General features: G+C 46.7%; 50 protein-coding genes and 9 tRNA genes (1 of these 59 running past the window's edge). 13 read left to right on the plus strand and 46 right to left on the minus strand.

Going from position 1 to position 57,671, the window contains the following annotated elements; translation table 11 throughout:
- Positions 1-433: 433 nt before the first annotated feature.
- The 7 genes from AKJ31_RS18335 to AKJ31_RS18365 form a co-directional block, all read right to left on the minus strand.
- Positions 434-838 carry a VOC family protein gene (locus tag AKJ31_RS18335; protein WP_053410528.1) on the minus strand — a complete coding sequence of 135 codons (405 nt, stop codon included), beginning with the start codon at positions 836-838 and terminating at the stop codon, positions 434-436.
- A gap of 64 nt (positions 839-902) precedes the next feature.
- Positions 903-1,904, minus strand: coding sequence for a LacI family DNA-binding transcriptional regulator (locus AKJ31_RS18340; RefSeq protein WP_053410529.1), 1,002 nt, complete (start codon positions 1,902-1,904; stop codon positions 903-905).
- Between the two features lie 100 nt (positions 1,905-2,004).
- On the minus strand, positions 2,005-2,745 hold the full coding sequence (gene chbG / locus AKJ31_RS18345; RefSeq protein WP_053410530.1) for a chitin disaccharide deacetylase: 741 nt from the start codon (positions 2,743-2,745) through the stop codon (positions 2,005-2,007).
- 14 nt (positions 2,746-2,759) lie between these two features.
- On the minus strand, positions 2,760-4,082 hold the full coding sequence (locus AKJ31_RS18350) for a 6-phospho-beta-glucosidase (protein ID WP_053410531.1): 1,323 nt from the start codon (positions 4,080-4,082) through the stop codon (positions 2,760-2,762).
- Between the two features lie 9 nt (positions 4,083-4,091).
- A complete protein-coding gene (locus tag AKJ31_RS18355; protein ID WP_053410532.1) occupies positions 4,092-4,400 on the minus strand; it encodes a PTS lactose/cellobiose transporter subunit IIA in 309 nt (102 codons plus the stop codon).
- A 51-nt stretch (positions 4,401-4,451) separates the two neighbouring features.
- Complete coding sequence (locus tag AKJ31_RS18360) at positions 4,452-5,786, minus strand: PTS sugar transporter subunit IIC (RefSeq protein WP_053410533.1); 1,335 nt, start codon at positions 5,784-5,786, stop codon at positions 4,452-4,454.
- A gap of 87 nt (positions 5,787-5,873) precedes the next feature.
- Entirely contained in the window at positions 5,874-6,179 is a 306-nt protein-coding gene (locus AKJ31_RS18365; protein ID WP_053410534.1) for a PTS sugar transporter subunit IIB, read from the minus strand.
- Between the two features lie 883 nt (positions 6,180-7,062).
- On the opposite strand from AKJ31_RS18365, the gene AKJ31_RS18370 reads away from it, so the two are divergent.
- From AKJ31_RS18370 to AKJ31_RS18385, 4 genes are read left to right on the plus strand one after another with little or no spacing between them, the layout of a single operon-like run.
- A complete protein-coding gene (locus AKJ31_RS18370; RefSeq protein WP_053410535.1) occupies positions 7,063-7,662 on the plus strand; it encodes a hypothetical protein in 600 nt (199 codons plus the stop codon).
- Positions 7,663-7,682: 20 nt separating this feature from the next.
- Positions 7,683-8,009: a hypothetical protein gene (locus AKJ31_RS18375; protein ID WP_053410536.1), complete on the plus strand. Its 327-nt coding sequence runs from the start codon at positions 7,683-7,685 to the stop codon at positions 8,007-8,009.
- Positions 8,010-8,011: 2 nt separating this feature from the next.
- Entirely contained in the window at positions 8,012-8,689 is a 678-nt protein-coding gene (locus tag AKJ31_RS18380) for a C39 family peptidase (RefSeq protein ID WP_053410537.1), read from the plus strand.
- A 22-nt stretch (positions 8,690-8,711) separates the two neighbouring features.
- The gene (locus AKJ31_RS18385; RefSeq protein WP_053410538.1) at positions 8,712-9,365 is read left to right on the plus strand and encodes a hypothetical protein; all 654 of its coding nucleotides are present in this window, start codon (positions 8,712-8,714) and stop codon (positions 9,363-9,365) included.
- A gap of 17 nt (positions 9,366-9,382) precedes the next feature.
- Here AKJ31_RS18385 and AKJ31_RS18390 read toward each other — a convergent pair whose 3' ends face one another.
- From AKJ31_RS18390 to AKJ31_RS18405, 4 genes are all read right to left on the minus strand, one after another.
- Complete coding sequence (locus tag AKJ31_RS18390) at positions 9,383-10,372, minus strand: transporter (protein WP_053410539.1); 990 nt, start codon at positions 10,370-10,372, stop codon at positions 9,383-9,385.
- A 191-nt stretch (positions 10,373-10,563) separates the two neighbouring features.
- A complete protein-coding gene (locus AKJ31_RS18395; RefSeq protein ID WP_053410540.1) occupies positions 10,564-11,202 on the minus strand; it encodes a helix-turn-helix transcriptional regulator in 639 nt (212 codons plus the stop codon).
- 285 nt (positions 11,203-11,487) lie between these two features.
- On the minus strand, positions 11,488-12,153 hold the full coding sequence (locus AKJ31_RS18400) for an SDR family NAD(P)-dependent oxidoreductase (protein WP_053410541.1): 666 nt from the start codon (positions 12,151-12,153) through the stop codon (positions 11,488-11,490).
- A gap of 204 nt (positions 12,154-12,357) precedes the next feature.
- Positions 12,358-13,344: a cytochrome-c peroxidase gene (locus AKJ31_RS18405; protein ID WP_053410542.1), complete on the minus strand. Its 987-nt coding sequence runs from the start codon at positions 13,342-13,344 to the stop codon at positions 12,358-12,360.
- A gap of 718 nt (positions 13,345-14,062) precedes the next feature.
- On the opposite strand from AKJ31_RS18405, the gene AKJ31_RS18410 reads away from it, so the two are divergent.
- Positions 14,063-14,815, plus strand: coding sequence for an EAL domain-containing protein (locus tag AKJ31_RS18410; RefSeq protein WP_053410543.1), 753 nt, complete (start codon positions 14,063-14,065; stop codon positions 14,813-14,815).
- 178 nt (positions 14,816-14,993) lie between these two features.
- Positions 14,994-15,506, plus strand: a complete 513-nt coding sequence (locus AKJ31_RS23630; RefSeq protein WP_425425101.1) for a helix-turn-helix transcriptional regulator — start codon at positions 14,994-14,996, stop codon at positions 15,504-15,506.
- Positions 15,507-15,801: 295 nt separating this feature from the next.
- Here the strand turns inward: AKJ31_RS23630 and AKJ31_RS18415 are convergent.
- A tRNA-Leu gene (locus AKJ31_RS18415) sits at positions 15,802-15,886 on the minus strand.
- 448 nt (positions 15,887-16,334) lie between these two features.
- On the opposite strand from AKJ31_RS18415, the gene AKJ31_RS18420 reads away from it, so the two are divergent.
- From AKJ31_RS18420 to AKJ31_RS18430, 3 genes are all read left to right on the plus strand, one after another.
- Positions 16,335-17,282 carry a hypothetical protein gene (locus AKJ31_RS18420; protein WP_053410544.1) on the plus strand — a complete coding sequence of 316 codons (948 nt, stop codon included), beginning with the start codon at positions 16,335-16,337 and terminating at the stop codon, positions 17,280-17,282.
- Between the two features lie 212 nt (positions 17,283-17,494).
- Positions 17,495-18,763 carry a DUF2254 domain-containing protein gene (locus tag AKJ31_RS18425; protein WP_053410545.1) on the plus strand — a complete coding sequence of 423 codons (1,269 nt, stop codon included), beginning with the start codon at positions 17,495-17,497 and terminating at the stop codon, positions 18,761-18,763.
- A gap of 143 nt (positions 18,764-18,906) precedes the next feature.
- The gene (locus AKJ31_RS18430) at positions 18,907-19,383 is read left to right on the plus strand and encodes an RDD family protein (RefSeq protein ID WP_053410546.1); all 477 of its coding nucleotides are present in this window, start codon (positions 18,907-18,909) and stop codon (positions 19,381-19,383) included.
- Positions 19,384-19,429: 46 nt separating this feature from the next.
- Here AKJ31_RS18430 and luxS read toward each other — a convergent pair whose 3' ends face one another.
- From luxS to pncC, 27 genes are all read right to left on the minus strand, one after another.
- A complete protein-coding gene (gene luxS / locus AKJ31_RS18435) occupies positions 19,430-19,948 on the minus strand; it encodes an S-ribosylhomocysteine lyase (RefSeq protein WP_053410547.1) in 519 nt (172 codons plus the stop codon).
- A 23-nt stretch (positions 19,949-19,971) separates the two neighbouring features.
- Entirely contained in the window at positions 19,972-20,568 is a 597-nt protein-coding gene (locus AKJ31_RS18440) for a transglycosylase SLT domain-containing protein (RefSeq protein ID WP_053410548.1), read from the minus strand.
- Between the two features lie 9 nt (positions 20,569-20,577).
- Positions 20,578-22,146 (minus strand): glutamate--cysteine ligase, encoded by a 1,569-nt coding sequence (gene gshA / locus AKJ31_RS18445; RefSeq protein ID WP_053410549.1) that lies wholly within the window; start codon positions 22,144-22,146, stop codon positions 20,578-20,580.
- 110 nt (positions 22,147-22,256) lie between these two features.
- Positions 22,257-25,115 (minus strand): M16 family metallopeptidase, encoded by a 2,859-nt coding sequence (locus AKJ31_RS18450; RefSeq protein WP_053410550.1) that lies wholly within the window; start codon positions 25,113-25,115, stop codon positions 22,257-22,259.
- 9 nt (positions 25,116-25,124) lie between these two features.
- Positions 25,125-25,586, minus strand: coding sequence for a YqaA family protein (locus AKJ31_RS18455; protein ID WP_053410551.1), 462 nt, complete (start codon positions 25,584-25,586; stop codon positions 25,125-25,127).
- Positions 25,580-26,530, minus strand: a complete 951-nt coding sequence (locus AKJ31_RS18460; protein ID WP_053410552.1) for an NADP-dependent oxidoreductase — start codon at positions 26,528-26,530, stop codon at positions 25,580-25,582. The genes AKJ31_RS18455 and AKJ31_RS18460 overlap by 7 nt, the downstream gene beginning before the upstream one ends.
- 101 nt (positions 26,531-26,631) lie before the next feature.
- On the minus strand, positions 26,632-27,762 hold the full coding sequence (locus AKJ31_RS18465) for a sodium ion-translocating decarboxylase subunit beta (protein WP_053410553.1): 1,131 nt from the start codon (positions 27,760-27,762) through the stop codon (positions 26,632-26,634).
- A gap of 9 nt (positions 27,763-27,771) precedes the next feature.
- Positions 27,772-29,547: a sodium-extruding oxaloacetate decarboxylase subunit alpha gene (gene oadA / locus AKJ31_RS18470; protein ID WP_053410554.1), complete on the minus strand. Its 1,776-nt coding sequence runs from the start codon at positions 29,545-29,547 to the stop codon at positions 27,772-27,774.
- Between the two features lie 33 nt (positions 29,548-29,580).
- Positions 29,581-29,838 (minus strand): oxaloacetate decarboxylase subunit gamma, encoded by a 258-nt coding sequence (locus AKJ31_RS18475; RefSeq protein ID WP_053410555.1) that lies wholly within the window; start codon positions 29,836-29,838, stop codon positions 29,581-29,583.
- A gap of 443 nt (positions 29,839-30,281) precedes the next feature.
- Positions 30,282-30,358 (minus strand) — tRNA-Arg (locus tag AKJ31_RS18480).
- A gap of 49 nt (positions 30,359-30,407) precedes the next feature.
- Positions 30,408-30,484, minus strand: a tRNA-Arg gene (locus AKJ31_RS18485).
- A gap of 42 nt (positions 30,485-30,526) precedes the next feature.
- Positions 30,527-30,603: transfer RNA gene (locus AKJ31_RS18490), tRNA-Arg, on the minus strand.
- Positions 30,604-30,652: 49 nt separating this feature from the next.
- A tRNA-Arg gene (locus AKJ31_RS18495) sits at positions 30,653-30,729 on the minus strand.
- Between the two features lie 42 nt (positions 30,730-30,771).
- A tRNA-Arg gene (locus tag AKJ31_RS18500) sits at positions 30,772-30,848 on the minus strand.
- Between the two features lie 67 nt (positions 30,849-30,915).
- Positions 30,916-31,008 (minus strand) — tRNA-Ser (locus AKJ31_RS18505).
- Positions 31,009-31,033: 25 nt separating this feature from the next.
- Positions 31,034-31,110 (minus strand) — tRNA-Arg (locus AKJ31_RS18510).
- A 63-nt stretch (positions 31,111-31,173) separates the two neighbouring features.
- A tRNA-Ser gene (locus AKJ31_RS18515) sits at positions 31,174-31,266 on the minus strand.
- A 184-nt stretch (positions 31,267-31,450) separates the two neighbouring features.
- Complete coding sequence (gene csrA, locus AKJ31_RS18520) at positions 31,451-31,648, minus strand: carbon storage regulator CsrA (RefSeq protein ID WP_004415691.1); 198 nt, start codon at positions 31,646-31,648, stop codon at positions 31,451-31,453.
- 92 nt (positions 31,649-31,740) lie between these two features.
- Complete coding sequence (locus AKJ31_RS18525) at positions 31,741-32,928, minus strand: aspartate kinase (protein ID WP_053410556.1); 1,188 nt, start codon at positions 32,926-32,928, stop codon at positions 31,741-31,743.
- Between the two features lie 197 nt (positions 32,929-33,125).
- The gene (alaS, locus tag AKJ31_RS18530; protein WP_053410557.1) at positions 33,126-35,708 is read right to left on the minus strand and encodes an alanine--tRNA ligase; all 2,583 of its coding nucleotides are present in this window, start codon (positions 35,706-35,708) and stop codon (positions 33,126-33,128) included.
- A gap of 307 nt (positions 35,709-36,015) precedes the next feature.
- On the minus strand, positions 36,016-36,771 hold the full coding sequence (gene cobA, locus AKJ31_RS18535; RefSeq protein WP_053410558.1) for a uroporphyrinogen-III C-methyltransferase: 756 nt from the start codon (positions 36,769-36,771) through the stop codon (positions 36,016-36,018).
- Between the two features lie 80 nt (positions 36,772-36,851).
- Positions 36,852-37,697: a formate/nitrite transporter family protein gene (locus AKJ31_RS18540; RefSeq protein ID WP_053410559.1), complete on the minus strand. Its 846-nt coding sequence runs from the start codon at positions 37,695-37,697 to the stop codon at positions 36,852-36,854.
- Positions 37,698-37,809: 112 nt separating this feature from the next.
- The gene (nirD, locus tag AKJ31_RS18545; RefSeq protein WP_053410560.1) at positions 37,810-38,133 is read right to left on the minus strand and encodes a nitrite reductase small subunit NirD; all 324 of its coding nucleotides are present in this window, start codon (positions 38,131-38,133) and stop codon (positions 37,810-37,812) included.
- Between the two features lie 13 nt (positions 38,134-38,146).
- Positions 38,147-40,702: a nitrite reductase large subunit NirB gene (nirB, locus tag AKJ31_RS18550; protein ID WP_053410561.1), complete on the minus strand. Its 2,556-nt coding sequence runs from the start codon at positions 40,700-40,702 to the stop codon at positions 38,147-38,149.
- A gap of 230 nt (positions 40,703-40,932) precedes the next feature.
- Positions 40,933-41,388, minus strand: a complete 456-nt coding sequence (gene recX / locus AKJ31_RS18555; protein ID WP_053410562.1) for a recombination regulator RecX — start codon at positions 41,386-41,388, stop codon at positions 40,933-40,935.
- Positions 41,389-41,469: 81 nt separating this feature from the next.
- Positions 41,470-42,516 carry a recombinase RecA gene (recA, locus tag AKJ31_RS18560; RefSeq protein ID WP_053410563.1) on the minus strand — a complete coding sequence of 349 codons (1,047 nt, stop codon included), beginning with the start codon at positions 42,514-42,516 and terminating at the stop codon, positions 41,470-41,472.
- 197 nt (positions 42,517-42,713) lie between these two features.
- The gene (gene pncC / locus AKJ31_RS18565; RefSeq protein ID WP_053410564.1) at positions 42,714-43,199 is read right to left on the minus strand and encodes a nicotinamide-nucleotide amidase; all 486 of its coding nucleotides are present in this window, start codon (positions 43,197-43,199) and stop codon (positions 42,714-42,716) included.
- Between the two features lie 83 nt (positions 43,200-43,282).
- Here pncC and mutS point away from each other — a divergent pair, with 83 nt between their 5' ends.
- A complete protein-coding gene (mutS, locus tag AKJ31_RS18570) occupies positions 43,283-45,847 on the plus strand; it encodes a DNA mismatch repair protein MutS (RefSeq protein WP_053410565.1) in 2,565 nt (854 codons plus the stop codon).
- A gap of 58 nt (positions 45,848-45,905) precedes the next feature.
- Here mutS and lptG read toward each other — a convergent pair whose 3' ends face one another.
- On the minus strand, positions 45,906-46,976 hold the full coding sequence (gene lptG / locus AKJ31_RS18575) for an LPS export ABC transporter permease LptG (protein ID WP_053410566.1): 1,071 nt from the start codon (positions 46,974-46,976) through the stop codon (positions 45,906-45,908).
- Between the two features lie 3 nt (positions 46,977-46,979).
- Complete coding sequence (lptF, locus tag AKJ31_RS18580) at positions 46,980-48,080, minus strand: LPS export ABC transporter permease LptF (protein ID WP_053410567.1); 1,101 nt, start codon at positions 48,078-48,080, stop codon at positions 46,980-46,982.
- A gap of 191 nt (positions 48,081-48,271) precedes the next feature.
- Between lptF and pepA the strand changes: the two genes are divergently transcribed.
- The 3 genes from pepA (at position 48,272) to AKJ31_RS18595 (ending at position 53,322) form a co-directional block, all read left to right on the plus strand.
- Entirely contained in the window at positions 48,272-49,780 is a 1,509-nt protein-coding gene (pepA, locus tag AKJ31_RS18585; protein WP_053410568.1) for a leucyl aminopeptidase, read from the plus strand.
- Between the two features lie 61 nt (positions 49,781-49,841).
- On the plus strand, positions 49,842-50,291 hold the full coding sequence (locus AKJ31_RS18590; protein ID WP_053410569.1) for a DNA polymerase III subunit chi: 450 nt from the start codon (positions 49,842-49,844) through the stop codon (positions 50,289-50,291).
- 172 nt (positions 50,292-50,463) lie between these two features.
- Positions 50,464-53,322: a valine--tRNA ligase gene (locus AKJ31_RS18595; protein WP_053410570.1), complete on the plus strand. Its 2,859-nt coding sequence runs from the start codon at positions 50,464-50,466 to the stop codon at positions 53,320-53,322.
- 67 nt (positions 53,323-53,389) lie between these two features.
- Here AKJ31_RS18595 and AKJ31_RS18600 read toward each other — a convergent pair whose 3' ends face one another.
- From AKJ31_RS18600 to rapA, 5 genes are all read right to left on the minus strand, one after another.
- A complete protein-coding gene (locus tag AKJ31_RS18600) occupies positions 53,390-54,382 on the minus strand; it encodes a M48 family metallopeptidase (protein WP_053410571.1) in 993 nt (330 codons plus the stop codon).
- Entirely contained in the window at positions 54,382-55,557 is a 1,176-nt protein-coding gene (locus AKJ31_RS18605) for a YjgN family protein (protein WP_053410572.1), read from the minus strand. Before AKJ31_RS18605 ends, AKJ31_RS18600 begins: the two co-directional genes overlap by 1 nt.
- A gap of 167 nt (positions 55,558-55,724) precedes the next feature.
- On the minus strand, positions 55,725-56,687 hold the full coding sequence (locus AKJ31_RS18610; RefSeq protein ID WP_053410573.1) for a D-2-hydroxyacid dehydrogenase: 963 nt from the start codon (positions 56,685-56,687) through the stop codon (positions 55,725-55,727).
- 30 nt (positions 56,688-56,717) lie between these two features.
- The gene (locus tag AKJ31_RS18615; protein ID WP_053410574.1) at positions 56,718-57,455 is read right to left on the minus strand and encodes an RluA family pseudouridine synthase; all 738 of its coding nucleotides are present in this window, start codon (positions 57,453-57,455) and stop codon (positions 56,718-56,720) included.
- 78 nt (positions 57,456-57,533) lie between these two features.
- A protein-coding gene (gene rapA, locus AKJ31_RS18620) for an RNA polymerase-associated protein RapA (RefSeq protein WP_053410575.1) crosses the window boundary here: on the minus strand, positions 57,534-57,671 show its 3' portion. It continues 2,772 nt past the right edge of the window; 138 of the gene's 2,910 nt are visible here — the last part of the coding sequence; its start codon lies off the right edge, out of view; its stop codon occupies positions 57,534-57,536.

Raw genomic sequence — 57,671 nt, forward strand, 5'->3', positions numbered from 1 at the left:
GAGGTGCATTCTAGCGAGATAATTTGAAGAGTCAAACACTTTTTCAAATTTATTTTCTCAAGAAGTTTTCACCTCTCTAACACCGCTGAAGCCTTGTGGCGTCTGCCGTGTCAGTGGATGCGCATTATAGGGAGTTCTTTCGCCTTGGCAAGCGAATTTCGCGTTTTTTTTCATTAAAAAAACCCGAATGAACACGTTTCATCCAGGCTGAGTTTTACGCTCACGATACCCTCACCTTACCCCTAGCTTATTCACAAAATCCTGTGGATAAGTAACACTGGCATAACGATAACGTCTCTATCTGTTCGATTAGGAACGAGAGAAGCGCGTTATAGCTGATTCACTTCCCTCTATATAGAGAAACATAACCAGACGTCATCGTAAGTGTTGGGGGATAAAATTAAGATGGTCTTTTAGTTGTTAGCTCTGAGCGTTAGGCGATATTACAGTGCAACATCCAACGTACACCGAACTTATCCTCTACTTTACCAAAGCGTGCCCCCCAAAACGTATCGGCTAATGGCATCATGACACGTCCATCGAGAGATAACTTGTCAAACAACTTAGACTGCTCATCTAAACTGTCCAAGACTAATGATAATGCAACGTTGTTACCTTTCAGCTCTTTTGCCACCACACCATCGGATAACATTAGCTTCATACCGAATGCTTCGAACTCAGCGTGCATTACCCAATTGGGGTCTGCACCTTCTATGACTTGAGGAGCGTCTTTAAAGTGTTGCTTCGTTACCACAACACCTCCGAAGCAAACAGAATAGAAATCTAAAGCCTCTTCACAACGACCAGCAAAGAACAAATATGGGGTTAAGTTATACATCGTTTATCTCCTTCATCTATCTAAAAGATAGACAACTTTTTGATATGTGGAGGAAAAACGATAGTTAGCTGTCAAATTCTTTAAGTGAATCACGTTCAATCAGTCGCGGCGCAAATTGCATTTCAATGCCACATTGCTTGCCCGCAATCATATTGGTCAGTAGTAATGCGGCTGCTCTTGCCATTTCGCTGATAGGGAAATGAACCGATGTGACGGTTGGATATAAATCTTCGCATCTCTCAATACTGTCAAAGCTAACTATCGACAACTGCTCAGGAACGCGAATACCGACTTCATGAAGATATTGCATCGCACCTACGGTCATCTCTTCACTACAGGAAAAGATAGCGCTCAGTTCTTGGTTAGACGTTAACAGCCGTTTGGCCGCCTGATAGCCACTTTGTCGACCGTAATCTCCTTCGGCACACCACTCTGCTTTGACTTCTATCTTCGCCGCTGCCATGGCATCAAGATAACCTTGTTTACGTCGAAGGCTGTTCTCTCTAGAAGAAGGACCAGAGATACAAGCAATATTGGTGTGCCCTTTACTTAATAGATGCTCGACAGCTATGCGGCTGGCTTGAGCATGGTCAAAGGTAATGCAGCGATCTTCGAGGCCTTCAACGTCACGGTCGAGCAGAACAAATGGCGTGGGTGACTGAGCAAGGACTTGCAGCTCTTGATCCGACAAGTAACGACTATGGAGAACATATCCTTCGCAGCGCAAATCGTTAAACCTTTGCACCGCTTCTTTTTCTCCATCTGATGAATGATGGCCTTGAGCAGTAATCAAGAACTTACGGTGCTGGTCCAGCTCCGTTTGTACTTGGTCCATCATGGTTCCAAAGAAGCCACCAGTATAGTAAGTCACTAGCAAACCGACCATATTCGTTGAAGACGTCGCTAACGAACGAGCAATCGCACTCGGGCGATAGTTCAACGCTTTCATTGCTTCTTCAACTTTACGGCGAGTCTCTTCTTTGAACTTACCTTCACCGTTGATAATACGAGATACCGTCGAGCGGTTTACACCCGCTAGCTCCGCAACATCTTTAATCCTTGCCATACATTCCTTTACGTATAAATAGAGGGAAGACTGCCAGAACAATTGAGTTTACGTTAGGGGGTGTTCTGGCAGCCTTTAATTATCATACTCTTACGTTATGTTAATTCACATTTAAAGCGGAGTAATCCGTGACTTCGATTGCGTGACGCTGCAAAAGCACCACTAACTTATCGTCGGTTAGAATCGACAGTTCTTTCTCGCGCTGATTGGCATAGCTACTACCATCAAGCAATGGTTGATCAACGATCGCCGGATGACACATCACTTCTACCACCTGATATTCTTGGCTAAGATCAACAAGCTGCTGTACCAATCGGTCAAGATCCACACCTTGATCGTAAAATTCATGACAGAACTTATAACGAGTAGGATGTGTAGGATGGTCAGTCATATCAACGCCGCGCAGTGGAACCGCATATTTCACCGCAACCTCTTCGACAACGGGAAGTAAACTAGGATGCACGTGCACATGATGATGGCTGTCAATGTGGCTCAATGTCAGTCCAAGGCTTAGAAAATGCTCGACCTGCGCAATGCACTCGTCGTACACCGCTTTTGCATCAAACGTCTCTTTTTCCCAGAACTGGTTGTAGCCAAGGAAATGACCGCTCTCATCGGTAAAGCCGGCGTACGACGTAAGAGGTTTTCCTAGTGTAAACCGCAGGTGAAGACCTACCTTTAAGCTCGGTAAGTCTTTCGCCAAGGCTACTGCGTGTTGCTCAGCAGGCATCCCCACCAGCATAGTGGTTGATTTCACTACCCCTTCTAGGTTTGCTCGCACAATACCGTTGTTCACCCCTTCCGTCAGGCCAAAATCATCCGCGTTGAAAATGACTTTCATCGTTTTATCGTTCCTTACAAACTGGTGAGTTTAAATTGCGGCAAGAATTCACTGTTTTGCTGGAGAATGTCGTCTAAGATTGCTTTGGCTCGGCCGATGTCAGGCACTAGCGGGTTGTTAGCTAAGGCCATCAATGCACTGTCATAACTGCCATGAACCGCAGCTTCGATAGCCAATTGTTCATACGCTTTCACCTGATGTAACAGTCCACTGATATTGGGTGACAACTCACCAATCGCCAACGGTTTTGCTCCCCAGCTTCCAATCACTGCGCTACATTCGATGACTGCATCATCTGGTAGAGAGTTAATCGCACCATTATTCAGCACGTTAACCACATGGATTGAATTCTTGTTGTTGTATATCGCGTCGACCAAATTGAGTGACGCATCAGAGTAATACGCACCTCCGCGCTCCTCTAGTTGAGCAGGCTTATGATCCAATTCAGGTTGCTTGTACAACTCAAACAACTCCGCCTCGGTTTTCATTACTTGCTCAGCTCGAGTCCCTTGTTCCTGTGCACTCTGTTTCTCTTCCGCTAACATAGCATCAGTTTGATAGAAGTATCTATGATATGGACAAGGGATCGCGTTTAACGCTTTCAAAAAGCTTGGGTCCCAAGGTTCTTCCCAGATATTCTTCATGCTGAAATTGGCACCGTCGCCAACTTTGGTCAGTACTTGCTGAGTGATATCTTCACCCGCTAACCAGGCTCGATGTACCCAAACCAAGTGATTTAAGCCTGCGAACTCTAACTGCAACTCATCTGGCTCACACGCCATCATTTCAGCGATCATCATTTGCATTGAGACCGGAACGTTACACAAACCGATACTCTTTACTTTGGTGTACTTATTGACGGCTTCCGTCACAAGTCCCGCTGGGTTAGTAAAGTTAAGCATCCAAGCGTTAGGCGACAATTCTTCGATATCGCGACAAATATCTAGAATCACCGGAATAGTACGAAGTGCTTTTGCAAAGCCGCCCGGCCCGGTAGTTTCTTGACCGACCACATCGTATTTCAGAGGGATGCGCTCATCGTTCGCTCGGGCACTTAACCCTCCGACACGAAATTGGGTCATCACAAAGTCGGCGTCTTTAATCGCCGCTCGGCGGTCAAAATCGGCAATAATGTCTATCTCAGCGCCCGCTTTCTTCACCATTCTTTCAGATAAACCGCGGATGATTTCTAGCTTTTCAGCCCCCGCTTCGATATCCACAAAATGGATAGTTTTGACTGGTAATTTATCCAGACGTTTTAACACGCCTTCTACCAGCTCTGGCGTATAGCTACTTCCACCACCAATGATGGCTAACTTAATCGAATCTTTAGACATGTTACCCCCTTACTGAGATATCTGCTTATGAAGCGCCACCATCTCGGTCGCCAGCTCTTGCGCGAGAATAGTTGTCATCAAGTGGTCTTGGGCGTGGACCATAACCAAGGTCATTGCCACCTTTCCTTCGCCTTGATCTTCTTCAATCAACTGAGTTTGGATTAAGTGTGCTTTATTCAGACACTCTTTCGCGGAGGCCAGTCTTTGCTCCGCAGCTGAGAAGTCTTTTTCTCTCGATAAACGCAGTGCTTCGTAACATAGGCTGCGCGCTTCACCTGCGTTGCAGATGATTTCCATAACGACCAATTCTTGTTCCATCTCTTTACCCTTATAAATAGAGGACCGCAGAGTCGCAGCCCTAGTATTGATTTACGCAGTAGCACCTTGACCTGCGACAGTGCTCGGTTGCTCGGCTTGTTTCTCAGCCGGAACTTCATCTGCAAGTAGCTGCTTTTCAAACATCTTGAAGAATGGCAGGTAGATGAAGAGGTCAAGGATCAACAGTCCACCAACCAATAAGACAGGGGCAAATGTCCAACCGCTACCCCAAGACGCACCAATCAAGGCTGGTGTCGTCCAAGGTGTCGTTGCGACACCCATGCCGACAAAACCCAAATGCACAGCAAAGTAAGCAATGGTGGCATTGATAACCGGAGCAAAAACAAACGGAATGAATAGAATTGGGTTCATTACGATTGGGCTACCAAAAATTACCGGTTCGTTGATTTGGAAGAACCCAGGCACCGCACTCATGCGGCCGATGCTTTTTAGGTGTGCCGAACGACTAAACGACATCAGAATCACAAGCGCCAGTGTTGCACCAGAACCACCGATAAAGATGTAGAAATCCCAGAACGGTTGTGTAAATACGTTCGGAATCGGGTCGCCCGCGACAAAGGCTTCAATGTTGGCACCGATGTTGGTTAAGAAGATTGGCGATAGCAGACCAACAACAATCGCTGCACCGTGGATACCCGCGAACCAAAGTAACTGACATAACAACAACGCACCGATAATCGCAGGCAACGAGTTAGACGCACTGATCAGCGGTTTAAACATCGCCATTACGGCATCTGGGATCAGCATGTCATATTGGCTTTGTACGAACAGGCTCAATGGATACAGCGTGATAAAGATCGCCAGTACAGGAAGTAAAACTTCAAACGAACGAGCGATCGCTGGCGGTACTTGCTCTGGCATTCTTATCGTGATGTTGTGCTTTTTCATAAAGCGGTATAGCTCTACCGAAAAGAATGCACACATAACGGCGGTGAAGATACCTGTTCCGCCCATATGGGACATCGCCAATGCGCCATCTTTAGCTGGCGCCGCGACTAACAAGAATGACATCAACGACAATACCGCACTGGTAATCCCGTCCATCTTGTACGCTTTTGCCAAGCTGTAAGCGACACCAAGTGAGACAAAGATCGTCATGATCCCCATCGACATGTTAAATGGCATCATGATGATGTCGAAGTTACTGGTGGCGAAATCGACCCAGACACGACCAAATATATTTTGGGTATCCTCAGAAAAGGGAGGAAAAGCAAAGATTAAAATAAAGCTACCGACAATAATAAACGGCATAGCCACAATAAACCCGTCTCTCATAGCACGAACATGTGGTTGATTACCAACTTTAGCCGCCAACGGTGCTATATGCTTTTCAACGATTCCGATAATTGAATCATAAAGCTTCATAGATTCCATCCTTAAATTTTGGACAAAAGAGTCCTCACGCCAAAATATATTGGCGTCTGTTAAACGGTTTAAATTAATGAAATTAAATTAGTTAATTAAATCGAGCGCTTGCTGAAGTACTTCATCCCCTTTCATCATTCCATATGCTTGAGGAGAGATTGCGGCAATGCTCTTGCCGTGCTCCTGAGCGGTCTTGCTCAACTCTTCAAGCTGAAAGCGCACTTGCGGGCCAAGCAAGCACACATCGTATTCTTTGATTGCCTCATCAAACGCATTAACCGACATTGCATCGATCTTGCATTCAATTCCTTTACTTTCAGCAGCTTGCTCCATCTTTTTCACTAACATACTGGTCGACATACCAGCACTGCAGCATAAAAGTATCTTCTTCATAATCTTACTCCACTGTTCAATATTCAATCTAAGCAAACTGTAGCAAGTTTAAGCACAACAAAAAAGCGCAACCGGTTGCGTTGTGCGTGAACAAAATCTCATTTTATGAAGAAAAATAAGTGGGTGTTGTGCGCGACATGATCGAAATCAAAAAATATGTATGCTTTAAATCGCTAATCACCGCCTATTTAATTGTTAAAAGCATAAATAAAATAGACGACCTATCATTTGAGGTTAATTGAAGAGAAATAGATTTTTATAATGCATAACATATAGATTAATTAATCCATGTAACCATTTAATTTTTATATGGTAGTTTGTAAATAACGATATAACTTGCTAAACCCGTTTCTATTATTTATAGATTGAAAAGAGCTCCCACTCGTTTCAACCCTGATAGTCATCATTAACAAGCAAAGATAAGACCGAAAAAGAAATTTTAATTTCACACATTATAAGCATCCAGTTTTAAGTCGTAGAGAGTTGAACATTCTATTCCCGTTTATTCACTTAAATTCAATGGAAATAGCGCCTAAGTTTGTATTTCCTCGTAGCATATTTAATACGCATAAAGCCGCGTATGAAATCCTTATTCAGATGCATACTACTCCTTGCTACTAAATCTCTCCTTACGTTCATACTTAGCTCATACCAGAGCAAAACAGAACTCATAACCAGATGATTTAAAAAAACTTTTAATTGATAGCAAAACAAATTCCTTATCCGTTCACCCCCTCAAACTCAGCCGTCTTATTTACGAGACGTTGCTAAACCAGCGAGTACCTATACTCACTTTGCCTGACGAAAAAAAGCATTACTCAAGGCACAAATAGACACCTATTTAATACAACGGATATACATAGAGATACATGGAGATAAGATCATGCAACTTAAACAAACTTCAATTGCACTAATCATCTGCTCATTATTTGTTTCTGGTGGCGTACTTGCTAATGGGGGCCATGGCGGCGGCCCTTCTTTGGATGTTGCTGACAGCTTCAACACGGATGACAGCTTCAACAAAACCTACTCAAATTCGAACAGTGGTGATGACAACAATACGCTAACATCGAACACATACAGTGCAGATGACAGCTTCAACCACACTTACACCAAGTCTAACGACGGTGATGACGGCAATACCTACTCAAACGATCAAGATTGGTCAAACGATCAAGATTGGGATATGGACTACACCCAAACTGACATTGATACAGACGTGTCATTTGATCTAGACATGGACACTATGGTGGCAACCAGTGCTCTACAAGGCGAGCTATCTAACGTTTCTGTGATGTACAGCTCAGGTGGTTCGAAAAGCCATGGTCGCCACGGTAACAGCGGCTGTTGTGGTTCTGTAAAAGTACATAATAGCAACTCACTAAGCGGCTTTGGTGGTGCATCTGGTATTACGTCAGTTGCACAAAACGTTGGCGGTAATGCTCTGACTCAACAAAGTGTCGCAATTAACGCACAAAACTAAACCATTAGAGGGAGAAAGCAATGCGTATTGCACTAATCACTTTAGGTGCGATGGCTGCGCTATCCGCTAATGCCGATGATATTGTAACTGCAGATCTGGAACTGTCCGAAGCAATTCTGGACAGTTCCAGAGGCGGCGAATATCACATCGACATTGAGAATGTAACAGCATCCTCAGACATCAATGGGGTGATCAGTAATAGTTCAGCGAATAATGCAGTGACCGGCAACAACTACCTTTCATCAGGTGCGCTTGCTGATACAGCGGGGGTCAACAGCGTTATTCAGAACACTGGTAATAACGTGCTGATACAGAACTCTACGGTTGTTAACCTGACACTTAAGTGAATATGAAAATATTACGTAACTCAATTTGGGCAGTGCTGGTGTTATCAGCATCTGCTCATTCTTTAGAATTTTACCCAGCTCGAGGCCAGTTTTCGGTGCCGGTTAAAAGTCTGAAAGAGATCCAGTTTGGAGATGTCTATCGTCAACAGTATGACTTTAGTTGTGGCTCCGCGGCGCTGGCTTCGTTATTGACCTACCACTACGAAACCCCCTCCAACGAGCAAGATATCTTCGAGAAGATGTTCGAAAAAGGTGACAAAGCTTTGATCGAGCAACGTGGATTCTCGTTACTTGATATGAAGAACTACTTGGCGTCTATCGGTTATCGAGCGGATGGATTTCAAATCGGGTTAGAGAAGATGCAAAAGATTGGCGTTCCAGGTATTACCTTAGTGAACTTTGATGGCTATATGCATTTCGTAGTAATCAAAGGAATCAATTCCGATTCGGTCATTATTGGTGATCCATCACGTGGCACTATCACGTTGAGTTATGAACGTTTTAAGCATCATTATGAAGGCGTGACTTTGTTGATAAGAAACCGTGCCGACGTAGGCAAGGAACACTTTATCACCAGTGACGAATTCGCTTTATACACACCATCCCCAATTGAAGTTGGTGTAAGAAGGGAATCTTTAGGGGTGTTCAGTACCACGCTGCCTGAACCTGGCGAGTATTGATTTCACCTAGAGGAGATCAGCTATGGGATATATGACAACAGTTGGTGGACTACTGGTAGTGTTCGCAGCAGCTCCAGTTTCAGCCAGCTCATACACCGAGGAGAGCAATATAGATGCGTTTAGTAATCTAGCTCCCTTACAAACCGAAGCCCTCTCATCGTATCGAGGCGGTTTCAGAATGAGCAATGATTTTACTATTGATATAGGATTAAGTATCACAACCTCGTTTAATGGTACCAATATCTTTAATAACCATATCGCCAATTTCACCATCAAAAATGGCAATTTGGATAAAGTGTTTGGTTTCAATCAATCAGGGGTAACCAACGTTATTCAAGTCGGTGAAGGTAACGTCATTGACCAGGTGAGTAGCAACAATGCAGCGGTCGGTGATACTGTCGAAAACAGTGTCGCAAGTACAACCAATACGCCAGAGAGTGTAACCAGTAGTGATGTTGTCGGTGGTGCGAACGTGAATGTGGAAACCAGTGTGCCTGATTTTACGCAGTCGATGCTCGTCTCCAATTCGATTACCAACATCATTCAAAACACCATGGATAATAGTACGATTGGTTTGAGCACCGTGGTCAGTATTGACGCTCAAGTCAGCAATATTATTCAGCAGATAAAAGTGAATCAGAAGCTCGAAGACTCCATCCTTTCAAGCTTCTACTAATTTTCACCCGCTCACCTCTACAAGCTAAACGGCATTCTAAATGTAAGTTGAAAATCAGGACTATCCTCTGTTAGTCCTGCTTGTGCGCTAACGCTAAATGAGTTGTTTGGGCTGTACATATAACTTGCACCAAAGTTAATCGTATCTAGCTGGAGTACTTTTGAGTTCTCAGTCGTACTACCGTTCACTTTACTTTTTAGGATTGTTTTGTGGTTTAGACCAAAAGAGAGCGATAAGTCAGGGTTAAGAGCAAAACCAATCCCCGCACCAAGAGAGATGGTATCCCCTAGATCGATATCGACGCTTGTACCATCCACATTGACGTCATCTTCAATGTTATAGATGTAGCTAACATTGGCGAACAACACTGCAGGGTCGGTTGGGTACAACATAGAAATGCCCGGTTCGACACTCCAAAAACCCGAGCCTGTCGGCACATCCTTGAACGCACCGGTATTTGGGTCAGTGTCGACTTCATAAGGTGAATCACCAGTAGTGGATTTCACGGTCAAACTCCCCACCCAATACGGCGTGGTTTCAAAGTTGAATTGGTGTCGAATAGCAAACTCAATATCCCCTAAGCCGCCACCGTCGATACTATTGTCGTCGGTTTCTGCTTCCGCACCGTCCTGAATTGGCCTAGAGCTAATATCATCATCTCGATAAACATAAGGCACACGAAGTTCAATCTCAGTATCGTCTCTGATCCCGTACCTCGCAGACAAACTGGTGGTTAACGTGGTTCTGTCTGAGTCTGAAACTTCAATTCGCCCCACCAGCAAGGCAGGCAAAATGGTATAACCGACAACGGAAACCTTGTTGGAAGAGTTTTGTGTGTAGCTAAATGAAGCATCAAAAGTCAGTTGCCCTTTGGGTGTTAACACCCCGGATCGAACGATCACATCATTCACGGTTTGCGCACGTCTTGCTTCGGACTCCTCTTCTGCAATCGCATTCGCAGATACACATAGAGTGACGAGTGAACATAAGGTGGTTTTCCTTAACATAGGTAGCCTCTTACAGTTGTTAGTATCAAGGCGACAGGGACGCATCATTTCCTTACGAACTAAATCATTAAAACTACATCAACGACTTACAGGACACCCAAACGCTTGTGGTACGATCGCACCAATACAATCACCTAGAATATTTAAACACTTAGCCGCTACTTCGCAGTACAGCTAACCAATAAACAGAACTAGCTAACATCATTGAAACCGCTTTTTGTTAGCGTGATTGCCTCTTTACGGCAATGAACATCGAGCTTTTTATACAGTTTGTATATATGAGTTTTGATAGTGCATTCAGCGAGAAATAGTTGGTCTGCAATTTCTTTGTTCGAACGCCCTTGCGCCAACAGATCGAGAATCTGTCGCTCGCGACTGGTTAGCAGGTTATAACGAACACTCTTATAAACGCCCAACTCTCGATAACAATGAAGCATCTTTTCCATGAAGCCTCGCGGCAGCCACAACCCGCCATTCAAGATGTGTTTGACACTGTCAGTGAGGTGTTCGACGGACGCATTTTGAAACAACAAACCTTTCAAGGTTCGACTACTCATCAGGTTTTCATTGAAACCCTCACTAGGAACGTTGTGCAATAGAACACTCAACCCAAGGACATCAAAATTGGGCAGAGCGTTTGCACTGGTTAAATCTTCAAGATATTGGTAGTCGACGATCACCAAGTCGACCACTAGGTCCCAACTGAGCTTTGTAAGTTCATCAGGATTACAGACTTGGACGGTCAAATCCTCTATAGAAGCCAACTGCTGCTGCACTAAGCTACTGTTTAAACTTTGCTCTGCTAGGATAATGAGAGTGCGGCTGTTCATTATTATCCTCGATGCAAAATCATCAGTATTTGGCTTAAGTGTATGCCATGCAGAGCGGCGCAAATCCTTATCTACAGAATTAATACTTTAGTATCAGCGATGAGATTGAACACTTCCAAGATGTGAGATAACGTTGAACAAGACGCTGTGTTTGTCTCAATCTTTGCTACAACCTTGGATGGACTTGAATTTAAAAGAAAATCATAGAAAGCGGTGACATAGATAGGCGATAGGCCTCAGAAAATCGTATCCGAGGCCGATAAAAATTAAGGGCAACAATTAGCGTTATAGTCGGTTCACCGTGATATCCGAAATATAGCCATTTCCGATACTACTCAGTGCGTTATCAATCATAGTAGCGGCATCTTTAGCGCTCATAAACCCGCTGGTATTAAGTGGCTTACCACTACTCGGCCAAAACTCAGTGTCCATACCACCCGGATAGACCGCGACGATTTTCATCGCATGACCTTTTAGCTCCAAACGAACAGATTCGATCAACCCTTTGACAGCCCATTTGACCGCGCAATAGGTTGACTCTTGCGCCTTGGGTTGTTGAGCCGCGGTCGACATGATCATGACAAGATGAACAGGCTGGTCTTTGTACCGCTTAACCGCGTGTTGCACGACATTAATTGCAGAGCTTAAGTTGTTCTGGATAAGCTTGGCCACTTCTTGTGGATCTTGGTCTTCCAATAGACCAAAGTAACCACTGCCAGCACAATGGACGATGGCCTCTGGCACATCCGCTAACCCATCAAATAAACGAGCGACGGCGTCATGGGAGGCTAAATCACACGTCATATGACCTGTGCTGTGCTTTAAACTGCCAACAACCGCGGAGAGCTTCTTATCACTTCGTCCAGTAAGGTAAGTCGATTTTCCCTGCGCGTCATAGCGTTTCGCGAGTTCAGCGCCCAAGCCGCTACTTGCGCCAGTAATCACTATCATCTTATACCCCTCTTTTTTGCATTTTATGGCTAGGAACGGTATGAACTTTCCCCAACTCTATGCTTCCATTACAAGGCGGCTATGGTACGCGAGTTTTCTCAACTAAGTCTTAGCGCCGTGCCACAACACCACAATAAAATAGGCAGTAGTGAACAACTGTCACTACTGCCTAGACTAGACCAATAAACCAGTATCTACCGCTGATTAGATATTAGGACGTGTAGTTTCATTGGTTGACGGCGGTAAGTTTGGCAATACAACGCGTGGTTGTTCACCGGTCAAAGAGCGCAAAAACTCTGTGATTTTTACCGACTCATCTTTAGTTAATTTCTGACCTAGTTGTAAATCGGCCATCATCTCTACCGCTTCCTGTAAATCCCAAACTGAGCCATCGTGGAAATACGGATAAGTCAGTTCGATATTACGCAACGTTGGAACCTTAAACACAAACTTATCGAACTCGTTACCAGTAATCGCCTTACGACCTACATCTGGGTTGTCGGTCGCAAACGGCTTCACTAGGCCCATTTTCTGGTAAGACTGCCCACCAGCTAACGGTCCACTGTGACACGCGGTACAACCTTTGGCTTTGAACAACTCATACCCTTCTACCTGAACTGCGGTTAACGCGCTGTCATCCCCTTTCAACCATAGGTCAAATGGCGCGTTTGGCGTTCTCAACGTTAGCTCGAATGTCGCGATAGCGTCGGTAACATTGTCGATGGTAATGGCGTCACTGCCGTAAGCTTGCTTAAACCAATCACGATATTGTGGAATTGACTGAAGCGTATCGATCGCCAGTTCATGACTGAATGCCATTTCCAACGGATTCTCAATCGGACCTGCTGCCTGCTCTTGTAAGTCTTTTGCACGACCGTTCCAGAACTGGACAAAATTCAAGTCAGAGTTAAACACCGTCGGAGAGTTGATCGGGCCAATCGACCATTTATGGCCAATCGAACTTGGCAAGTTATCCACCCCACCTTTCGCTAGGTTGTGACAAGAGTTACACGAAATGGTGTTGGACGCCGACAAACGCGGTTCAAACCATAAGGTTTTGCCGAGTTCGACTTTTACCGCATCCAAACCAACCACAGGTTCGATCACCTGAATTGGCTCACCATTTTGTCTTTCAGCGTGGGCGACAAATGAAAGGGCTGACAAAATGCTCACTGCTATTAGAGTTTTCATAACAATTTCCTTTGTAAGTAGGATCGAATCCTCACTACTTGGTGTACTTCTTGGTTGGTACACTCTGCAGGCAACGCTATAACAGTCGTTTTTATCGATAAAACGCAAAAAATCGATTACTTCTATGGCAAAAATCGATGTTAAAACTGAATGTTTTTTGCACACCTTGATTTCATTGACCCACAACGATTTGATTAACTTTTTAGTTACAAAGCTATAAAAAAACACATCGAACCAACCTTTGATTTAAGTCAATTCGCATAACTGGCTACACAGTGTCTTTAACGTCATAAAATCAGAACTTCTTCCAACAAAGTGCACCAAAGAGTCCCAATTTTCATACAGTTATTACTTATGACACCAGTGACACATAAGGACTAATTAAAGAGATGTAAATCACATTTAACGCAATCCCCTTTGTTTTAAAGGGTTATATTCGTGATATTCTGCGCAAAATTTGTAACAAACCATTGCGAAATCAAAATCAAACAAGAACCAGTTACAGAATATGAAATGAATATAATATCCACGCAACGGAGTCAGATCAGGGCTGCAGGAGAGCTATTGGAGTATTAACAAATACAGAATATTGACACTTTTGTTGTGTGTATAAAAAACTATCCAATTTATTGTAATTTTGTTGTGTTTTATGGATGTGTACCTCTTTGAGGTTTAGTATTGGTTATTCTGATAACATCTAATGATAATGGAGCTCATCATGTTTTCAGTTGAAAATATAAAAAGTGGCATAATAATAAAAAAAGGCTCTACTTATGCAGAATTAGATTTTCTAGTACAACCAATCATTGATACTGAAAGTTCAGAAATTAGATATTTTGAAGTTCTATCGCGAGTAAGCAAGCACTCGGGCGAACAGTTAAATAGTGAAGACTTCTTTAATGAAATTGATGATGAATTTATTAAATTAGTCTCAATTCATCAGATCTATTACTTTCAAAGACACGGAATAGAGAAAGATTTCTCTATTAACTTGACGATATCAACTCTGCTTGATGAGAAATTTATATCTAAGTTACTGAGTTTTAATAACAAGAATTTTATTTTAGAAATAAATGACGTAAACCATGATGCTAGATGTAACACTCTACTTCAAAATATAGCTAAGCTACAGAGATCTGGAATAAAGTTCTGGTTAGACGATTATTACCACGAATACAATAGTGCCAATCTCACCTTTGGTTTAATTGCTTGGGATAGAATCAAAATTGATAAAAGCGTTCTACATCATAACTCAGACGTCAGCTTTTTGGCAGACTCTATATACTATGTGCTGCAACCATACTGCAAAGATGGGTTGGTTTTTGAAGGGATCGAGAGCTCGTTCCAGCACAACGTAGTTAAAGGAGAAAATATATTAGGCCAGGGGTATTATTACGCCTATCCCGATACATTAGACTCATTCAAAGGGCAAACACTTAAGCTGCAAAAAGATAAAAATGTTACTTACTAGAAAAATAACAATAAATAACAGCAATTTTAAAGTTAGATTTTTTTCAAAGCGTTATCATATAGTCTCAATTCAAGGCGCTGTAGGGTATATCTCTTATATCGGAAATGTAATAAAAGTTCCTAATAATGGATGTATTCTTATTCCTAAAAACAGCTTAGTTAACTGCGCAATTGTACCTATGAATGGATGTAATTTTTATATAAGAGTTTACAGGATTCAAAGAGTACGACGAGACATATTCTTAAAAATAAACTTTGAGAGCATCTCTGCATTAACCGAAGTTGAAAGTTCAAATTTATTTTCAAAGTCAGTTTTAATAGATGCTCTGCATGAGAAAATTTGCCAGTCTCTATCTAACGAAAGTCGGATATCTGATTGCTCTTACTCTGGAAAAGTCTATAGTGTTATTCGAAAAGACTTATGTAGGCGTTGGGAGCTTGAAGATATATGTTGTATTCTTTATTTATCTAAAACAACTTTATATAGAAGGCTAAAGGAAGAAAATACTTCTCTTTCACAACTCCTTACTACTGCAAGGATGGCCAAAGCTGCACATCTACTAAAACATAGCTATTTGTCTATTTCTTCCATATCGGACAAATGCGGGTTCAACAGCACCTCGTATTTCTGCAAAAAGTTCAAAGACGCATATGGTTTTCCTCCAAAAGTGTACCGTACTCTAGATGATTAATTAGCCCACCTTTCAATAATTATGCAACCTCACACCCATTATATTACGCTTCATTTAGTGAGCGTTCTTCCTCGTTACTCTTTAATACCGGATAGCTTTAAGCGTCTTGAGTTCGTTGACTTTAAAAATCTTTAATAGGGATAAATTTTAGACCAAAGCACTGAATGAAACGACGAGGTTCTAACGTTGCCTTAATGACAGCAATCTGGGTGACATGAAGGCATGTGGGGTAATAGTGTGATAAGCGCAGATACGAAAAAGCCCCGACTTTCGTCGAGGCTTTATCGTTTAAATATGGTACCGGTGGGCGGACTTGAACCGCCACGCCCGAAGGCAACGGATTTTGAATCCGTCGTGTATACCAATTTCACCACACCGGCATCTTGGACTAACGTCCTTTGATGTTTGGCATTATACGTAACCGTTCGCTTCACGCAAGTGCAAAAGTCTGAAATACATATTGTTTGCTGATAAATTCGCCACAAAGCAGCTATAAAAGCAATTTACGCCTAGCAATCAGTGCCAATGTTCCTTAGTGGAGCCTGAATTGTGTCAACATTGGTGTCGTCATCCGAGTAACGAAACAAACCATCCGACACAATCACTCTTCTCAATAGGTTCTACTGGCTTATCTAATCGACGCTGAATAAATCCGCTTAAGACAAAAGTTGCAGCAGAATAAAACTGACCATCTGTGGCTGAAAGTCATGCACAGCATTGCCTAGCGCGGATTAAATAAAATTTAAACGTGAACAAGATCCCTTGCCTTACTCTATGACAAACCAGTACTATTGAATGAATTGTCCGCACTTTAAATATTGATTAGTCATGAAAATTAAAAACTGGTGTTGTGTCGTGCTAGGTGGTCTTTCTTTTAACGCATTCAGTGCGGTTGAACTATTGGACGCCGAATTGCTTGCCAAAAAGAACATCGATAATAAATACCAAGTTTATAACTCCGAAATTGAGCTTAAGCAGTTGTACGATGAAGCAGATGTTTCTCACTACAACATTGAGAGTGTCTCAAACTCGCTTGATGCCACGTTAAACAATTTTCAGATCATCGCCGAGTCGGTAAAAAAGACCATGGGCGAGAACTCAGAAATCAATAACAACTCACTCAATCGCCTTTCTGAAAGCATCAACAGCTACAACGCCGACCTTGCTAAACTGGTCGAAGAGCGTAACAAGTATGTTGAATTGCAAAACAAGATTCAGACAACTGAAGCGAGAAAGGTAGCGGAAGACAGTGCGAGAGAAGAAGAGCTGGATACCCTACGTGATTCAATCATCGCGCGTCTGAAAAAAGAAGCCATCGAAGTAAAAACGGTAAACTTTACTGGCTCCACGAAGTGTAAAAGTGTCGAAGCGCCAGCGGCGTGTTTAAAACGTAAACAAGACCTACTTGTTGAAGACCACATGCGTGCGGTGAGCAATGGTTTTCGAGTGCAAGACACCAAAGTTCAGGATGCCAGCCTAAACCTTGAAGGTATCCTAAGCTACAACATCAAAGTGGATTATGTGATTCCTTTCTCTGCTGACCACATCAAAGAGATCAACAACCAATTAGGCATAGACTCTATCAATCTCAAACTAACTTCTAACGTCGATGCCTCATACTCGATTAACGGCATCAAAGTCGGCAGCGGTAAAGAGCTAATGATCAAAGATAAATTCAGCGGAAAAGTGGTCATCAAAGCAAATTACAACGACTACACCCAGTCGAGCATTGAAGACTTAAGTGAGAAAAGCGAGTTCTACTACCCGTTTCAATAAGATTTAAGCTCAGTTCAATCAGCGGCTTTGATACTTAATCAGTATCAAAGCCGTTTTTGTTTCAACGTGACGCTCATCAAGCCAAAGCAGATAACCTGACTCTTTCTTCTATATCTCATTGTTGAACAAAGCATTTCATCTATGCTTAAACAATGATAACCATACTTCCCGGCATCAACTTAGCTGACTTGGTTAACGATAGGAGAACACATATGACGGGGTCTAAATGGCAGTGGCTACTTTCTCAAATGACGCGCAAACTCTGGTTTCGAACTTCCTTGTTTGCTTTGCTTGCGGTCGTTACTGCGCTGTTATCGATTGCACTCAACCAAGTGATTACCCTGCCCGCTTCCTTCAACGTCAGCATTGAGCTACTCGATAACATTCTTAATATCCTTGCCACAACGATGCTCGCGGTCACAACCTTCTCTCTGAACATTATGGTGTCCGCTTACAGTGCGGCCAGCGCAGGGGTAACCCCCAGAGCTACCAAGTTATTAATGGAAGACAGCACTACGCAAAATGTACTCGCGACTTTTATTGGTTCTTTCTTATTTAGCCTGGTTGGTATTATTGCGCTCGGCATCGGCGCTTACCACGAGCAAGGACGGATTTACCTCTTCCTTGTCACCATGGTGGTGGTGGTAATGATCGTGTTGACCTTGTTACGCTGGATTCAGCATTTGTCGGTTCTCGGGCGGGTCAGTGAAACCACGGCCAATGTTGAGCAGGCTCTACTAGATGCAATTCAAAAGCGCGGAGAATCTCCTTGGTTGGGCGCGCATCCTTGGAGTCACCCTGAGAGTAAACCAAGAGATAGTAAACCGATTAATAGCCCTGAGATTGGTTACTTACAGCATGTCGACATGCACCATTTGAATAAGCTCGCTCAGGACAACCAGTGCTCGATATACCTTGCTCGCCAGCCGGGAAGCTTTGTCTACTTAGGGCAGCCTCTCGCCTGGGTATGTGGCGAGTTGCCTGACGAAAATGAACTGACCAACGCGTTTACCATTCGTCCAGAGCGTTCGTACGATCAAGACCCACGCTTTGGCCTAGTTGTGATGGCAGAAATTGCCTCACGTGCGCTCTCTCCAGCAGTCAACGACAATGGCACTGCTATTGATGTAATTGGTCGTTCGGTGCGGGCGTTGTCGCTGTGGGGAGAGTTACTGGCAGAGCCACCTAAGAAAACACAATTTCCGGGCTTATTTGTTCCGGCGCTCAACTGTCAGGATTTGTTTGACGACGTTTTTCTGCCGATCGCGCACGATGGCGCCGGGCAACTACAAGTCCAGATTCGTTTGCAGAAAGCCTTGTTCGCGCTAGCCAGTATGCATCCAAAGTTATTCGCTACGCCCGCGTTAAAACTTTCAGGGAAAGCACTGGAGCTCGCTCTCACCCAGCACTATACGGAAGACGAAAAGTCTCAGTTGTCTCAACTAGCGCACCAAGTTGCCGATAAAAGCCAGAAAGGATAGATACCAGCTTGAGCAAAAGCCTGAAAAGCCGCGGCTTTGCTGTTAAAATGCCCTCAAGTTAACAAGCTGTGCGCGTGGTCTCTTTTCACGGCCAAAGCGAAGCTTTATCCTGACGCCTACTTAAATTTGGGTAACGAACCACTATGTCTACGACCGACTCTCTGCCACCAGCAGGTTTGATGCGCCGCTTGGGTGCTCTTTTTTACGATTGCCTTATCGTGATCGCGATTGAAATGATGGCTGCCGGCGTTGTTATTGCCGTCCTGCACGCGCTATTGGCCATGGGCGTATTTAGCGTTGCTCCTTATGCAGACGTCAGTGACTTACTCACTAATCATCCGTTTTGGAGCCCTGTGTATACGCTGTACCTAGCCGTGGTATGGATTTATTTCTTTGTATTTTTCTGGACGCGAGCAGGACAAACGCTGGGTATGCGAGCGTGGAAGATCCAAGTCAGAAACGCAGACGGCTCGCCAATCTCTGCTACCCAAGCCTTGATTCGTTTGGCGACTTCAGGATTTGGCTTAGCTAACCTGACAGTACCATTTGACCCGAAGAAGCGTGGCTTTCATGATATTTGGGCGAAAACACAAGTGGTCGTGTTACCAAAAGTGAGATAAAGAAAAAGGAAGGCATCGCCTTCCTTTTTTAATGAATTGATTTTGCTTAGTCGATTCGCAGTTCTTTCAGCATCTCTTCTGGTAGTGCCAGCTCATCATTCTTGTTGACGCTGATTCCAGCGGCAATGATGGTTTGTGCAATTTGCTTTGCTTCATCCAATGAATGCATTGCTGCTGTGCCACACTGATATTCATTCAGCTCTGGAATCTTGTTTTGGCTTTCCACTTTCAGTACGTCTTGCATCGCTGCAAGCCAAGCGTCCGCCACTTGCTGTTCCGTTGGCGTACCGATCAAGCTCATGTAAAAACCCGTACGACAACCCATTGGTGAGATATCAATAATCTCAACACTCTCACCGTTAAGGTGATTACGCATAAAGCCTGCGTACAAGTGCTCCAAGGTGTGGATACCTTTCTCTGAAAGAATGTCTTTGTTTGGCGCGGTAAAACGCAAATCAAACACAGTAATGGTATCCCCTTTTGGGGTGGTCATGGTTTTTGCCACACGTACCGCAGGCGCATGCATACGAGTGTGGTCAACAGTAAAGCTATCTAATAACGGCATTATCCCTCTCCTATCCAGCTGGTTTAAAACCACCAGCTTTGGTTATCTTCCAGTTCTTGTCGGCACTGTTTCAGTTGCCAACCATAGTCCTTTGCTTGCTGCTCGACCTTTCGAGCAACCCTGATCAATGAAGGTTTGGATTGGTAGCTTTTGCGTTTAAAGCCGCCTCTTCCCTCATGATAGGCTAAATACTGATTGTAAGGGTCCCACTTAGAGACGCCTAATTGCTTTTGCGTTTCGCTAGTATACCAACCAATAAAGGCGAGCGAATCAGCAAAATCGCTACGCGAGCCACCGTGGTCTGTGGCGGTTTGGAAATCTTCCCACGCAGGGTCTTGCGCTTGTGCATAGCCATACGCACTGCTCACTCGTCCCCATGGAATAAATCCCAACACATAATCTTTGGGCGGGCGCGCATCATGGCGAAAGGCACTTTCTTGTTTTACAAATGCCATCGCTACTTGAATCGGCGTACCCCAGTCTTCTTGCATCTCTTTCGCATCACCATACCAGTCGGGCTTTTCACGAAAGATCTCACACAGGTTACTTTGATTATTAGGCGGCGACGTCGCACAGCCGCCTAATATGATGGTCGCGAGAATGACAGCTAAGGCTCGCACAACGAGACCTTACGCTTTTAAGTAAGCAAAGTAGTCGTCAAGGAACTCATCAAAGCTCAATGTATCTGCGGCTTCTACCGCTGCTTGAGCTTCTCTTGAGCGAACCACTTCCGCTTCCATTTCCGCTTCACTGTAAGTGCGATACTGGTGAGTGAGGTGCTGTTCACGGTATTGCTTGCCGAACTCGCAGCCCACTTTACCCAATCCACCTAATCGTTTGGTGTCTTCGAGTAGTTGGCCTGAAATCGTCAGCTCAGGGTTATCAATCCAAGACAGCAGTTTAAAGCATACTTTTTGGTATTCTTCGTTACCGTTTGCTTGATCCATCTGCTCGGCAATTTGTACTAGCTCGACAAAAACGCGCTTCGCCCACGCTTGCAGCGTCAGGACTTCACCTTTACAACCGATTTGTAGCTCAAGGCCTGGCTTGCGCCCTTCTACGATCACTTTGTTCCAGTTATCACGCCAGCACGATTGCTCGCAGAAATCCATCGGCTCTGAATCGCTTAATGCCGCCCACGCCAAGAACAGATCTAAGAAGCGCACTTGATCTTCGTTGATACCAACAGCGCTGTAAGGGTTGACGTCCAGAGAGCGTACTTCAATGTACTCAACACCGCCACGAGCCAAGGCTTCAGACGGTTTCTCGCCAGATTTCGCCACGCGTTTCGGGCGAATCGGCGCGTACAACTCATTCTCAATTTGCAGTACGTTACTGTTTAGTTGGCGATATTCGCCATCGACTTTAACACCGATCTCAGCAAACTCTTCCGATGGGGTGCGAATCGCAGTATTCAAGCCTGTTAGGTACTCATCTAGGCTGTTGAATCCGATCTTCAGCGCGCTTTGTGCACTGTTGGTGTAACCCAAGTCACTCAAACGAAGAGACGTCGCGTAAGGCAGGTATAACGTGCCACCGATGCTCTCAAACGGCAGTTTGGTATCACGACCTTGAATAAACGACGAACACAGCGCTGGCGACGCACCAAAGAAATAGGGGATCAACCAACCGAAGCGGTAGTAATTTCGGATCAAACCAAAGTACTCTTCTGACTTCGCCGTTTGACGCTCCTGCTCTGATTGCTGTCCAAACAACTGATCCCAAAACGTCTCTGGGAACGAGAAGTTAAAGTGAACACCAGAGATAATTTGCATCAAACTGCCATAACGGCGTTTCAGACCTTCGCGGTATAGCGTCTTCATTTTGCCCGAGTTGGACGTACCGTATTGAGCCAAATTAATGTCGTCTTCACTACCAACGTAACACGGCATCGAAAGCGGCCACATTTTCTCGTCACCCAATTTGGTTTGAGTAAAGTGATGAATATCTTCCAACTGCGCTTTGAGAGTACCGATGTCTTTAGAGACAGGAGTAATAAACTCGAGCAGTGATTCAGAAAAGTCGGTCGTTATCCAGCTGTTCGCATAAGCTGAACCCAGCTCGGTTGGGTGGGGGGTGGTAGCGAGATTTCCGTCCAGTTCGTAGCGCAGAGTTTCGCGCTCTACACCACGACCAAAGGAGGTAAATACTTCTGGGTTTTGTGCAACTCGCTCTAGTCGCGCAGCAAAATCAGTCAAAATGGTGGTTCGCTTATGTCAATTGGTCCGGCTAACGCCGAACTCGGCTAAATTGATGAATAAAGAGTGATTCGCATCACTCTTTCTCGTAGCTTTATGTTATGTGTACTCTAACGGATGATTTCAAGCTCTTCTACGGGGATCTGCAAACTTTCTAACTGAGGTTTTAGACTTTTCGCATCACCAACAACGATGATTTGGTAATCTTCCGGCGTAAACCACTTCTGAGCAAGCTCGTCTAGGGTCGATTTACTCACCGTCTCAACAATGTCATTACGTTGCTTAAGGTAGTCTTCGTCCAAGCTGTAGGACAGAATACTACTAAGCAACATACTTTTCTGTGAAGGCGTTTCATACTTCAGAGCATCTTGTTGACCGACCGCCAAGCGTAAAAATTTCATTTCATCGTCAGTCATGCCACTTTGGCTATATTGTTGCAGCTCTTTTTCGATCTCTTTGATTGAAGCAATCGTCGAATCTGCACGCACCTGTGCTGAAAACACAATTGCCCCTACTTCGCGGTTTGCGGCTAAGTAACCACTTGCACCATAGGTGTAACCTTTGTCTTCACGTAGATTAAGGTTAATCCGGCTGTTAAAGTTTCCGGCTAGGTTAAAGTTGGCTAACTGAGTCAGATACGTTTCGCCTGTCGCATCAAACGGCAATCCTTGACGCACAAAGCGAACGATACTTTGTGGCGCTCCCGGCTTGTCGACTAAGTAGATTTTTTGATCCTTCAGTGGCGTCACAACTTGGGGGCGCAACAACGGTGCTTCTTTCCCTTTCCAGTTTTCGATAAACGCTAATTCACTTTTGATCTGACGAGTAGAGACATCACCGACGACGACAATTTGTGCCCCTTGCGGCGTGTAGTGTTTCTTATAGAAAGATTTCACGTCAGCCAACGTCAAACCGCTGATCGACTTTTCCGTGCCATCATTGGAACGTTGGTAAATCGAACCCGCAAACAACACGCTACGAGTCGCTTGCGAGGCTAACCAACTCGGTTTTTGGTGTTGGTACACTACACCTTCCAGCATTTGCTTTTGGATTCGGTCAAAGTCTTGCTGTTTAAATGCTGGTTCAAACAGAATCTCTTCCACAATCGCTAGGGTTTCAGGCAGGTATTTGTCTAGACTAGAAATCGATATGCTGGTCGTGTAGTTACCCGCGTCAATCGATACCGTACTGCCTAGCTTATCCAACTCGCCTTGCAACTGTTCAACGCTCGACTTCAACGTACCTTCTTGCATCAGCATTGCCGTCATGTTCGCTAGGCCTTCTTTGCCTTTCGCCACATAACGCTCACCCGCAGGCAAGCGAATGCTGATTTGTACTGTTGGCGTTTCAGAACTTACTGCACCCAGTAGTTCCGCGCCGTTATCAAAGTAACGTCGGTACAACGGCGGCATTTCTGCTTTGACGGCCTGAGCGACCTGCGGCATCACTGAACGGTCAAAGTCATCTTCTGCAATCCGGTATTGGAGATCTTCTTCGCTGGTTTCTACGTATTCAGGTAACGTCCGTGGTGGCGTGGTAAAGGTCGCTGGTGCGACGGCAAAGTCCGTCTTACCTTGCGGAACTACGCTTAATGTCACTTTGTGATGACCATTAATGAAATCTTTATAAACCTGCATGACAGACTCAGGGGTTACCGCCTTAATCTGCTCTAGCTGTGTTTGCAATCGGTCAGGATGACCATAAAACGTCTGGTTAGACGCCAGTTGTGAAACTTTACCTTTGACACTTTGCAGCGCAAATACAGCATTGGCTTCTGACATGCCAGTGATTTGATCCAAACGCTCTTGTTGAACGCCTTGTTTTTCAAAGTCATTCAGCACTTGCATCATTTCTTGGTAGAGCGGCTTCAACTTGCCTTGCTCACCCGAAGGCGCCATCGCATAAACATAGAAGTTACACGCGAGTTCAGCACAATCATGGAAGACGCCAGCATCCACTGCTTTTTGCGTTTTCACCAATTTTTGGTAAAGCAGACCATTCGCGCCACCGCCTAGCACATTCGCCAGCGCGTTGAATGACGCTTGGGTGTCATCACCGCGGTAGGTGGTTGGCCAGCCGACCAAAACCATCGGTTGCTGTATTCGGTCTTCGAGTGTGATGTAACGGTCTTCGTTTAATGTCGCAGGCTGTTTAGGCGCTTTCTCGACTTTCGGCCCAGCTGGAATCGAACCGAAGTATTTGCTGACCCATTCGAGCGTCTGCTCAACATCGATATCACCACCAATCGTAAGCACCGCATTATTTGGTCCATACCAACGGAGGAAGAACGCTTTCAGGTCGTTGACGTTGACGCGGTCCAAGTCTTCTACGTAGCCGATGGTTTGCCATGAATAAGGATGACCCTCTGGGTACATCGCTTCGCTCATTTTCTCCCACATCAGACCATACGGACGGTTATCGTAGTTTTGAGCTCGTTCGTTTTTCACCGTATCGCGCTGAATTTCAAATTTACGCTGCGATACTGCATCCAGTAAAAACCCCATGCGGTCAGACTCAAGCCAAAGCATTTTTTCGAGCTGATTCGAAGGCACGGTTTCAAAGTAATTGGTGCGATCTCGGTTGGTCGTACCGTTGAGAGACCCACCTGCTTCGGTGATCAACTTAAAGTGCTCTTGGTCACCCACGTGTTCACTGCCTTGGAACATCATATGTTCAAAGAAGTGGGCAAAGCCTGACTTGCCGATTTCTTCTCGCGCAGACCCGACGTGATAAGTCACATCGACGTGCACCAAAGGATCGGAATCGTCAGGAGAAAGTATCACGGTCAAACCGTTATCTAACTGATATTTCGAGTAAGGGATCATCGCCTTACCCGGCTGCGCGTTGACTTCTTCAACTAACGTCACGCCATCAGGCAGCGCAGAGAAAAGGGAAACATTCGAAAGGTCGTTACTAGAACAACCGTAGAGGGCGACGAGAGAAAACGCACCAAGCCAGATTTTTCTCATGACATATCCTTAGAAAAAACCAAAATATATGGCAGCAAGTAAGCTGTATCGGAAGGCTTTCCCCACAAGGATAAGCCATAAACACGGCCAGAATCGCATACGAAGCCAACCTGCGGCCAAACATAAAGGGTCACCGATAATAGGCAACCAACTGAAAAAAAGAGACCAGTAGCCATATTTACTAAGCCACTGCTTAGCTCTATGACCTTGATTTTCGTTATGAGTTCGATTGGGTAACCACCAGCCAAGCCAGTAGTTGGTCAAACCACCTAGGGTGTTCCCCAAAGTGGCAACAAGAATAACGGTAAAAACCGAGTATTGATTGAGGCTCAGCGTCGCCACCAAGCCAGCTTCAGAACCACCAGGAAGTAAGGTGGCACTCAAAAAGCCCGTGAGTGACAATACCCACAAGGCGGAATCAGAAAACCACAGCGCTATCGACTGAAATGCGGAATTAAACGCCTCTAGCATTGCATATCAAGCAACACTTTGCCTCGCGTGTGGCCAGTTTCAATCTGATGGTGCGCTTCAACTGCTTTATCCATTGGGTAGACTTTGAAAATCTCAGTCTTCAGCAAACCAACGCTCACCATATAGATCAGGGTATCGAGCTGTTGCGGATTCGGGTCAACCAACATACCCGTAGCTTCAAAGCCAAGCAGTTTTGCTTTCTCACAGATAAGCTCTGCACTCAGAGTTGGAATGGTAACTACGGTCGCACCATCTTTTAGGCACTTGAGCGCGTCTAAAGCGGCGTCCCCGCCGACCAAATCAATCAGCACGTCTGCGTCAGTCACACGTTCAGACACGGGTGAGAATTTATAATTAATTGCGTGCGCGCCCAACGTCGCCATGTAATCTAGGTTAACGTCACTGCAAGTAGTAAACACTTCGGCTTTGGCCGCCACTGCCACTTGCACCGCGATATGCCCTACGCCGCCAGCACCCGCTAAAATCAGGACGCGCTGACCTTCCTTTACGCCTCCTTTGTCTAACGCTTGCACTGCGGTTTGTCCGGCAAGTGGAAGCGCCGCCGCCGCTTCTAAAGTAATGGAATCTGGTACTAAGCTCAGCTCACTTTCAGGCACACACACATACTGGCTATAGCCGCCACCTTGCAGTGGAAAGCCGATAAAGCCCGCGACATTCTGCCCGGCATTAAACCGTTCGCAGCCCTCACCGCACGCGACAACCTGTCCAGAAATATCGTAACCCGGTACCCACGGTAATTTGTCTTTGTTTTGCGAGGCTGCCCAGCCGAGGCCTGCACGCGTTTTTACATCGATAGGGTTAACACCCGCAAAGGCCACTTTAACCAACACCTCTCCAGGCTGCGGAGTAGGAACTTCTGCGGATTGAATGGCTAATACTTCCGGTTCACCAAACTGTGTAATAACGATTTGTTTGTTTTCCATTTCAACGTTTCCCGATCGATAAAAAAAGGGATGCGATAGCATCCCTTTGAATATATACCAATTCTTTTGGTCAAGTTAACAACTTACTCTCAAATTGACCATTAATTTACCAGTGCTAGCAAAATACCCGCTGCAACCGCAGAGCCAAGTACCCCGGCAACGTTCGGTCCCATTGCGTGCATCAGTAGGAAGTTTTGTGGGTTAGCGTCTAAGCCCACTTTGTTCACCACTCGCGCAGCCATAGGAACCGCAGAGACCCCTGCTGCACCGATCAATGGGTTGATGTCTTCTTTTGAGAACTTGTTCAATAGCTTCGCCATCAACACACCACCGGCGGTACCGATACTGAATGCGACTGCGCCCAGAGCCAAGATACCCAGCGTTTCAATGTTCAAGAACTCATCGGCTTGTAGCTTTGAACCAACACCTAGACCCAAGAAGATGGTGACGATATTGATCAGCTCGTTTTGAGCCGTTTTCGACAGACGATCGACCACACCAGCTTCACGCATCAAGTTACCGAGACAGAACATACCAACGAGCGGTGTTGCTGCAGGCAGGAAGAGTATCGTCATTAACAATACCGCTAACGGGAACAGAATTTTCTCCGCTTTGCCTACGTGACGCAATTGAGCCATCTGGATTTTACGTTCTTCCGGAGAGGTCAGCGCTTTCATAATTGGCGGTTGGATGATCGGAACCAAGGCCATGTAGCTGTATGCCGCAACCGCGATAGCACCTAACAAGTCTGGAGACAATTGGCTGGCAAGGAAGATCGCCGTCGGGCCATCTGCACCACCGATGATCGCAATCGACGCCGCGTCCGCCATGGAGAACTCCATGCCCGGTACATAGTTTAGTAAGATCGCACCGAATAGAGTGGCGAAAATACCAAACTGTGCCGCAGCGCCTAGCCACAATGTTTTTGGGTTAGCAATCAGCGCACCGAAGTCCGTCATCGCCCCGACGCCCATGAAAATAAGCAGCGGGAAAATACCAGACTCAATCCCTACGTAATAAACGTAGTAAAGCAGACCACCAGGCTCGGTAAACCCCGCATTTGGGATGTTCGCTAGGATGGCACCAAAACCGATTGGCAACAGCAGCAAGGGCTCAAAGCCCTTACGAATGGCCAAAAACAGCAGTAGACAGCCGACCAAAATCATACAGATTTGGCCAAACTCGAAGTTAGCGATCCCTGTTTCTGACCAAAGGGTCATTAATCCTTCCATGATACTCCCTTACGCAAGACTCAATAGTGGAGCGCCTACAGTCACGGCATCGCCTTCTTTAACGTGAAGATCCTGAACAATACCACCACGTGCGGCACGTACTTCCGTTTCCATCTTCATCGCTTCAAGGATCAGAAGCACATCGCCTTCTTCCACTTGAACACCGCTTTGCACGTTCACTTTGAAGATGTTGCCAGCAAGTGGTGCCGGAACGGTTTCAGAGTCACCCGCAGGTGCTGCCGCCGCTTGTGGTTGGCTTGATTTCGCTGGAGCAACCGAGGTCAATTGACCTTGAGGGCCGACTTCCACATCGTAGACTTGGCCGTCGACTTTAACGCTATACGTTTCAATACCACCTTGCGCAGGCTGAGCTACAGCAGCTGGTGCCGCTTCCTCTTTACTTGGTGCAGGTTCGAACGCGTCAGGGTTACGACGGTTTTTCAGGAACTTAAGACCAACTTGTGGGAACAGTGCGTAAGTCAGCACGTCATCCACCGTATCTTCTGCCAACGAAATGCCTTCGTCTTTCGCTTTCGACAGAAGCTCTTCAGTCAGCGTGTTTAGCTCAGAAGTCAGCAGATCTGCAGGACGACACGTAATTGGCTCACCGCCATCCAGTACTTTCGCTTGCAACTCAGCATTGAGTTCTGCTGGCGCTGCACCGTACTCGCCTTTTAACACACCAGCAGTTTCTTTGGTGATGCTCTTGTAGCGTTCACCCGTCAATACGTTGATCACCGCCTGAGTACCCACAATCTGCGACGTTGGAGTCACGAGAGGGATAAAGCCTAAATCTTTACGAACACGTGGGATTTCTTCCAACACTTCGTCGATACGATCCGCCGCACCTTGCTCTTTAAGCTGGCTTTCCATGTTAGTTAGCATACCGCCCGGTACTTGCGCGATTAGAATTCGTGAATCGACACCTTTTAACTGACCTTCAAACTTCGCGTACTTTTTACGTACTTCGCGGAAGTAAGCCGCAATCGGCTCAAGCTGGTCTAAGTTAAGGTTGGTATCGCGTTCAGTGCCTTGTAGCATCGCGACCACGGTTTCCGTTGGGGTATGGCCGTAAGTACAGCTCATTGAAGAAATCGCGGTATCAAGAATATCAACACCCGCTTCAACAGCTTTGACCGCTGTCGCAGTCGATAGACCGGTTGTAGCGTGGCAGTGAAGCGCAAGAGGGATATCGGTAGACGACTTGATACGCGTGATCAGCTCTTCCGCTTCATACGGTTTAAGCAGACCAGACATATCTTTAATACATAAAGAGTGACAACCTAGGTCTTCTAGACGTTTTGCTAGATCAACCCAAGTCTCAGTATTGTGCACTGGACTGGTTGTGTAAGACAGCGTGCCTTGCGCATGTGCGCCAACATCTACCGCGGCTTTGACTGCTTTTTCAAAGTTACGCACGTCGTTCATTGCGTCAAAGATACGGAACACGTCCATACCGTTCGCGTGTGCACGCTCAACAAACTTCTCTACTACGTCATCAGCATAATGACGGTAACCTAAAAGATTCTGACCGCGCAGTAGCATTTGCATTGGGGTGTTCGGCATTGCTTTCTTAAGCTCACGCAGACGCTCCCATGGGTCTTCGCCTAAGAAACGAATACACGCGTCAAACGTCGCGCCGCCCCAAGTTTCTAGTGACCAGTATCCTACTTTATCGAGCTCAGCTGCGATAGGTAACATATCTTCAAGACGCATACGGGTTGCGAACAACGATTGATGGGCGTCACGAAGAACCACATCGGTTAAAGCTAGTGGTTTAGACATGCTCATTAACTCCTTTTAATCCATTTTCAAATGCTATTTAGCGGTAGAGGTACGATATTGGTGTACCGCAGCGGAAATTGCCGCGACTACCTTCGGGCTAACAGCAGAAGAGTTTGGTTGAACTTTATTATTTTGCTTTGGGGTAGCGATCGGCTCTGGTACTTCTTCGGGCACCAATTTTGACATCAGCCGAACGAGATAGACGAGAATAGTTAGGAATATAAATACAACGGCCATGCCCGTAAGCATTAGCGTCGCTGCATCTACTAGCAGGCTTCCAACATTTTCCATTTTAGCATCCTTTCTTTGTCATCCTGACAACTTAGGTAAGCAACCAATTGCACTATATTTGTATCCAAAGTGCTTCACTTACACCAGTTATATGCTGGTTTTCTTGCATCAGGAAGAACATTTGTGATCCCGACAAGAGGTCTAGGATTATCTCGATTGGTTAAACTTTGTCAATTTTGTTTAAAGCAGTCTTGACGATATTGCACATTTCTAGGGATGAATACGTCATACAAATAACATAAATCTGCCATGTCGCAATAAATAAGGATAAATAACTAGTGCTTTTTCGACACTATTCGAAAGTTAGTGTCAATAATGCGATATGGGTAATATTTCCTAAAATTATCTTTAAAAAACATCACCTTGTAATTGAGAGGTTACAAAAATGATAAAGAAGTGTTAATAAAAAAGCCCTACTATTTCTAGCAGGGCTTCTTGAAGAATGGCGCGCTCGGGAGGATTCGAACCTCCGACCGCCTGGTTCGTAGCCAGGTACTCTATCCAGCTGAGCTACGAGCGCGCAATGTTCGACACCGACATTATCGATATCAGGTCTGTGACCTAAAGAGTGGCGCGTCCTGGAGGATTCGAACCTCCGACCGCCTGGTTCGTAGCCAGGTACTCTATCCAGCTGAGCTAAGGACGCACGGGGTGTTCAATCAGTTATTCAACTCATCAAACTAAATTATGGCGCGCTCGGGAGGATTCGAACCTCCGACCGCCTGGTTCGTAGCCAGGTACTCTATCCAGCTGAGCTACGAGCGCGCAATGTTCGACATCGACATTATCGATATCAGGTCAATGACCTAAAGAGTGGCGCGTCCTGGAGGATTCGAACCTCCGACCGCCTGGTTCGTAGCCAGGTACTCTATCCAGCTGAGCTAAGGACGCACGGGGTGTTCAATCAGTTATTCAACTCATTAAACTAAATAATGGCGCGCTCGGGAGGATTCGAACCTCCGACCGCCTGGTTCGTAGCCAGGTACTCTATCCAGCTGAGCTACGAGCGCGCAAGGTTGTGAAGTATATCACAAAAGTTTTCGCTTAAAACAAAAAAATTGACCAAAGGCCAATTAATGGCGGTGAGGGAGGGATTCGAACCCTCGATACGGCTACAAACCGTATACTCCCTTAGCAGGGGAGCGCCTTCAGCCTCTCGGCCACCTCACCGTTTTATTCCCTGGTAAGGAAATTATGGCGCGTCCTGGAGGATTCGAACCTCCGACCGCCTGGTTCGTAGCCAGGTACTCTATCCAGCTGAGCTAAGGACGCGTAATGCCTATTCTTTCACGAGGAAAGTTGTTTTAAGCGATGCTCCGAAGAGCGTTGCAAGAATGGCGGTGAGGGAGGGATTCGAACCCTCGATACGGCTACAAACCGTATACTCCCTTAGCAGGGGAGCGCCTTCAGCCTCTCGGCCACCTCACCGTCTTGCGGAGGCACATATTACGATTTACCGAAAATATGTCAAACATTTTCTTGGCAAAAATAGCAAAAAGTCTTCCAACCGTTGGCTATTTAATCAAAGCGGTGCTAATTCGCTCTTTTCGTAAAAAATATAGGCCTTTAGATAGCAAAAAGGCTGACAAAAACTGTCAGCCTCTCTCTGTAATTAGTAGTTGCCAGATGCAACGTTACCATTACCTTTTTCTGCCTGAATGCGCATGTAGATTTCTTCACGGTGTACAGAAACTTCTTTCGGAGCGTTAACACCGATACGTACTTGGTTACCTTTAACACCTAGTACTGTTACTGTTACTTCGTCACCGATCATAAGAGTTTCGCCAACGCGGCGAGTTAAAATTAGCATTCTGTGCTCCTTGAGTAATCTCTGATTTATCTTGCTACTAGGTTATTATCCAACAAAAGTTATATTTTCGTAAACTCTATTCTTGAGCCAAACTAGCCTAAAAAGGCGTGTTTTTGTTGGCAATCGTGTGCCTGTGCAGAAGTGATGTACGCATCATGCAGTATGTTAGCCGCTTTGTCGACACTATCAGGTGGCAACACGAGCATGAGCGACTGTGGATTCACCGCAAAATGCTGAACCTCGATATCTTGCTCCGATAGCAAACTATAAGATTCTTGAATCAATCCTTCGACCAATAGACCAACTGTCGTCAGTAGGCTGACCATTTCACTATTGCGGATTTTTTCACCAAACACCAGTTCCAACTTGGCATAAGCGTCGTGTTTTATTACGACACCTACCCATTCTGTCTGCTCGATCACATTCCAGATAGTGATACCAAGCATTTGGCACTGTTTTTCTAATCCACAGAGAGACTCTTTTTCAACTTTAATCAAACACATATCGCGCTGAATTGCCACACCGCATACGGCATTCTGGCATTCATCACCTTTGACTAGGCTGCCATTATTGTCATCAAACGTTGAGAGTACACGCAGTGGTACGTTGTGGCGCCATGCGTATTGGACTGACGGCAAGTGCAGGACTTTTGCCCCTTTGCGTGCCATTTCTTCCATTGAAGGGAAATCAATCACTTCAAGTTTCTTTGCTGTTGGAACAACTCGCGGGTCACATGTGTAGATGCCGTCAACGTCAGTGAAAATTTGGCATTCATCCGCTTTTAATGCGCCTGCCAACGTTACTGCACTGGTATCCGATCCACCTCGTCCTAGCGTAGTGATATCCCCATTTTCATTGATACCTTGAAAGCCAGCGACAATCACCACTTGGTCTTGTGCTAACAGCTCTTCAATCGTTGATGTATCAATATCTTTAATCGTTGCGTCATTGTGTTGATTGTCTGTCACAATGTTCGCTTGTGCTCCGGTAAGTGAACGTGCAGCATAACCCAGTTTGTTGAGGGTCATTGCCAGCAGTGCCATCGATACTTGTTCACCAGCAGAGAGCAAAACATCAAGTTCTCGCGCAGTTGGCACACTGTCTACTTGCTTTGCCAACTCCATTAATCGGTTTGTTTCGCCAGACATTGCAGAAACAACTACGACAACCTGATTGCCATCATTCTTCGCCTTAATGATGTGTTCGGCTACTTTGTGGATTCTTTCTACTGAACCCACAGAGGTTCCGCCAAACTTTTGCACGATAAGGGGCTTTTTCACCAGTCTTCACCTTCCCAAGACCAAAGTCTCATTCGGACCGCATTCAATCGATTGAATAATGTTTGCGGTAGTTATAACAAAAACCAAGTGGCTTAACTGCTCTGATTAAAACATCAGCAATTAAACCACTTGGTCAATAGAAAAAAATTACGCCCAATCAAAAAATTGATTGAGCGTATGATTTTATATAGTCAGTGTTATAGGCGTTCTTCTAGCCATGGTTGTACTGACTGGATTGCTTCTGGAAGCGCTCCAACGTCGGTACCACCTGCTTGTGCCATGTCTGGACGACCGCCGCCCTTGCCACCTACTTGCTCAGCAACCATCTTCACGAGGTCACCTGCTTTTACTTTGCCAGTCAGATCTTTCGTTACACCCGCGATCAGGCCAACTTTCTCACCAGTAACGTTGGCAAGCAGTACAACACCACTACCCATTTGGTTCTTGATGTCATCAACCATAGTACGTAGGTTCTTGCTGTCCGCGCCATCAAGAGCCGCAACCAACACTTTTACGCCGTTGATTTCTTGCGCTTTACCCATGATGTTTGCACTTTCAGCGGCTGCGATCTTGTCTTTCAGCTTCTGCACTTCTTTCTCAAGTGATTTCGCTTTCTGCGCTGATTCCGCCAGTTTCTCTTCGAATTTAGCTTGTTGCGCTTCAATAGCATCCAGTGCCGCTTCGCCCGTCACCGCTTCGATACGACGGATACCAGCCGCGATACCACCTTCAGAAGTGATCTTGAATAGACCGATATCACCCGTGTTTGAGGCGTGGATACCACCACAAAGCTCGGTAGAGAAATCGCCCATTGATAGTACGCGAACTTCGTCGTCGTACTTCTCACCGAATAGAGCCATCGCGCCTTTTTGTTTCGCCGACTCGATATCCATGATATTGGTTTCAATCACGTGGTTGCGACGAACTTGAGCATTCACTAGACGCTCAACTTCTTTCAGCTCTTCTGCCGTTACCGCTTCTAGGTGTGAGAAGTCGAAACGTAGGTTTTCAGGCTTCACTAGCGAGCCTTTCTGCGTGACGTGCTCACCCAAAACTTGACGCAGTGCCGCGTGAAGCAGGTGAGTTGCAGAGTGGTTTAGAGAGATTGCCGCACGACGCTGAGCATCAACTAGTGCTTCAACATCATCGCCTTTAGCTAATACGCCTTCCGCTAGAACACCGTGGTGCGCGATCGCGTTACCCAGCTTTTGCGTATCTTCTACTTTGAATAGGCCTGACTGCGTTTTCAGTACGCCGGTATCACCACACTGACCACCTGACTCCGCGTAGAATGGCGTTTCGCCAAGAATAACAATCGCTTTGTCACCCGCAGACAGAGATTCCACTTCTTCGCCTTCGACAAACATTGCTGCTACTGCACTGTTGCCTGCAGTTGCTGCATAGCCGCAGAATTCACTCTGTGCGTCTGTTTTGATCGCTGCGTTGTAGTCAGTGCCAAATTGGCCTGCTTCACGAGCGCGCTGACGCTGCTGTTCCATTGCTCTTTCGAAGCCAGCTTCGTCAATAGTAAATTCACGTTCACGAGCGACATCGTTGGTCAGGTCTGCAGGGAAACCGTACGTGTCGTAAAGTTTAAACACGGTTTCGCCGTCTAGCTCTTTGCCTTCTAGGCTGTCTAGCGCTTCGTTCAGAATCGCCATACCGCGCTCTAGAGTGCGACCAAAGTTTTCTTCTTCAATACGTAGAACTTTTTCAACCACCGCTTGTTGTTTCTTCAGTTCTTCACCAGCGGTACCCATAACCTCAGCCAATACGCCAACCAGCTTATGGAAGAATGCGCCTTGTGCACCTAGCTTGTTACCGTGACGAACTGCGCGGCGAATAATACGACGTAGAACATAACCACGACCTTCATTTGATGGCATTACGCCGTCAACGATTAGGAACGCACATGAACGAATGTGGTCAGCGATTACACGTAGAGATTGGTTAGATAGGTCTTCGTAGCCAATAACGTCAGCCGCTGCCTTGATTAGCTTTTGGAATACGTCGATTTCGTAGTTTGAGTGTACGCCCTGCATGATCGCAGAAATACGCTCAATACCCATGCCTGTATCTACCGATGGTTTTGGCAGTGGTTCCATGGTGCCGTCTGCGTGACGGTTGAACTGCATGAATACGTTGTTCCAGATTTCGATGAAACGGTCACCGTCTTCTTCAGGTGTACCAGGGCGGCCGCCCCAAATGTGTTCACCGTGGTCGTAGAAGATTTCAGTACATGGACCACAAGGACCAGTGTCACCCATCTGCCAGAAGTTATCTGACTCGTAAGGTTTACCGCCTTCTTTGTCACCAATGCGAACGATACGGTCCGCAGGTACACCGATTTTCTTGTTCCAGATATCAAACGCTTCGTCGTCTGTCTCGTATACCGTCACAAGTAGACGGTCCGCTGGTAGTTGCAGAACTTCGGTCAAAAACTCCCAAGCAAACGCAATCGCGTCTTCTTTGAAGTAGTCACCAAAGCTGAAGTTACCCAGCATTTCAAAGAAAGTATGGTGGCGAGCAGTAAAGCCAACGTTTTCTAAGTCGTTGTGTTTACCACCAGCACGTACACAGCGTTGGGCCGTAGTTGCTCGAGTGTAGGCGCGTTTTTCTAAACCTAAGAAACAATCTTTAAATTGGTTCATACCTGCGTTGGTGAATAGCAGGGTTGGGTCGTTATGCGGTACTAACGATGAACTTTCTACGATTTGGTGTCCTTTGCTTTCAAAGAACTTGAGGAACGCGTTACGAACCTCATCAGTGCTCATGTACATGCAGCTCTTCCTGAAAATAGTCGAGTTAGAATTTTGCCGTATTGTAGATCAAGCAATCAGCTACGACTAGTTTTCTTGTAGAAAATACCGCACTAAGAGTAAATATCGCGTCAAATCAAAATATAAGCGTTTTAGCCTGCCGTGGAGCCAAGCAAATTACGCAAATTGATTAAGCTGGTAGCAGGCGAGATGTGCTGAAAATCATCAGCAATGGGCGAAAGAATAGAATGCAAACCGTGCTTTAGTCGGCGCAGAAACCAAAACCGCCCGTGAGCGCCAGTTTGCATTGGGGACACATGTCAGAAAGCTAGAACCACTTAAGTTTGTGATGCAGTGATGTCACACTGCCAACCACAATTAACGCAGGGCTGACAGCTTGTGTAGCCAACTCCGAAAGCTCACTCAATTTACCTGTTAATACACGCTGTTCACGACGGGTACCGTTTTCGATAATCGCACACGGCATCTGTTGATCAATACCATTGCTCATCAGCTGCTGCTCGATGTAACCACTTTGCTTCAGCCCCATGTAGAACACTAAGGTATTGTTCGACTGCGCTAGCGAATGCCACTCAATCTCTCGGCCGTCTTTTTGAATATGACCAGTAATAAACTGTACGCTCTGTGCGTGATCACGGTGAGTCAGTGGAATACCCGCATATGCGGTCGCCCCCGCTGCGGCGGTAATACCTGGCACTACCTCAAAGTCGATATCGTGTTCGGCTAGCTCTTCTAGCTCTTCCCCACCTCGACCGAAGATAAACGAGTCACCGCCCTTTAGACGCACGACTTTGTTCCCTGCTAGCGCCTTATCCACCAGAATTTGATTAATTTGCTCTTGCGGAACACAGTGATAATCGAGCTTTTTACCCACGTAGATCATCTCCGCCTTAGTTGATGCCAAAGACAAGATCTCTGGAGAGACCAAACGATCGTACACCACCACATCCGCTTGCTGGATCACTCGATAGCCTTTTACGGTCAACAGATCCGGATCGCCCGGTCCAGCACCAACCAAAGAGACAAATCCGCGCGAAGTAGAAGGAGATGAATGTGCAGTCATAATGTCAACGCCTGTAGGTAAAGAAGTCGTTGTTCAAGCCACCAGTGTGGCTTGAACGAGGATTGTCGTGTTGGATGGTGTTATTTGCTCAGTTGTGGTTGTGCTGCAGTCGCAGAGCGGTTGCTCAATGCAGGTGCTGTCTTGGCGTGAGTCAAGTAAAGCGGAATACAAGTGAAGATCAGGCCGCCAACGATGTTGCCCAAAATAGTCGGGATCAAGTTGAAGTTCAGCCAAGTCGCAATACCGAAATCCGCGCCTAACATCATGCCCAACGGGAACAAGAACATGTTCACCACCGTGTGCTCGAATACCAAAGCAAAGAAGATAAAGATTGGTAGCCACATTGCCGCCACTTTGCCCACGACAGTGCGCGCCGTCATATTGCCGATCACACCAAGGCAGACCATCAAGTTACAAAAGATCGCACGGACAAAACAGGTAATCCAACCGTCAAAGCCAAGGTTTTCAAATCCAACCGTACGAGCAGTCGAGACTTTAATAAACGTTTGGCCAACTGCGTTTGGTTCAACGCTGAAGTTCATGGTAAGTGAGACTGCAATCAGCGCCGCAACAATCAATGAACCAATCAGGTTACCTAACCCAACCAATCCCCAACAGCGCAAAATACGTCCCCAAGTGATGCCTGGACGATTTTCAAATTTTGCCAGTGGCGCTAGACCAAATACCCCAGTGACCAAGTCGTAACCCATTAAGCTAAGGATACAGAAGCCAACCGGGAACACTAACGCGCCCACCAGACCAATCCCGGTTTGCGTGATCGCGGTGATCGCCACCACCACCGCTAGCGAAAGAATGATCCCCGCCATAGTGCCACGTAAGATCAGATCGCGAGTGCTGGTTTTTACTTTCGCCTCACCAATATCAATCATTGTTTGTACAAATTCTGCGGGTTTTAAATCCGACATATGCTTATCCCTACCAAAAAGTGAAATTAAAAAGTGAAGATTGAATAGTGAAAGGCTCGCTGCTTATTACTGTGGTAAACAGCAAGCCTTTAAGCTATTTAAACTCCAGCGGTTAAGCGGCGACCTCCACGGCCCCTTTCACCACACGCGCTTTATAGGCTTTGACGTTAAACTGCTCGTCTTCCATACATACGCCAGTGACAAGGTTAAAGCGCTGCTTTTTGAGTGGGCTCGCTACCCATAACTCACCTTGGTGCTGGCAGATTAAGCCGCGCGACAACACATTCGATTGGAAGTAAGGGTCGGTATTGCTAATCGCATACACTTCTTCCGTATCGGTTGGACGGAAAACAGCTACTTGCTGACCGTCAACCAGCGCACAAACTCCGGTTCCTGGAATGATGTCTTCGAGCTTGCAGACTTTTTGAAATGCCATGTGTGTTCTCCCGCTATACCGCATCTACATGAAGGATGTCGCCCTTCGCTTGTGGGTGTTTTTCTGTGAATGTGGCCGGACGATGCTGCTCACGTGCCGCAACAAAAACGACATTGTCATCGCGTTGGTCCGAGTTGATGAAGTGCGCAAAACGCTTGAGCTGATCTTGGTCGTTGATGGTGTCCGTCCATTCACAGCGGTACTCTGCAACCAATTTCGCCACGTCGGCTTCCAATTGCTCGTTAATGCCTAACTTGTCTTCCACAATCACTTGTCGCAAGTAGTCCACGCCGCCTTCCAAGTTTTCCATCCACACAGAAGTGCGTTGCAGTGGAGCTGCAGTACGGATGTAGAACATCATGAAGCGGTCGATGTATTTGATCAGCGTTTCTTGGTCTAGATCGCTAGCGAGCAGATCGGCATGGCGTGGTTTCATGCCACCGTTGCCACACACGTACATATTCCAACCAGCGTCAGTGGCGATGATGCCAAGGTCTTTGCCTTGCGCTTCCGCACATTCACGCGTACAGCCAGACACACCAAACTTCATCTTGTGGGGGGTACGAATACCTTTGTAGCGGTTCTCAATCATCACGCCTAAACCCACCGAGTCTTGAACCCCGTAGCGACACCATGTTGAACCGACACAAGTTTTCGCCATGCGGAGTGCTTTAGCATAGGCTTGACCAGTCTCGTAACCCGCTTCAATCAGCTTTTTCCAAATCTCCGGCAAGTCATCTTTCTGCGCGCCGAACAAACCAATACGCTGCGCACCAGTCACTTTTGTGTAGAGGTTGTACTCTGCGGCTACTTCCGCCAGCACCTTTAGCGCTTGCGGTGTTACTTCGCCACCAGCCATACGCGGGATCACTGAGTAAGTGCCGTCTTTTTGCATATTGCCGAGGAAGTTGTCGTTGGTGTCGTGAAGCTTGACTAACTCTGGCTTGAGGATATGTTCACCCCAGCATGACGCCAGAATTGAACCTGCAAGCGGCTTACACACTTCGCACCCGTAGCCTTGCCCATGCTTATCCAACAGTTCCTCAAAAGTCTTGATTTCTTCGATGCGGATCAGGTGGAATAGCTCTTGGCGCGAATATGCGAAGTGTTCACACACATCGTTTTTCACTTCGACACCCGCTTTAGCAAGTTCCGCGTTGAGAACGGAGGTCACCAATGGAATACAACCACCGCAACCGGTACCTGCGCCAGTGACGGCTTTGATATCACCGATGGTGTGGTGTCCGTCGGCGACGGCTTGAGCGATCTTGCCTTTGGTGACGTCGAAGCAAGAACAAATCACCGCAGTATCAGGCAGCGCGTCTGCGCCTAAGGTCGGTTTTTCTGCGCCGGCGTGTGCAGGAAGAATCAAACTGTCCGGATGCTCAGGCAGGTCAATTTCATTCAGCATCAGTTGCAGCAAGTCGCCATAGTCAGACGTATCGCCGACCATCACGGCACCCAGCAGCTTCTTGTTGTCTTGTGAAACAATCAGACGCTTATAGACCTCTTGCTCTTCGTTTTGATAAACGTAGCTCTTACAACCCGGTGTACGACCGTTCGCATCACCAATCGACCCGACTTTGACGCCCAGTAGTTTGAGCTTGGCCGACATATCAGCGCCTTCAAACTTGCTGTCATTGCCGAGTAGATGATCAACTGCTACCGTCGCCATTTTGTAGCCCGGAGCGACCAATCCGTAGAACATTTTGTTCCACGAAGCACATTCACCAATCGCGTAAATGTTCTTGTCAGTCGTTTGGCAAAAGTCGTTGATTTCAATACCACCGCGAGGTGCAATACCCAACCCCATCTGGCGAGCCAATTTATCTTGCGGACGAATCCCCGCAGAAAAGACAATAAAATCTGTCTCTAACTCACTACCATCCGCAAAGCGCATGACGTTACGTGCTGTTTTACCTTCTGCGACGATTTCGAGAGTGTTTTTGCTGGTGTGGACTTTAACCCCCATACGCTCGATCTTCTGGCGTAATTGGTCTCCACCTGCTTGGTCTAACTGTTCGGCCATCAATTTTGGCGCAAACTCAACCACGTGAGTCTCAACGCCCAGCGCTTTGAGTGCACCAGCTGCTTCTAAGCCCAGTAAGCCACCACCGATAACCACGCCACTTTGGCTCTTCTTAGCACACGCTTCGATCGATTTAAGGTCTTCAATGGTGCGGTAGACGAAGCAATCTTTGCTCTCATTGCCTTTAATCGGCGGTACAAATGGGTAAGAGCCAGTCGCGAGGATAAGTTTGTCGTAGTGAACTTCTCGACCGCTGCTCGAGTGAACGATCTGTTTTTCGCGGTTGATGTTAATCGCGCGCTCGCCGATCAAGACATTGATGCCGTGCTTGTCGTAGAAACCTTCTTTGACTAACGAGAGTTCGTCTGCGGTGTGATGAGAAAAATAAGATGAAAGGTGGACGCGGTCATAGGCGACGCGCGGTTCTTCGCAGAAGACGGTAATCTCGTACCGAGAAGCGTCCGTCTTCTCTACTAGGTCTTCGATATAACGGTGACCCACCATCCCGTTACCAACAACGACCAGCTTCAACTTGCTCATAATACTTCCTAAGGGTTAGGTATTTATCTGAGCCAATTGTTAATTGTGAAATAAAATTAATACATGATGTAAATCAATTACAATTTCAAACTACCCTAAAGGGGTAGATAAACGTTTTCCTTGTCTTTTACTGTTATTTATTTACAAAAACTTAAATAATTAGTAATTAAACTAGCACGAACATAGAGTTAAGTTTTTGAGGATTCAAAACCGTATTGCAGCCGCTACGTTTATTCTTTTCCGAGCGCATAAGCAATCTGTTCAAAGCTGTAGCCTCGGTACTGTAAAAAACGGACTTGTTTGGCGTACTCTTTCTGATCCTGTGCTTTCACCCCTTTGAATTTCTTCTCCGCGGCTTGTTTGGCTAACTCGAACCAATCCTGAGGCTCCTCCTCTAGCGCCAGTTCAATCACCGAATCAGCCACGCGCTTCTGGTTCAACTCTTGTCTGATACGTCGTTCGCCGTGGCCTTTATAAACATGCTGACGGATCTGGCTTTTCGCGTAGCGAAGATCATCCAGATAATTATGATCGAGACAAAAGTTCACCGCTTGCTGGATGTCGTCTTCGCCGTAGCCTTTTAAGGCCAGTTTCTGGTACAGCTCATATTCACCATGGTCCCGACGACTCAATAACTGCATCGCAGCTTCTTTACTAGAGAGTGTCGGCGGTTTGCGTTGAAACATCTTCGCTCCAGAGATTTTCCTTTGGTGTATATACAACAAAGCCCCGCATGTGCAGGGCTTCTCAAATTAGAACTGGTTAAATTATAGCTCTTCTTGCTCAGGCATCTTACCAAGTTCAGCGTCATCTGGCTGGATTTCAGCCGGAGATAGCAACATTTCGCGCAGCTTTGAATCAATCGCTTTTGCCGCTTCTGGGTTTTCACGTAGGAATTTACCCGCGTTTGCTTTACCTTGACCAATCTTGTCGCCGTTGTAGCTGTACCATGCGCCCGCTTTCTCGATTAGCTTGTGCTTCACGCCTAGGTCGATTAGCTCACCTTCACGGTTGAAGCCCTGACCATATAGGATCTGAGTTTCTGCTTGCTTAAACGGTGCTGCAATCTTGTTCTTAACAACTTTGATGCGGGTTTCGTTACCGACGACTTCGTCGCCTTCTTTGATAGAACCAGTACGACGGATATCAAGACGAACAGATGCGTAGAATTTCAGTGCGTTACCACCAGTCGTTGTTTCTGGGTTACCAAACATCACACCAATCTTCATACGGATTTGGTTGATGAAGATACACATACAGTTAGACTGCTTTAGGTTACCTGTCAGCTTACGCATCGCTTGAGAAAGCATACGTGCCTGAAGACCCATGTGGCTGTCGCCCATTTCGCCTTCGATTTCGGCTTTCGGTGTCAATGCCGCAACCGAGTCCACGACCATGACATCGATAGCACCTGAACGCGCTAGTGCGTCACAGATTTCTAACGCTTGCTCACCCGTATCTGGCTGAGACACAAGCAACGCATCGATATCAACGCCTAATTTCTTCGCGTAAACAGGGTCAAGTGCGTGCTCTGCATCGATGAACGCACAAGTTTTACCTTCGCGCTGAGCAGCAGCGATAAGCTCAAGAGTTAGAGTTGTTTTACCTGAAGATTCAGGACCGTATACTTCAACGATACGACCCATTGGAAGACCACCAGCACCCAGTGCGATGTCCAAAGAAAGTGAACCAGTCGAAATAGTTTCTACATCCATTGCGCGGTTATCACCAAGGCGCATGATAGAGCCTTTGCCGAATTGCTTTTCAATCTGACCTAGCGCAGCGGCGAGCGCTTTCTGTTTGTTCTCGTCCATCACTTTCTCCAAATATTTCATCAATGGCTTGATGAAAATGAATTCTTCTGTTCAAACTTCGGGCTACCCCGAATAATCTATGAAAGCCATTATACTGTTGATTCATACAGTGTCTATAGCTGTAAGGATTTTTTTTAGAATTAGATGATATCTATCTAATTTTTAATGCATTTTAATTAGCAAGCATCGTAGTTGGTTCAAAACTTTAACTTTTCATACAGTACTTTTAGTGCGGTTTCGACAGCCTGATAACGCACTTGTTCTCGGTCACCGTCAAACTTTAACGTCTCGATCTTCAACCAAGCATTTTTGTCTGCCCAAGCCAAACAGACCGTGCCAACAGGCTTGTCTACGCTGCCACCACCCGGCCCTGCAATGCCACTGATCGACACGCCAATATTTGCTCGCGAATGCGCCAACGCGCCCAGTACCATCTCCTCAACGGTTTGTTCGCTTACTGCGCCATATTGTTGCAAGGTGCTTTCTCTTACACCAAGCATCTCCATTTTGGCTTCGTTGCTGTAGGTAACAAAGGCGCGGTCAAACCAAGCAGAACTTCCCGCAATATCTGTCACTGCCGAGGCGACGCCCCCACCAGTACAAGACTCTGCGGTTGTGAGTACCAATCCGTGTTGATGAAGTAATTCCCCCAACTGCTGAGACAAATTTTGTAGTGATTCCACGCCAAACTCCTTATTGCATCTTTTCGCTTAATAGCTATTCACGTATCCTAAGCCGCAATAGAAATAAACGAAAGAAGTTACCCGTGAAAGCTGAACAAAAACATACACCCATGATGCAACAGTATCTGAAGCTTAAGGCCGAAAATCCGGACATTTTGCTGTTCTACCGGATGGGTGATTTCTATGAACTTTTCTATGATGACGCAAAACGCGCGTCTCAGTTACTTGATATTTCCTTAACCAAGCGTGGCGCATCGGCAGGTGAACCGATCCCGATGGCAGGTGTCCCTTTCCACGCGGTAGAAGGTTACTTAGCGAAGTTGGTGCAGCTTGGAGAATCGGTCGCGATTTGTGAGCAGATTGGCGATCCCGCCACCAGCAAAGGTCCGGTTGAACGTAAGGTAGTACGAATTGTTACCCCAGGTACGGTGACCGACGAAGCGCTGCTGTCTGAACGCCTGGATAACTTGATCGCCTCAATCTACTACCACGACGGTAAATTTGGTTATGCGACGTTGGATGTGACCTCGGGACGCTTCCAGTTAATGGAACCTGAAACAGAAGAAGCGATGGCAGCGGAATTACAGCGTACCGCGCCACGCGAACTGTTGTTCCCTGAAGATTTTGAACCCGTACATCTAATGGCGTCACGCAATGGAAACCGCCGCCGCCCGGTATGGGAATTCGAACTGGATACCGCTAAACAACAGCTTAACCAGCAATTTGGCACTCGAGATTTAGTCGGCTTTGGTGTTGAACACGCCAATCTTGGCTTATGTGCTGCGGGTTGTTTGATTCAATACGTTAAAGATACCCAACGCACCGCACTGCCACATATCCGCTCGCTAACCTTTGACCGTCAAGACCACTCGGTGATCCTCGACGCGGCAACCCGCCGCAACCTCGAAATCACGCAAAACTTGGCGGGCGGCACCGACAATACTCTAGCGGAAGTGCTCGACCATACCGCAACGCCAATGGGCAGCCGTATGCTCAAACGCTGGCTACATCAACCGATGCGCGATATCGACACTCTTAACCAGCGCTTGGACGCGATCAGCGATATCAAAGAGCTGGCGGTTTTCGCCGACTTGTATCCGGTACTCAAACAGATTGGTGATATCGAACGTATCCTCGCTCGTTTGGCTCTACGCAGCGCAAGGCCACGTGATATGGCACGTCTGCGCAATGCGATGCAGCAACTGCCAGAACTGGCGGAAGTGATGAATTCGCTCTCTCATCCTTACCTGAAAAAGCTGGCGCAATACGCGGCGCCTATGGATGAAATGTGTGAGCTGCTAGAGCGTGCAATCAAAGAAAACCCGCCGGTAGTAATTCGCGATGGTGGCGTGATCGCCGAAGGTTACAACGAAGAATTAGATGAGTGGCGTAAGCTGGCGGATGGCGCGACCGAATACCTCGACAAACTCGAACTAGAAGAGCGCGAGCGCCACGGCATTGATACGCTCAAGGTTGGTTACAACAACGTTCATGGCTTCTTTATTCAGGTCAGCCGTGGACAGAGCCATCTCGTACCACCTCATTATGTGCGTCGCCAGACGTTGAAAAACGCCGAGCGTTACATCATTCCTGAACTAAAAGAGCATGAAGACAAGGTGCTCAACTCTAAGTCAAAAGCACTGGCGTTAGAAAAGCGTCTGTGGGAAGAGCTGTTTGACTTGATGCTACCGCACCTAGAACAGATGCAGAATCTGGCGTCTGCGGTGTCACAAATCGACGTACTACAAAACCTCGCCGAGCGCGCCGACAGTCTTGACTACTGCCGCCCAGTGCTAACCAAAGACGCGGGTATCCATATTCAAGCGGGTCGTCACCCAGTGGTTGAACAAGTATTGGATGACCCGTTTATTGCCAACCCAATCGAGCTGAACCCACAGCGCAAGATGCTGATCATTACGGGTCCGAACATGGGTGGTAAATCAACCTATATGCGCCAAACCGCGTTGATTGCGTTGATGGCTCATATCGGCTCCTACGTACCCGCCGAGTCAGCGCAAATTGGTTCCATTGACCGCATCTTTACTCGCATTGGCGCGTCGGACGACCTTGCCTCAGGACGTTCGACCTTCATGGTAGAAATGACCGAAACCGCCAATATCCTCCACAATGCGACCGCGAACAGTTTAGTGTTAATGGATGAGATTGGTCGTGGTACTAGTACTTATGACGGTCTCTCTCTTGCTTGGGCTAGCGCGGAATGGTTGGCAAAAGAACTAGGCTCGATGACGCTGTTCGCCACCCACTACTTCGAGTTAACTGAACTGCCAAGTCTGCTGCCAAACTTAGCTAACGTGCATCTTGATGCGGTGGAACACGGCGACAGCATCGCCTTTATGCACGCAGTGCAAGAAGGTGCGGCAAGCAAATCCTATGGTCTGGCGGTGGCTGGATTAGCGGGCGTCCCTAAGAGCGTCATCAAGAACGCACGCGCAAAATTGAATCAGCTCGAGCAGCTCAGCGTCGCCAAAGAGCCAACATCAGCTGGCTCTGGCGTGGATATTGCCAATCAGTTGAGCTTAATCCCAGAGCCAAGCGAAGTTGAAGAAGCGTTGGCGAATATCGACCCAGACGACCTTACACCTCGCCAAGCTCTGGAAGAGTTGTATCGATTGAAGAGACTGCTTTAAACACAAAAAAAACGGCTGCCATCAGGCAGCCGTTTTTATTTCTATCTATGCTAAGTAGTTACAGCTTTCTACGTAGCAGCATTAGCGCCAAGCCAAGGAACACCAAGCTCGGCATCAAAGCACCAAACACAGGTGGAATGCCGTATACCAAAGTCAATGGACCAAAGAACTCACTCGAAATGTAGAAAGTAAAGCCGGCAACCACACCAGACAACACTCGCGCGCCCATACTAACACTACGTAATGGACCAAAGACGAAAGAGAGCGCCAACAGCATCATGACACCGATCGAGAATGGCTGGGTAACTTTGCGCCAGAATGCCAACTCATAACGAGAGACGTCTTGCTCTGACTCTTTCAGATACGTCACGTAATCATACAGACCACTTAGCGGCAGCTCTTCCGGTTTCACCGTTACCACAGCAAGCTTGTCAGGTGCTAGAGAGGTGTGCCACTCCATTTCATCAACATCACGTTTGATGATCTGTGTTTCATCCCCCATATCGGTGATCTGCACGTCGTTCATCATCCAGTTGTTGTCTTTTTGGTAGTTCACCTCTTTAGCAAATACCACCGATTGCAGCTTTTTATTCTCGTCAAACTGCCACATGTTCAGGCCGTACAACTTGTTGTCATCGACTTTGCCGATAAAGATAAAGTCATTGGCGTCACGGGCCCATACCCCGGCTCGCACCGACGCAATATTACCGCCAGATAAGGCAAACGCTCGCAAGTCGCGCGCCATTTTTTGCGCTTCAGGCGCGCCCCATTGACCAAGCGCCATGACGATCAGCATCAAAGGAACCGCGGTTTTCAGCACCGACATGCCGATGTCTAGCTTCGAGAAACCCGCCGCTTGCATCACCACCAATTCAGAACTCGACGCCAGCATGCCCAAACCGATCAATGCACCGAGCAGTGCCGCCATCGGGAAGAACATTTCGATATCACGTGGAATACTCAGCAACACAAAGTACAACGCGTGCAGCAAATCATAAGCGCCCTTACCGACTTTGCGTAGCTGTTCAACGTATTTGATGATCCCTGAAAGGCCGATGAACGTTGCCAAAACCAGCGCTGTGGTAGAGATAATCGTTCTACCGATATAAAGGTCTAAGATTTTAAACACAGCTTACGCGAGCCTCTTTTTACGGAATTTTTCTTTGAGTTTTCTGGCGGACACGCTATCCATCAAGTTGGCAAGAATCGCCACAATCAGCAGCAGCGCGTTGATCGGCCACATACCAATCGATGCAGGAATGTCTTCGTTTTCAATCGCGGATTTCGTCGCACTGATCGCCAAGAAGTAAGCCAAGTAAATCAGGATTGCGGGGCCCATTTTCGCAAAACGGCCCTGACGCGGATTCACTGCCGAGAGCGGAATCACCAACATCGTCAGCAGAGGGATACAAACAAACAGCGACATACGCCAATGCAGTTCTGCCTGCGCTTCTGGATCCCCATTGCCAATCAAGTCTAATGTTGGATACGCTTCCCAATCACGACCTTTTTGCTTCACTTCACGCTGGCCAATCACGCCTTCGTATTCGTCAAACTTGGTGATCATATACTCTACGCGCGTCGGCACACCTTCGTAGCGTGTACCGTCTTGCATTACGATCAACTGTCGTCCATCGGCAAGCTCTTTCACTTCACCTGATGAAGAAAACATCACACTTGGCAAAATGGAGTCTTTTGGTCTCATTTGTGCAACAAAGACGTTATCCAACGAGTTTCCTTTAATATCGTCAATAAAAACGATAGAAGACCCATCTGGCGTGCCTTGAAACTGGCCTTTTTTCAACAAATCTACGCTGTTTTCCGCTTCGACTTGTTCCAGTAATTGTTCCACTTTGTCTTGTGACCAAGGCGATAACCAAAGTGCGTTAAACGCGGCAATACCCGAGGTCAAAATCGCTAGGTATAACGCGGCTTGTACCAAGAATTTGTTACCAATACCGGTAGCATTCATGACGACAATTTCACTTTCAGCGTATAAACGGCCAAAAGTAATCAAGATCCCGATGTACAAGCTCAAAGGTAACATTAATAGTCCCATTGCAGGCATATTCAAACCTACGATGGAAAAAATCAGTCCCGCAGGAATATCCCCGCCTGAAGCATCAGCGAGCACACTGATAAACTTCTGACTCACAAATACCAAAAAAAGCACGAAAAATATCGCTAACTGGCTCTTGAGTGTCTCGCGGATCAAATATCTAACAATAATCACGCTGAAATTACCTATACAAAACTTGTTTTTTTAATTGAATCACTATAATTTCCCGTTGAACGTTTTATTTTTAAATTTTTTGGCTAACTGTTAACGCGTTTATTTAAAGTCAGTTCCGGTAACGGACTCAACAAGTAAGACGCCATTATCTAACATTTAGTTCTATTTGTCTTTAGGATGTAGGAGTACGCATGGAGTTCAGTGTAAAGAGTGGTAGCCCAGAGAAACAACGTAGCGCATGTATCGTTGTCGGTGTGTTTGAACCACGTCGTCTTTCTCCGGTTGCTGAACAGCTAGATAAAATCAGCGATGGCTATATCAGCTCACTACTTCGCCGTGGTGATCTGGAAGGAAAACCGGGGCAGATGCTACTGCTTCATCAAGTACCAGGTGTTCTATCTGAGCGCGTTTTACTCGTAGGTTGTGGTAAAGAGCGTGAACTGGGTGAACGTCAGTACAAAGAGATCATTCAAAAAACCATCAACACGCTTAACGAAACAGGTTCAATGGAAGCGGTATGTTTCCTAACTGAATTGCACGTTAAAGGCCGCGATACATACTGGAAAGTACGCCAAGCGGTTGAAGCAACAAAAGATGGCTTGTACACCTTTGACCAGTTCAAAACAGTTAAACCTGAAACTCGCCGCCCACTACGTAAGCTAGTATTCAACGTACCAACGCGTCGTGAACTGAGCTTGGGCGAGAAAGCGATCACTCATGGTCTAGCAGTCGCGTCAGGTGTAAGAGCGTCGAAAGACCTAGGCAACATGCCACCAAACGTTGCAAATCCTGCATACCTTGCATCTCAAGCTCGTCGCCTAGCTGACGACTACGAAACCGTAACGACGAAGATCATCGGTGAGCAAGAGATGGAAAAACTGGGTATGACGTCATACCTAGCAGTAGGTCGTGGCTCTAAGAACGAATCTATGATGTCAATCATGGAGTACAAGGGCAACCCAGATTCAGACGCAAAACCAATCGTGCTGGTTGGTAAAGGTCTGACTTTCGATTCAGGCGGTATTTCACTTAAGCCAGGCGAAGGCATGGACGAAATGAAGTACGACATGTGTGGTGCGGCTTCAGTATTCGGTACGATGAAAGCGCTGGCAAAACTGAATCTGCCTATCAACGTTATCGGCGTATTGGCTGGCTGTGAAAACATGCCGGGCAGCAACGCGTACCGCCCTGGCGACATCCTAACTACGATGTCTGGTCAAACGGTTGAAGTATTAAATACCGACGCAGAAGGTCGCCTTGTACTGTGTGACGCCCTTACTTACGTAGAGCGTTTCGAGCCAGAGTGCGTAATCGACGTTGCAACACTAACTGGCGCGTGTGTTATCGCACTGGGTCACCACATCAGCGGCGTTGTATCAAACCACAACCCACTGTCTCATGAGCTAATCAACGCTTCTGAGCAAGCAAGTGACCGCGCATGGCGTCTACCGATGGCAGATGAATACCATGAGCAGCTAAAGAGCCCGTTTGCTGACATGGCAAACATCGGCGGCCGTCCTGGCGGCACTATCACTGCTGGGTGTTTCTTGTCGAAGTTCGCGAAGAAATACAACTGGGCACACATTGATATCGCAGGTACTGCGTGGAAGTCTGGTGCAGCGAAAGGCTCTACTGGCCGTCCGGTCTCAATGCTAGTCCAATTCTTATTGAACCGCAGCGGCCATGAGACTGAGGAATAATATTCCAACAACAAAAAAGGGCCGCAAGGCCCTTTTTTCATATCTTGGGTGAGAGAACCGTATGCCAAATGCCACTTTTTACATCGTCAACGCCGAGACGCCTCAAGCACAAAGCGAAGGCTTTCTCGCGTATGTGGTGTTTCTGGCTCAGCATTTTGCGAAGCAAGGCGCTAAGGTATACATCAACGGCGACAACCAAGCACAGGCAGAACAGTTAGCCGAGCTGTTTTGGCAAGTCGAACCGGAACAATTTATCGCCCATAACCTTGTTGGTGAAGGTCCCAGATACGCCACCAATATTGAAATCGGTCATCAAGGGGTTAAGCCCTCTTGGAACCGTCAATTGGTAATTAATTTGGCTGAAAATGAGACAACCTTTGCGAACAAGTTTGCCGAAGTGGTAGACTTCGTCCCTTGCGAACAAAAAGCTAAGCAGCTCGCAAGAGAAAGATATAAAATCTATCGTCAGGCTGGCTATCAGCTACAAACGATAGAGATTGCACACAACTAACGGTCAATCCTTATAGTTAAGGCGATCTTGGCTAAGATCCCTCACTTATAAAGATTGACTTAGAAATTAACCAGAAACTAGACAAGATTTCCTCTAAATAATTGAGCTTAGGCTTTGCGAAAGCAGTTAACGCCGCTATCAGCCCCAAGTATGACGAGGAAAAATGAGCGCTATGGAAAAGACATACAACCCAACTTCAATTGAACAAGCGTTATACCAAGCTTGGGAAGAGAAAGGCTACTTCAAGCCACACGGTGACACGACTAAAGAATCATACAGCATCATGATCCCGCCACCGAACGTCACTGGTAGCCTACATATGGGCCACGCATTCCAAGACACCATCATGGATACACTGATCCGTGCTGAGCGTATGAAGGGTAAAAACACCCTTTGGCAAGTGGGTACTGACCACGCGGGTATCGCAACTCAGATGGTTGTTGAGCGTAAGATCGCGGCAGAAGAAGGCAAAACTAAGCACGATTACGGCCGTGATGCGTTCATCGACAAAATCTGGGAATGGAAAGGCGAGTCTGGTGGCACTATCACTAAGCAGCTACGTCGTCTTGGCGCATCGGTAGACTGGGATCGTGAACGTTTCACTATGGACGACGGTCTGTCTAACGCGGTTCAAGAAGTGTTCGTGCGTCTGTACGAAGAAGATCTGATCTACCGTGGTAAGCGTCTGGTTAACTGGGATCCAAAACTGCACACAGCGATCTCAGACCTAGAAGTTGAGAACAAAGATAAAAAAGGCCACATGTGGCACTTCCGTTACCCACTAGCAGACGGCGTTAAAACAGCAGATGGTAAAGATTACATCGTTGTGGCAACGACTCGTCCAGAAACTATGCTAGGCGATACTGGTGTTGCGGTTAACCCAGAAGATCCTCGTTACAAAGATCTGATTGGTAAAGAAATTCTACTTCCTATCGTTGACCGTCGTATCCCTATCGTGGGTGACGAACACGCAGATATGGAAAAAGGTACTGGCTGTGTGAAAATCACACCTGCGCACGACTTCAACGACTACGAAGTCGGTAAGCGTCACCAGCTACCAATGATCAACATCCTAACGTTTGACGCGAACATTCGTGACGCCGCTGAAGTGTTTAACACCAACGGCGAAGCAAGTGACGCTTACTCAACTGAGATTCCAGCTAAATACCAAGGCATGGAGCGTTTTGCTGCGCGTAAAGCGATCGTGGCAGAATTTGAAGAACTTGGCCTGCTGGACGAAATCAAAGACCACGACCTAACTGTTCCTTACGGTGACCGTGGTGGTGTGGTTATCGAACCTATGCTAACTGACCAATGGTATGTACGTACTGCACCTCTTGCAGAGACGGCAACCAAAGCAGTTGAAGACGGCGAAATCCAATTCGTACCTAAGCAATACGAAAACATGTACTTCTCTTGGATGCGCGACATCCAAGACTGGTGTATCTCTCGTCAGCTTTGGTGGGGTCACCGCATCCCAGCATGGTACGACAACGACGGCAACGTCTACGTAGGTCGCACTGAAGAAGAAGTTCGCGCTAACAACAACCTAGCGCCAGTTGTGGTTCTACGCCAAGACGACGACGTACTGGATACGTGGTTCTCTTCAGCGTTATGGACATTCGGCACTCAAGGTTGGCCAGAGAACACAGACGATCTGAAAACTTTCCACCCTTCAGACGTACTCGTCACTGGTTTCGACATCATCTTCTTCTGGGTTGCTCGTATGATCATGATGACGATGCACTTCTGTAAAGATGAAAACGGCAAGCCACAAGTACCATTTAAGACGGTTTACGTAACGGGTCTAATCCGTGACGAAAACGGCGACAAGATGTCTAAGTCAAAAGGTAACGTACTTGACCCAATCGACATGATTGATGGCATCGACCTAGAATCTCTGGTTGAGAAGCGCACCGGTAACATGATGCAGCCTCAACTTGCAGCGAAGATCGAAAAGAACACGCGTAAGACATTTGAAAACGGTATCGAACCATACGGTACTGACGCGCTACGTTTCACTCTGGCAGCAATGGCGTCTACTGGTCGCGATATCAACTGGGATATGAAGCGTCTGGAAGGTTACCGTAACTTCTGTAACAAGCTATGGAACGCAAGCCGTTACGTACTGATGAACACAGAAGAGCAAGATTGTGGCTTTGGCGCAGGTGAGATTGAATACTCACTGGCAGACAAGTGGATCGAATCTCAGTTTGAACTGGCAGCAAAAGAATTCAATGCTCACCTAGACAACTTCCGTCTGGATATGGCAGCGAACACAATTTACGAGTTCATCTGGAACCAATTCTGTGACTGGTACCTAGAGCTAACTAAACCTGTTCTTTGGAAAGGTAACGAAGCTCAGCAACGCGGCACGCGTCGTACGCTAATCACAGTACTTGAGAAGACACTTCGTCTAGCTCACCCAGTGATTCCATACATTACCGAAACCATCTGGCAAAGCATCAAGCCACTAGTTGATGGCGTTGAAGGCGACACAATTATGCTTCAAGCGCTTCCTCAGTTTGATGAAGCAAACTTCAACCAAGAAGCACTTGATGACATCGAATGGGTGAAAGCGTTCATTACTAGCATCCGTAACCTACGTGCTGAGTACGACATCAACCCAGGTAAGCCACTTGAAGTGATGCTGAAAGCAGCTAACGAGAAAGACGCGGCTCGTCTAGAAGCGAACAAGCAAGTACTGGTTTCTCTAGCGAAACTGGAGTCAGTACGCGTGCTGGCAGCAGGTGAAGAAACTCCAGCGTGTGCAACAGCACTGGTTGCGAAGTCTGAGCTGATGATCCCAATGGCAGGTCTAATCGACAAAGACGCAGAGCTTGCTCGTTTGGATGGCGAAATCAAGAAAACTCACGGCGAAATCAAACGTATCGAAGGTAAGCTGGGTAACGAAGGTTTCGTTGCAAAAGCACCGGAAGCGGTTGTTGCGAAAGAGCGTGAGAAGCTAGAAGGTTACAAAGAAACTCTGGCTAAGCTTGAAGAGCAAAAAACGACTATCGCAGCGCTGTAATAGCAGTGACTGAATAAAACAAAAGGCAGCGGATTCGCTGCCTTTTTTGTTTCTTTTGACTTGAATATTAATCCCGAGCGGCTTGGATGCGCTGCTCGAAATCTGGGTGAGAGTTAAGCCACTCCGGAACATCAAGTGAGTCTTGCTGCTGGAACAACTCAAACATTTCCGCCATCGGTTCACTGCTACCGTATATCTTCACCATTGCTTGCTTTGCAAAGTGGTCGGCTTCACTCTCCGCTTGCCTTGAATGCCCGTTAGACAAGAAGAACACGCCAACACCCGCAAGGTTATCGACAATACCTGAACTCTCTCCGGTCAAAAGCGCTACCCCGACCGACAAAATACTCGAATGAACCAATTTCTCCATCATATGACGATGATGAACATGGCCAATTTCGTGCAGGATAATGCTGTCCAGTTGCTGCTCATTCGCGGCAAGCTCAACCAGTTGGTCGAGCAAAATGACTTTCCCACCCGGCAAAGCAAACGCGTTCGCACCAATGTCTGATGAACGAAAAATGATTTCGACCGGATACGGCAATGGATCTAGCTGCTGTAAGTGCTGGGTGACACGTTGTCGAATCGCTTGTTGCTGCTCTAGTGGTAATTCACTCGCTTGCCAGTTGTTATCAAAGGTTTCCAGAATCTTATTGCCCAAGCTCACCGAAACCGAATCTGGCAGCGATTGTGCCACTTTCTCACTGACCCAAGGCAGCGCATAAAAATAGCCACCGAGTACCACACCCAGACACACCACGACCGCAACGAGCCAAGCCATCACGTTAGATTCAATTTTATCCACGAATCCTGACTTGCTGTTACGCTTGAGCCACGCGCTAACTTCTGCGCTGCGCTCCACGACAAATACCCAGCCATCAGGGAAAGCAAACCGGATTGGCAAATTGCCGACCGGCACGCTGATTTCTACATCCTGTTTCTGACAGCTGATGATATCGCCGTCCACGCGCAGGCTTAAGAAATTGGCTTGGCTGACGTCCAACTCCGCCTCATAACGAACTGAGCTACGAGGCGGAAAAGCGGTTCCTTGAATCCGCATTAACCAATACCAATGCCGAGGTCGAACGCTTGTGCGACTTCATCGGTAATCGCAGATTTCACATCAGAATCTAGGTCTGTCGCTGCTAACAGTGCCATATTGCCGATCACTTCGGTATTGTCCGCCAAGTAACGCGTAGTCCTAACCATAACCCAAGGGCGCGCAATACCTAGCGTGATAACTTGGAGTAAGAAGTTCGACACCACCAGCCACACATAACCAAACACCGTTAAGCTGGAGTTGAACTGGTATTGGTTTTCAGGTGTTTGTTCGTGGCTCGCACAAAGCTGACCAAATACATGGTTACGAATACAAACCGTAGTGTAAGCGCTTAACGCAATAGATAACGCAAACAGAGCAATATAACCAAAGATGAACACACTTATCTGAGAACCGTCTTCCAACGAACTAAAGTTGCCGTTTTGCAGCGCATGAAAGTCCATTCCACTAAATACCGAACCGAGCATAACAAAGCCCAATAGCGCAGCCGCAAGCACACCAATCAATAGTGCTTTCAGGTAGGTTTTGATAAAGAAGCCGTTGGTCAGCTCGGCGCTGAACTTCCAATCGCCGTACTGATAGCCATTGGCAAAGAACTTCTGCACTCCGGCGATCACCCAGCCGTAAAGCACGGCCAATAGGATCAATGAGCTCGCCCCCAAAATCATCGCAGCCATCACCGATTGAGACGCAATCGCAACCACAATCGAGAAATAGATCATCGCCACCATCAACGCACCCAAGCCACGTCCAAGTAGCGATAAGTAGGCGTCTTTCAACGCAGCGGTAAATGAAAAGCGCACATTACGATAGCTGGTCATCGCCGCGTCAAAACGTGCGTTGCTCCAAAGTAACCAAGGCAATGCGGCGTAGAAGGCTAACAGCAACACCATACTGATCATCGGTGCGATACTGTTGGCGAGCCACCACAGCAGTACCACCACCAAGGCGACCAATCGCCCTTTGAGAATTTGCATTGGCGTGGCGTGGTATTCGAAGTTATCTCCGGCAATCGAGGTATTGCCATAAAAGTATCGCTTGGTTCGAACTTTCGCCCAAGCAGAGTAGATGCCTAGCGTAATGATAGAGAGCAAGATATTGACAATCCAGATGCCAAAAAACTCGCCTCCTCGACCATTAAACTGCACAGGGTTTGTAATTTGATTGTTTTCCATGCTTTGGTTTTCCCGACGTTTGAATAAATAACCTTAGTCGCAACAATGTCTTATATTTCATTCAAAGCGTCTATAGGCAGCACCGGAAAATACATCATCAATAGATATGCATCACAAACCATAAATGGCAAAAATGTAATCTACGATGGTTTATCAGCTCGTCAACATCATACGACCCGGTTCTGCTCCCGCCCCTCGATAAATGCAGTAACGTTATCCATCAGAATATCCACCAAGCTTTGAATGGAAGAATCGCTGCCCCAAGCAACATGAGGCGTGAGTAACAGATTCGGTAGATCCATTGCGTCCAGTAACGGGTTATTAATGTCTGCTGGCTCTTGGGTAAACACATCCACGCCCGCACCGGCAATTACGCCTTGGCGTAGCGCAGCAACCAAAGCGGTCTCGTCGACCAAGCCACCACGACCTGCGTTGATCAAAATGGCGCTCGGCTTCATCATCGCCAGTTCCTGTTTGCCGATGAGATTGTGGGTCTGTTCGTTGAGCGGACAATGCAAGGTCAGCACATCCGACATCTTCAACACTTGTTCAAAGGGTACAAAGCCATCTCGACAAGGCTGAGCACCTTTACGCTCGGCGAAAATCACCTGCATACCAATCGCTTTAGCCAAAGTCGCCGTCGCCTGCCCTAACGCGCCAGAACCAACGATACCCAGCGTAGAACCCGCCACATCGGTAATCGGATGGCTAAAGAAGCAGAACTGCTTGTTGCGCTGCCATTCTCCTTTGGCGATGTCTTGATGGTAGCCAAACAAGTTTCGCTTTAGCGCGTAAGTCATGGCGATGACGTGCTCAGGCACCGAGCGGGTTGAATAGCCTTGAACATTGGTTACGGCAATTTTGTGTTCGCGGCAGAACTCAACATCGACGTTGTTAAAGCCAGTCGCCGATACCGCGATCAATTTCAAATCAGGCAGTTGGCTAAGCACTTGTTGGTCTAACACGACTTTATTGGTAATCGCGACGTGAGCGTCTTTGAGTCGCTCGACGACTTGTTCCGGAGAGGTGAAGTCATACTCGACCCATTGGTGCTCGAAAGGCAGATGAGGAAGTTCGATATGAGTTGGGATCGTGGCACGATCCAAGAAAATAACAGTAGGCAGCGACATACAATCTCCTTGTGCTGCCTTATGTCGGTATTATGGTCTTGGCAGCGTTTTGTAATCCGGTAATTTTCGCACAGGATCAAAATAGTTAAAGATCATCTCTTCCGCTTCAGGATAGAAGTCACAAGGAACGAAGATACTGCGTAACCAATGGCTGCGGGGATGATAGAAACTCAGCTCCGCTGCATGCAGTTCCAAACGATCAGAAAACTGGAACGCCTCCCCTTCCGAATAGAACTCATCGCCGACAATCGGGTGACCGAGCGCTTGCATGTGTACTCGCAACTGATGAGAGCGTCCCGTGATCGGCAATAAGCGAACAATGGTGGTTTTCTCTTCTCGCTTCGCGACCTGGAACAACGTCTTTGACGGCTTGCCGTCTTCAAAGCAAACTTTTTGTTTAGGACGATTCGGCCAATCACAAATGAGCGGCAATTCAATCACACCTTCGTCTTGCTCAAGCTGTCCCCATACTCTGGCGTAATAAACTTTGTGGGTTAAACGAAACTGGAACTGCTTCTTCAACGCACTTTCCGCGTGTTTGCTTTTCGCCAGAAGCATTAAGCCAGAGGTACACATATCCAAACGGTGCACCACCTGAATTTCTGGGTAGGTTTCTTGTAGTCGCGACCACATGCTGTCGTGGTGCTCAGGCGCACGACCAGGTACAGACAACAGTCCCGACGGTTTATTCACCGCTAAGATATGATCGTCTTCAAACACAATATCAACCCAAGGATCGGTCGGTGGGTTGTACTCTAGCATTGCCATGGATTGGTTCCGATTGAGGTTTTCGAGACTGCTCGCCGCCTTACCCAATCGGTAAGGCGGACAAGATCTGAGTCTAAGTTAGTTGTGCGAGACAACAATCATACGCAGCGAATCAAGCTGGTATTGAGCTTGACCGATATAACCCGTCAGCTCTTTGATTTGCTCATCAATCGCTTCAATTTCTTCGTCACGGATGTTCGGGTTGACCGCTTTCAG

This window comes from Vibrio hepatarius (genome assembly GCF_001274785.1).
In the GTDB taxonomy this organism is placed as follows: Bacteria; Pseudomonadota; Gammaproteobacteria; order Enterobacterales; family Vibrionaceae; genus Vibrio; species Vibrio hepatarius.

What these genes read in the sequence shown, in the direction of transcription:
- chbG (WP_053410530.1), bottom strand. Translation starts at nt 2,745, where the DNA reads ATGAAAGTCATTTTCAACGCGGATGATTTTGGCCTGACGGAAGGGGTG.
- luxS (WP_053410547.1), bottom strand. Translation starts at nt 19,948, where the DNA reads ATGCCGTTATTAGATAGCTTTACTGTTGACCACACTCGTATGCATGCG.
- AKJ31_RS18455 (WP_053410551.1), bottom strand. Translation starts at nt 25,586, where the DNA reads ATGCTAGAGGCGTTTAATTCCGCATTTCAGTCGATAGCGCTGTGGTTT.
- AKJ31_RS18475 (WP_053410555.1), bottom strand. Translation starts at nt 29,838, where the DNA reads ATGGAAAATGTTGGAAGCCTGCTAGTAGATGCAGCGACGCTAATGCTT.
- AKJ31_RS18400 (WP_053410541.1), bottom strand. Translation starts at nt 12,153, where the DNA reads ATGATAGTGATTACTGGCGCAAGTAGCGGCTTGGGCGCTGAACTCGCG.
- AKJ31_RS18390 (WP_053410539.1), bottom strand. Translation starts at nt 10,372, where the DNA reads ATGTTAAGGAAAACCACCTTATGTTCACTCGTCACTCTATGTGTATCT.
- AKJ31_RS18405 (WP_053410542.1), bottom strand. Translation starts at nt 13,344, where the DNA reads ATGAAAACTCTAATAGCAGTGAGCATTTTGTCAGCCCTTTCATTTGTC.
- recA (WP_053410563.1), bottom strand. Translation starts at nt 42,516, where the DNA reads ATGGACGAGAACAAACAGAAAGCGCTCGCCGCTGCGCTAGGTCAGATT.
- AKJ31_RS18595 (WP_053410570.1), top strand. Translation starts at nt 50,464, where the DNA reads ATGGAAAAGACATACAACCCAACTTCAATTGAACAAGCGTTATACCAA.
- AKJ31_RS18450 (WP_053410550.1), bottom strand. Translation starts at nt 25,115, where the DNA reads ATGAGAAAAATCTGGCTTGGTGCGTTTTCTCTCGTCGCCCTCTACGGT.
- AKJ31_RS18380 (WP_053410537.1), top strand. Translation starts at nt 8,012, where the DNA reads ATGAAAATATTACGTAACTCAATTTGGGCAGTGCTGGTGTTATCAGCA.
- nirB (WP_053410561.1), bottom strand. Translation starts at nt 40,702, where the DNA reads ATGAGCAAGTTGAAGCTGGTCGTTGTTGGTAACGGGATGGTGGGTCAC.
- AKJ31_RS18610 (WP_053410573.1), bottom strand. Translation starts at nt 56,687, where the DNA reads ATGTCGCTGCCTACTGTTATTTTCTTGGATCGTGCCACGATCCCAACT.
- recX (WP_053410562.1), bottom strand. Translation starts at nt 41,388, where the DNA reads ATGTTTCAACGCAAACCGCCGACACTCTCTAGTAAAGAAGCTGCGATG.
- AKJ31_RS23630 (WP_425425101.1), top strand. Translation starts at nt 14,994, where the DNA reads ATGAATGGATGTAATTTTTATATAAGAGTTTACAGGATTCAAAGAGTA.
- pepA (WP_053410568.1), top strand. Translation starts at nt 48,272, where the DNA reads ATGGAGTTCAGTGTAAAGAGTGGTAGCCCAGAGAAACAACGTAGCGCA.
- AKJ31_RS18370 (WP_053410535.1), top strand. Translation starts at nt 7,063, where the DNA reads ATGCAACTTAAACAAACTTCAATTGCACTAATCATCTGCTCATTATTT.
- AKJ31_RS18430 (WP_053410546.1), top strand. Translation starts at nt 18,907, where the DNA reads ATGTCTACGACCGACTCTCTGCCACCAGCAGGTTTGATGCGCCGCTTG.
- AKJ31_RS18460 (WP_053410552.1), bottom strand. Translation starts at nt 26,530, where the DNA reads ATGGAAAACAAACAAATCGTTATTACACAGTTTGGTGAACCGGAAGTA.
- oadA (WP_053410554.1), bottom strand. Translation starts at nt 29,547, where the DNA reads ATGTCTAAACCACTAGCTTTAACCGATGTGGTTCTTCGTGACGCCCAT.
- AKJ31_RS18410 (WP_053410543.1), top strand. Translation starts at nt 14,063, where the DNA reads ATGTTTTCAGTTGAAAATATAAAAAGTGGCATAATAATAAAAAAAGGC.
- AKJ31_RS18605 (WP_053410572.1), bottom strand. Translation starts at nt 55,557, where the DNA reads ATGGAAAACAATCAAATTACAAACCCTGTGCAGTTTAATGGTCGAGGA.
- AKJ31_RS18335 (WP_053410528.1), bottom strand. Translation starts at nt 838, where the DNA reads ATGTATAACTTAACCCCATATTTGTTCTTTGCTGGTCGTTGTGAAGAG.
- AKJ31_RS18540 (WP_053410559.1), bottom strand. Translation starts at nt 37,697, where the DNA reads ATGTCGGATTTAAAACCCGCAGAATTTGTACAAACAATGATTGATATT.
- AKJ31_RS18395 (WP_053410540.1), bottom strand. Translation starts at nt 11,202, where the DNA reads ATGAACAGCCGCACTCTCATTATCCTAGCAGAGCAAAGTTTAAACAGT.
- nirD (WP_053410560.1), bottom strand. Translation starts at nt 38,133, where the DNA reads ATGGCATTTCAAAAAGTCTGCAAGCTCGAAGACATCATTCCAGGAACC.
- csrA (WP_004415691.1), bottom strand. Translation starts at nt 31,648, where the DNA reads ATGCTAATTTTAACTCGCCGCGTTGGCGAAACTCTTATGATCGGTGAC.
- AKJ31_RS18425 (WP_053410545.1), top strand. Translation starts at nt 17,495, where the DNA reads ATGACGGGGTCTAAATGGCAGTGGCTACTTTCTCAAATGACGCGCAAA.
- AKJ31_RS18465 (WP_053410553.1), bottom strand. Translation starts at nt 27,762, where the DNA reads ATGGAAGGATTAATGACCCTTTGGTCAGAAACAGGGATCGCTAACTTC.
- AKJ31_RS18365 (WP_053410534.1), bottom strand. Translation starts at nt 6,179, where the DNA reads ATGAAGAAGATACTTTTATGCTGCAGTGCTGGTATGTCGACCAGTATG.
- AKJ31_RS18615 (WP_053410574.1), bottom strand. Translation starts at nt 57,455, where the DNA reads ATGGCAATGCTAGAGTACAACCCACCGACCGATCCTTGGGTTGATATT.
- AKJ31_RS18340 (WP_053410529.1), bottom strand. Translation starts at nt 1,904, where the DNA reads ATGGCAAGGATTAAAGATGTTGCGGAGCTAGCGGGTGTAAACCGCTCG.
- cobA (WP_053410558.1), bottom strand. Translation starts at nt 36,771, where the DNA reads ATGACTGCACATTCATCTCCTTCTACTTCGCGCGGATTTGTCTCTTTG.
- AKJ31_RS18600 (WP_053410571.1), bottom strand. Translation starts at nt 54,382, where the DNA reads ATGCGGATTCAAGGAACCGCTTTTCCGCCTCGTAGCTCAGTTCGTTAT.
- AKJ31_RS18350 (WP_053410531.1), bottom strand. Translation starts at nt 4,082, where the DNA reads ATGTCTAAAGATTCGATTAAGTTAGCCATCATTGGTGGTGGAAGTAGC.
- AKJ31_RS18355 (WP_053410532.1), bottom strand. Translation starts at nt 4,400, where the DNA reads ATGGAACAAGAATTGGTCGTTATGGAAATCATCTGCAACGCAGGTGAA.
- alaS (WP_053410557.1), bottom strand. Translation starts at nt 35,708, where the DNA reads ATGTACATGAGCACTGATGAGGTTCGTAACGCGTTCCTCAAGTTCTTT.
- AKJ31_RS18420 (WP_053410544.1), top strand. Translation starts at nt 16,335, where the DNA reads ATGAAAATTAAAAACTGGTGTTGTGTCGTGCTAGGTGGTCTTTCTTTT.
- AKJ31_RS18360 (WP_053410533.1), bottom strand. Translation starts at nt 5,786, where the DNA reads ATGAAGCTTTATGATTCAATTATCGGAATCGTTGAAAAGCATATAGCA.
- AKJ31_RS18385 (WP_053410538.1), top strand. Translation starts at nt 8,712, where the DNA reads ATGGGATATATGACAACAGTTGGTGGACTACTGGTAGTGTTCGCAGCA.
- AKJ31_RS18590 (WP_053410569.1), top strand. Translation starts at nt 49,842, where the DNA reads ATGCCAAATGCCACTTTTTACATCGTCAACGCCGAGACGCCTCAAGCA.
- AKJ31_RS18375 (WP_053410536.1), top strand. Translation starts at nt 7,683, where the DNA reads ATGCGTATTGCACTAATCACTTTAGGTGCGATGGCTGCGCTATCCGCT.